The following is a 48,606-nucleotide window of genomic DNA, read 5'->3' as shown; positions in this document are numbered from 1 at the left end:
AACGTGCCGGCCGGGTACTCGATCGCGGCCTTATAACTAATATTGCCGGTGACGCTGATTTCGGTCTTCGTCGTCGTGCGCGCCCAATACCAAGCCGGAAGCTCAATCTTAAGCGCCGTGATGTCGTCGCGGGCAATGTGATGCGTGCGCGCATTCGCTTGCTTGTTCGTCGACGAGAGGTTGGTCGGAATGCGGGTCTTGGTGGCGACCTGTCCGAGATAGAGGGAAGGCAGAGCGGCGGCGGCCTTGCGCCGCGCGCCGCCGATGATCGGACGCCGCGAGGCATCCCAAAACGGCGACCCAATCTGCATCGCTTAGTACCGCGAGACGATAAGGTTTGGGTTCTCCGGGCCGGAAATCACCCTTGCGTAAACCTTCGTGCCGAGGTCGAAGAACGACGCGCCTTCCGCACCGCCATGCGTCGAGAGCTTGTGGCCCTTGAACGTGGCCGGAATGTCGGCCGCACTGTCGGCAAGCGCAACCAAGATCACGCCGCGAACATTGATGTCGTGCGGATAGTCAAGCTGGAGGATCACGGTTTTTTCGACGGTGGATAGCTCCGTCCAAGTCTTGCCGATCGCAACGTTGAAGGTTTTGGCGCTCATGGCGTGTCTCCGGTGAGTTCGGCGGGCTGATAGCCGCCGTTCGGAACGTTGGGGAGTGGCGGCTCGACGAAGGTCGCCGTGCCGACGATGATGGCTTGCTCCCAACCGACGCCCCAAACCGAAATGCCCCGGCCGAGCGTCTTGTCGGAATTGTAGTTGACGATCGAGATCGCATCCGGGTCCGACCTGGCCGTCGGCATATCGTCGACCCGGAAGCGGTTCTCATGGATGACGCCGACCACGGCTTCGGCGATCTCCGCCGCCGTCGTGTCGACCGTCTTCCCGCGCTCTTCGGCGATGATGGCGACCGCCACCGCGACGTTGAGCTTCAGCCGTCCGTCGGGGAGCTTGGTCGACACGCCGTTTCCGGTGACTGCCACAAGCGCGCCGGGCGTCTTGATCCCGATCCTGCCCTTGTCGCCTTCGTCGAATTCGTTGGCGTACTTGCGGACCTCTTTCAGGGCGGGAACGCGGGTGTCGATCTCCGCGACCACGGCATCCCAAAACGTGACGATTTTGCTCATCCGACCACCGCCCTAATGAAGCTCACAAGCGTTGTCTCGATTTCGGTGAGGTTCGCTTGGTTTGCGCCGAGCCAAGGCCGGGCGACCATTTTCTTCGTGCCGAATTGGTGGAACTTCCCGTAGAACACCGGGGAGCCGACCTCGACGCTGTCGCCAGCAACGAAGTTTGCGATCGAGCCGAAGAGCCGGCCGGTCTTCTGGAGAAGGCCGCGGCCTTTTTGCGACTTGGCGTGCGCGTAGGAGCCCGCCCAGGGTGCCCAAGCCGCGCCGTCGGGAGAAACCTTCGTCGCGAACCGTTGCTTCGTCTGGCGCTCCGCTATGCCGCCCACGGCGCGAAGCAGCCGGTTCCGGAAGGAAGCCTGCGCAAGCGCGGCAAAAACCTTGTCGGCGTCCGACGTGTCGAAGGAAATAACGACTTCAGCCACTAGCCGCGCTCCCAAGTCAGGAAGCCGGAGCCGAAGTCGGGGCCGGTTTCCTCAGTCTGGTCGACGGGGATGCCGATCGTTGCCTTCCCGGCCGCGATCTTGGTCAAGAGCGCGACGGCGTCTTCGTATCGCGTGCGATGCTCGTCGGTGCGCGGCCCCGCCTTCAGGGCGAGCCGGTAGAGAGCGATATCGACGCAAAGGCGCTGGAGCGTAGGCGTGGACGCCGCGAGCGGTAGCGGGTACTTCACGCCGACGTAGCCGTCGATTTCAGCCGAAGCATTGGCCAGGCCAGCGGTCACGCCGGCTTCGTCCAGTTCGCCGGGGCTCGCTTCGTCTTCGGCGACGCGCAAAAGCTCGTCGGCCCCATAAAGCGCGGTGATGTCATCCTTCGTTGCGTAGGCCATGGCATCACCTTGGGAATTGGTTGCGGGAGCGGGATTTGAACCCGCGCGCTCCGGTGCATGAAACCGGCGGGCTACCAGACTGCCCCATCCCGCGTTAGATCAGTACAAAGTCAGGCGGGTCACTGGACCATCTGTCCAGGCGTCGCATTCGATGGCGACCTCGATCGCCTTGACGGCGTCAGCGCCCATCATCATTGCCCCGTAGGCATAAGCCTCGCCGGAGCCGGTCGAGAAGAAATCGCCGAGAAGTGGCCCGGTGAAGCAACACCCGGTGTTGAAATACCAGACGGTCCCGTCCGGCTTCACCAAGAGCGCCTTCAGGTCGAATGCCTCTTGGAAGTCTTCGTCGGTGCCGTACTTTTCAACGGCGCGGCGGAAGCTGTCAGGCAGGCCGGGGATGCTCGCCGAAACGCCAAGCAGGGAGCCATCCGACAGACGGCGAAGCTTAGACTTCGTGCCTGTCGGATGCTTGTCGCCTGCATAGGCCCGGCTATCGGCGGCCATGACGCCGTTGCGATAGACGATCGTCGTCACGAATTACTTGGCGGCTTCAGCCGCCGCCTCCAGAACCGCGACGATCTCTGCTTTCTTGGCCGCCGCGCCCAGGTCGACGTTGTGTTCGGCGGCTATCGCCTTCAGTTCGACGACGCTCATTTCGGCGAACGACACCGGGACCGTCGAGGCGGGTTCTTCCGTCTTCGCGGGTTCGGCCTTGGCTTTCGGCGACTTGGCCTCATAGCCGTTGGCGGTTGCCTTTTCGTGGCCTTTGGAGCCGGGTTCGACAAGGATGATGGCCTCGCCGTTGGTCAATTCGATCAGTTTCATTTTGCTTCTCTCCGGGTAGCAAAAAAGAGACGGGCGAGGTTTCCCCCGCCCGCCTGTTTTGGTTTCGATTAGCCGTGGTGACGAACGGCCAGCGCTTCGCGAATGGTCTTCGCGCCGAACAGGATATCGAAGCGCCAGATGCGGCTCGACTTGCCCGGATCACGCCACGTTTCCAGACGCAGCGGGATACCCGTTACCGGGTCCGTCGCGACCGAGATCGTGGAGCTTTCGCTCGCTTCGTCCGACAGCGTGCGGGCCGCCCACATGAATGCGTTCTTCTGGAACGACAGGTTCACGGTGTAGGGCGTGCCGACATTGCCTTCGAAGGTCACGGCGGCGTTGTCGGCCGCATTGCCCTTCAGCTTCGGCAGGAACTTGACCTGCGGGAAGGCGCCACCGGCGGCAGCGACGGTTTCGGTCACGACATACTGGCCCTCGACGCCGGCCACGACAAACACGTCACCGATTACGAGGGTCGCAGCGCCAACCGCGCCGTCGACAGCCATCGAAGTCGCACCGGCAGCGGCAGCGCCGTTCACCGCGAGCGCACTATCGACAGCGGTGCCGGGCGTATGCTTCGGAACCATCTGATCGGAGTAGTTGTCGAAGCCGTAGATGCGGCCGAGCGAAGCTTCGCGGAGGGCGTTGGTCGAGCCGGTCTTCGCGGCGTCTTTCATGCCCTTCAGGAAGTTCTTTTCCGCCTTGCTGTCGAAGACAGCCCGACGCTCGCTGTTGCCGGCAAGCTGGAGGTTGAGGGCTTCGCGATCGTCGAGAAGCGCATCTTCGTTGGCCGGAGTGGTGCCGGGAACGCCGACGAAGGTCGGGATTGCCTTGTACAGGCCAAAGATCGTGCGGTTGACGGAGTTCGCCAGGGTCTTGACGGCGCTTTCGGCCGCTGAGGGCAGGATGCCGCCGGTCAGGCTTTCGCGCATTTCGCGATCGGTCATGCCGAACGCCTTGTATTTCCACTGGTCGAGCTTGATCTCGACCACGCCGGAGCCGAGATCGGTCTTCGTGGTGCCGGTGTTCGGATCGAAATCGTCGGCCTCGCCCAAATCCTGCGGCAGCGGAACCTGAATGGTTTCGTTCTGCTTGGCAGCTTCGGCCGAGTAGTCGGACGCCACGAGGGCCGGCATGACGCAAGCCTCGCGCAGCACCGGAAGGGCCGCCGGGAGGATCAGGTCATCCATGAGTTTCTGAAGATCGTTTGCCATTTCCATTCCTTTTCAGAGTTTCGCCATGGCGGCCCTCAAAGCGAAAATCGCCGGGAGTTACCCGACGATTTCGATTTGGTTTGCCATGTATTCGGAGGTCAGTTTTCGCTTGGTCGCCTCATCGGCCTCGCCAAGCTTTTTGTTCCATTCGGCGCGCGTGTAGCGGCCCGCTGCCCCGGTGTTGTTGTTGTTCGTGTCCGCTGGAGTGCCGCCGCCACCCTTGGCATTGCTTTCGAAGGCAACGCCGTAGCGCTTGTCGGCACGCATTTCGACGACGAGGTCTTCCACCGACATCAATTCGCCCTTGGCGTTCTTGATGCGGGGATTACCGTTTGCGTCGATGACCTCGACACCGAACTTGCCATCCTTTTCAGTCAGGCGAAGACGGTCGGTCACGACACGCTGAAGCAATTCCGGATTGCCCTTGTGCGCGGAGAGCGCGGTCAGGGCGGCATTGTCGACCAGCACGCGGCGAAGCTCGCCGGTCAGTGTGGTTTCGCGCGTCTTCCAGCCCGTCCGTTCGGTTTCGACTTCCGTCAGGATTTGCGACTTGATCGCCTCGACCTTCTCGCCAGCGATGCGATCAGCCTCGACGGCGGGGTCGAGATTGCCGATCTTCGCCAGCTTGGCGATAGCCGCTTTCGCGGCCTTGGCGTCCATGCCTTCGAAATCCTTGTACTTGGTTTCGAGGGCTCGCTTGGCCTCACGTTCGGCCGAGAGCGCGGACTTCAGCGGGTCGACAGCGTCCAGGCTGAAACCGTGAGCGGCTTCGATGTCGAGACGGTACTTGCCGGCCAAGTCTCCGGCGTCGTCGCCTTCGATCTTGGTGTAAAAGGAGCGAACCGCTTCGGGCGCAGCCGAAACGTCGTCGAGAATTGCTTTCAGTGACATGATTTTTTCCGGGGTTGCGAGGCATCCCGCCTCTTGGGGGATCGCTTGGCATCCCGCCGCGCGCTTCTGCAAAACCCGGCCGAACCGTCAGGCAGGCATCACGCCACCCCAAACGGAAAAAGGCCCGACCGCGTGCGATCGAGCCTTTGAACGGATTTTGTCCCTTGCATTAATCCCATAAAGGAACCGGAAGGGTTCGTCAACAAGTTATTTTGTCAGATGACAATCTTTTATGTGAAAATGGGGGCGCTCGCACCGACGGCAGCACCAAAACATCGCGCCGCCGACTAGCTCTCCGTTGATCACATGGCCGCCTATGCGCGCCTCGATCAGCGTGCCGTAAGGATGCCCGGCTTTCGCGGAGCATGGCACGCATTCGAATTTTTCGATGGTGATGTCTTTTGAGCCGCGACGAATGACCTTCGCCTTTGGCTTGTCGCTGGAGCCTCCGCCCTCAATCAAACGAAGGCGTCTAGGGTTTTCCGACAAAAGCGGCCTCTCCAGAAAAGGAAATGGGCAGACCCTAAAGCCTGCCCACGTTTCCTACCACAGAAACGATCGAAGCATTGATTGCTCGCCGCTTCGACAGTTCGGAAGGTACGCCGCGCCCCTCACGAATTCAATCGGAAATGTCCACCTTTGCAACTTGACAAAAAAGTTTGTTGCCGGACCACGGCGGACGGAGTATGAAGGCGGCCCCTACCACAGGAGTTAGAACATGAACGTCAATCAAGCTACAGGCTGTCTAGTTGGCCTCGCCATCGGCGACGCCTTGGGAGCGACCCTCGAATTCGGGCCGCGCATGGAAAGCAACTCGCACACCGAAATGATCGGCAAGGGTCCATTCGGGCTGAAGCCTGGCGAGTACACCGACGATACTGCGATGGCCCTGGCGCTCGCCGCCTCGATCATCGAAAAGCGCACCTTCGACCCGTTCGAAACCGCGATGCAGTTTTCGAGCTGGTACATGCGAGGCAAGTACGCCTCGAATGGCCGGTGCTTCGATATCGGCAACACGACGCGCAAGGCTCTCGACAGGTTCATCGAGCGCAAGGCGGCGATCGCATGGCCGGACGAACAAGCGCTAGGCAACGGGGCGTTGATGCGCCTGGCGCCGGTGCCGATCGCATACTGGAGAAGTCCGGAAAAGGCGGCCGGCGTAGGCGACATTCAAGCGAGGATCACTCACAACAACGACATCAACGCCGCGATCTGCTCTTGGCTTGCGTACAAGCTGGCAAAGCAGATGTCGTCGCCGACAAGCCTCTTCCACCATTTCGACGACGATGGACGCCACCTTCTTATCAGCCCTTCGATCGTGTCCGATCTGGAGGACTTGGCGACATTGCGCCGGGACGAAGTCTCATCGTCGGGCCACGTTGTCGACACGCTGGTAGCGGCGCTATGGTCGGTCCAGACCACGACGACATTCGAGGATGCCGTCGTAACCGCCGTGAACCTTGGCAACGATGCCGACACGGTCGGCGCGGTGACGGGAATGATTGCCGGCGCGATCTATGGCTACAAGGCAATCCCGGAACGCTGGCGAAAGGTTCTGAAGTACGGCGATGCGATCAAAGCGACAGCACAACGCCTCACGCAGAACTAAGCGGTAGTGCGTTAGTTTGGAAACTCGTGCCCTTCTAAAAGGCGCCCGCGTCGCTTGGAAAGCGTCCGCAATAGGTCCGCTTCGTCCGTTGCCCCGTCATCAAAAACCTGGAAGATTTCCATGGCTAGGAATTCCCGCTGGTCGCGGTCTTTTTTGGCTAGGCGGCGCTCGTAGCACAACCGATCAAACACCCGCTGGAGCATGTCCAAATCAGCGGGCCAGTAGACGCCCCTGTAACGCGACAGTGACATTGCCGCCGCCCTCAGACGCGGCTTGGCCACTATGGCACAGAAAGCGAATGGACACGAAGAAAATGCCGTGTCCCAACGTGGAACGAATTCACCGATTGGTGATTAACAGGGTAAGCGGTCGATCCTTAACGGTGTAGCCGCGCTAAAAGAGCCCGTCGCTCACGCTCATTAGCTGCGACGGAAAGGCCGGGATCACCCGGCCTTTTTTTCTATCGCGTCAAGTTCGGCAAGCCGATCCTTCGCCGCCTGGACGGCTTTGGGATCGTCGTTGTCTTCAATGATCGTCTCGCAGATGAACCGCTCATTCGCACGTTTCTTGGCGAGCTTGGCCTCGACCTCCGCGTCGGTCTTCAAGACCGTGTAGGAGCCGCCGAACTTGTCGGGGTTGATTGGCGTCTTCATTCCGTCACTTCCTCGACTTCCAGAACGACAACGCGGTTCCCCGCATAGGTTCCGACCTTTGTCTTGTAGTAGTCGGTTTCGTCGCGCACGCCCACCACCCGGTATTGCGTGCCGCGCGTGATGATTTCTTGCTCATAGTCGGTCCCGCGCAGCATCGGCGTTCCCTTTTTGAAGACGGCTTCCATGACGAAGGAAGTCTCGCCCTCGCCGGGAATGTTGATAGCAGAGCCGTTGGCAAAGCCAGCCGCCGCCCTCTCGCGGACGGAGAATGACATATAGCCATCGTCGGAGACAACAACGCCCCGGAGGTCATCGACCTTGAAGCCCGCCGGAACCCGCGCCGAGCCGTATTGCTCTTTGAGCGTATGCCGGAGATCGAAGCCGCGAAAACCCTGCATGTCGACAGGCGCTTGGTTTCTCATAAGCGCCTTGTCCATGTTTGCGATTTTCCTCGCCGTCTCGCCGCCGAGTTCCTTGATCTTGCGACGGTCGCCCTTGTGTTCGCGCAACATCGCATTGATCGAGCGATAGGTGCTTCCCTTGTATTGGTCGATAGCGGTTTGCTCCGGGCTGGTCACGTCGTTGTAGTGCCTGCCTGCCCATGAGAAATATTCGTGATCGGCAGTCTTCAGTTTGTAGAAGACACCGCCGTCCTTCCCTTGCGCGATCTCATGCTTGATCGTCATGACCTCTTGATCGGTCATGGTGATTTTCTGGCCGGCCTTTTTCGACGCTGCCATCGCCTTCGCGAGCTTTTTGGCTTCGGCGGCAGCGGCGGCGGCGGCAAGCTGCTCTTCGGCGGCCTTGGCGGATGCGGCCTTGGCCGCCTCGATCGCCTTGGTGGCGTCGATGTATTGGAACTTGATCGTCGGCTCCTTCAGAGCCTCCGCCGCCTTCAGCGCTGTCTTGCCCTCGATCAGATGGAACTTGTCGCCGACCTTCGCGCCGTAGACGGGAACCGATGGATCGAACTTCTCGATCAGCGCCTTGACCGCGTCCGCCTGCACGCTGCCGCCATAGACGATTTCGATATCGGACAGGGCGACCTGGGCGATCTCGCCGCCGGACTTGGCGAGTTGCCCGTTCGCGCCGGCATAGAGCTTGGCATAGCCGCTCGCTGCCGGAGCCGAGGAAGGCTGGCTAAGGGCGACGGTGCCGTTCTCCGCTTGCGCGTCGATCCGCGTGAGCGCTGCGGTCTTTTTCGCTTCGGCCGCTTCCTTCGCCAGCTTGGCCGCGTTTTCAAGGGCAAGCTGCTTCGCGGCTTCAGCCAGGGCGGCTTTCTTGGCCGCGATCTCCGCCGCCGTTTCGACGATCTGGACCTTTGCGGCGGCAATCGCCTTTTTCGTCGACTTCGCCGCCTCCGTCTGAATTGGGGCCGGCGGAGCCGAGCGCTTAACCGCGCCGGGATTGAGTGCGGCCTCTTTCGCCGTCTTCTCCCCGAACGCGCGCTTCCATGCCGCCGCGTCGCTCGCCTTCAGTTGCTCCAGCGTGAGAGGGCGCCCGCTGTCGGCCACGAATTTGTCGAGCGTGATCCGGCCATCCTTCCAAAGCTTCTGCTTTGTGGGGCCGAGAACTTCCATCTGCACGGCGTCGGGCTGGTCGGCGAGCCATTTGGCGTAATCGTTCACCGCATCGACCTCTTGGCCGATGACGATCGGGGCGATGGTGGAGCGACAGTTGATGTGGGCCGGGGGGATCGGGTTCGTCGAGTTCGGCGAATTCGTGTAGACCGCGCCCGCCCTCGATCGGCAAACCGGCGTCGTGCGCGCATCGAGAACCGCCAACCACTGATAGCGATCGAACACGTCCGCGTTGTCGTCGAGGAAGGTCTTGTGGGCGGCGTTGGAGACGTGATTGACTGCCGTCCGCACCAAAGCCTCGACGCCGCGCTTCGTGCCGCGCAGAGCCCCGTCCCCATAGTTAAGGGCGCGGGTTCCGCGAATGCGCCTGGTGATGTCCGAAACGCTCTCGCCTTCCATGACGCCGATCAGCACGGCGTCGTGAACCTTTTGCTTGATCTGGTCGGGATACTGGAGAAGCCAATCCTTGATGTAGCGCCCTTGGAGTGGGCGGGTCGTGACGATGGCCTTCAGAAGTTGCGGAGACGGCGTGACGAAGTTCGTCGCAAACGGCAGGGACGCCTTGTAGGTTCCGGCCGCCCACTCGACCTCATGAACCGCCAGGTCGCCGAGTTCCGTCTCGACTGTCGAGTTGACGACGGCCATCGCCTCGACCGCCGTTGCCCGGATTTGAGAGAGCAAGGTTTCCAAATGCTGTCGCGCAGCCGAGGAAGGGCCGGCCGTGGTCGCGTCGAGCGCCGGCATCGCCGCGATCTTGGCGACGATGTTGGCCTCCGCCTTGTTGAGCTTGGACAGGATTTTCTTGTTGAGGGCGACGCCGTAGCGCTCCAGCCCTATGCGGTGCTGAACAAGCAGGTTGTGGGCGACCGCATTCGGCATCAATGTCAACCAGAATTTTTGTTGATTTCGCAGAAATTGCTGTCATCCTAACAGTCCGGTTTGTTTTTTGAAAGATCGTTCGTGCTGGTAGCACAAAGGATTTTGTCAAAAGTGAATTGCGCTTCCGTCCCGACGCGAGTATGGGGCGGCTTCCTACCCCAACAGAAACGGCCCGAAATGAAGCTTCACCCGATGCATTCTCACGCCCGTCGATTGCCCTCGACCCCGGAGCGCGGCGAATGAAAGCCGGCCTCGAGTGGTACAAGCATGAACCCCGCGCGTTCCTCGACGGCGTCCAGGGTTTGGGTCCGGACGTGATCGGCGCGTATATCGTTCTGCTAGATTTGATCTATGCGCGCGGCGGCGAAACCAAGCGCGACGATCGCCATTTGTCGGGCATTCTCGGATGCTCGATCCGCATGGCTACGAGCCTAACCGACAAGCTGATCGACCTTGGCAAGCTGTCATTTGAAGGCGATCTCATCACCAATTCGCGCGCAAAATCAGACACCAAATCAGCGCGAAATGGATACGAAACCCGCTCCAAATCTCAACGGGAGCGGCGCGAAAACGAGGCCACTTCCAACAAAATCAATGACTTGGGAGACAAGCAAGAGACAAGCGCCTTAAATAGAGAAGATAAGAATAGAATAGAAAAGGAACCTAACGGTTCCAAAAGCGGCGAGCCGCTTCCACTATTCGACCCGGAAACCCTTCCTCCAGAGCCTACCGAGGAAACCAAGCCGGCAGCGCCTCCAAAGCCAACAGCCCGGCAAATCCTCCAGTCCACCTTGCGGCGGGAAACCGCCGACGCTGTCGTGAAGCACCGGGTCAAAATCCGTAAGCCGCTCACCGATCGCGCCGCCGAATTGCTGGCCGAGAAGTTCGGTCGCTGTGAAGACCCCGACGCGGCGGCCGACATGATGATCGCGAACGGCTGGCAGGGCTTCGAACCCGCATGGGTCGAAGGCCGCCAGCGCCAAGCCAACACCCCTACCACAATCCCACGGCGCACCACGGCCGGCGTTCTAGCCGACATGGCGCGCGACTATGGAGAAACGAACAATGAACCACTTCAAATCGAAAGCCGACGTGATTGGTAAACTGGTCGCCGCCTTTAGCGAGAGCGCCGGGGTCGACCCGGTGGAGCGCGCCAAGGCGTTCATGATCGCAGTCGAGCCGCTAGCACCGCAGTTCCTCATCGAAGCCGTCTTGCGGTTCATCCGTGGCGAGGTCGAGGGGCATAATCCGCGCTTCTGTCCATCAACCGCCGAGCTATGCGCCGAAGCCCGTCGGCTGGAGGCTTTCGCAAAATACCAAGAGCGTAAGCGCGAAGCCGACAAGCTCCCTAAGCCGAAGGCCGAGCAACCGCTCGCCATTACCGACGCGGAACGCGCGGCCACGATCGCCCGGCTCCGCGCTAAGTTCCCGACAATGTTTCCACAAATCGAAGGCTGACAAATTTTTTTGTCGGACACGCTTGACCGCTCCGTTTTTGTGGCCTAGATATAGACCACGCCAGACGAAACGGCGTTGACGCCTACCACGCAACGGAGAAGCACCATGACGAAGTCCGAATTCATCACCGCATACGTTCTCGCTCGCGCCGGAGCTATTTCCGGAACCGTCACCGGCACAAAGCTTGTCCAGTCGGCAGCGATCGTTTGGCAGGAAATCCAGTACGAAACCGGCGTCGAAGAGCGACCGGCTCCGGTGATCGAGATCGAGGCGGCTCCGGCCGACAACGTCTTCCGCATCGCTCATGACCGGGACGGCGTCGTCCTCGACGACGAAGACGGAGCCGAAATCGGCCAGTAAGCCGAACGGAAGAGCGCGGCTCCCCACCGCGCTCTTTTTGACAAAACAATTTGTTGACTTTCTGTTCTTGTTCGAAGATTGTTCTAGCCCCTACCACGGAGCAACCCACCATGACCGCAGCGCTCGCTACCCGCGCGACCCTCGCCGAAATCGAGTTTTTTCGGAACCTCGCCTTCAACCAGTACGGCGAAGCCCACGCCTTGATCATGGCCGGCAATGACATGCTTCGCGCGGCCGGCGAAACCCTCCGCAAGGCCGCTCCGGCGGCCGATGGAATGTTCATGTCGCAAGAGCAGCGCAAGAGCGTCTTCGGCAGCTTCGAAGTCGCCAAGCGCGACGCCTTCATGGCCCTCGCTCAACAGATGGTCGACGCCGATTGCTGGACTTCGATCGTCAAGACGACGGACCTTGAACGCCTCATGGACAAAAAGGCGAAGGATGAGCTTCGCGCCGAGCTTCGCACGAAGCCGCCGGAGTTCACCGAAGAAACGGCTGCCTCGACGCTGGAGAAGTTCGCGGCCGAGGCCGGCATGATCTTTCGGCGCGGCATCGCGGAGGTCTTCTCCAATCTCGATCGCCGCTTTCGGTCGCACACCGGCTGGAAAATCGGGTCGCGCATCATCCTGTCCAGCGCCTTCGGCGACTACGGCCATTGGAACTATCACCGGAGCCATCGAGACACGCTTCAGGATATCGAGCGCACCTTCCTGATCCTCGACGGTCGCAAGGCTGTCGCACAATATGCCGGCATCGTCGGCGCGATCGACGCGGCGCGCGGCCGGGGAGGCTTCGACTATCCGGCCGTGATCGAAGGCGAGTTCTTCAAGGTCCGGATTTTCGGCAACGGCAATGCGCATCTTTGGTTCAAGCGCGACGACCTGGTCACGGTCGCGAACCGCATGATCGGCGAGTATTACGGCGAGGTCATCCCCGCAGAGCGCCAGCACGACAACGACGACGGCGGCCTTCATGAGCCGAAGCGATCGCTTGCCAGGAATTTTGGGTTCTTCCCGACGCCAGACGCCCTTGCCGAGCGCACGGTCGATGACGCGCGGCTCTACAGTCCCGACCGCAAGCTTCGCGTTCTGGAGCCGTCCGCCGGCACCGGGCAGCTTGCCCGCCGGGCACTGAAGCATGGCGCGGACCTGGTTTGCATCGAGTACCAGCGCGACCTTGCAATCAGGCTTGGAGCCGACGGCTTCAGGACCCATGCCGGCGACTTCCTCGACTTCACGCCGGACATGACCGGCACGTTCGACCGCGTCATCATGAACCCGCCTTTCGATCGCGAGCGCGATATCGATCACGTCATGCACGCCCTCAAATTCCTGAAGCCCGACGGCTTCCTGATCGCCATCATGTCCGCGCATACGGAGTTTGCCGAGACGCGCAAGGCCGTCGCCTTCAGGCAGCACATGGACCGCTTGAATGGGAAGTGGAGCGACAACCCGCGCGGGTCATTCTCCAGCGCCGGAACAAACGTCAACACGATCACGCTTCGCGTCTATGCGGACGGAAGGAGCTTTTGGTGAACCCGTCAAAGAAATCGATCGTCAAGGCGGCGGAGCGCATCTGCGCCAAGACGCCCGGCATGGCGCACGAAGTCGGAGCGGTATGGGAACAACTCGCCGCCGAGATCGCAGCCAGGCACGACTTCCGGAGCGTCCCTGGCGCGATTTGGGACCGAGCCCGGCTGGCGATGCTGCAATCCATCATCGAAGGCAACGACGCGCAATGCGCCGCCCTGGACGGCCGCAAGGCCATCGACCTTTAACCCTCAACCCTGCCACGGAGAAAACGAGCATGACCCCCAAGCAAATCCACGACGCGATCGATCGCCTGAAGGCTGTCGTCGGCCCGGCCGCCTATATCAGCGTGTCGCTTACGAGCGACCAAGGCTTTGTTCGCGGTACGATCTATCCCCTTGGAATTCTCGGTAGCCGGAGCGCCATATACGCCGAGAATGCGACGACGTTCGAAGAGTGTTTCGAGCAGCTAAACGCCAAATGGGCAGAACGCCGGACGGATTACCACACCGAAAATATCCGCAAGATGGCACTGGAGATCATCGATCTCAAACACCATCACGGCGTTTGCAGCGCAGCGGCGCTACGGAAAGCCTTCAGCGCCGACGAAGTCCGGTTCTTCGGCCCTGACGCCTGCGCTCTGGCGTCGCAAATGTGCGGCGGCCTCGACTTCACCATCGCCGACGGGACGGCCGCCATCGCCGCCTAAACCGAAGATCCTTTTCCTGCCACGGAGACGCAAAATGTATCATCTGGAAACCACCGCGGGCTTGCTTACGGCCGCCCTGAAGACCCTGAAGCCGGTTGTCGAGCCGAAGGTCATGATCCCGATCCTGGGAGCCGTCTTGTTCGACGGGGCGAGCGCCACGGCGACAAACCTCGACATTTTGATCACCGCCGGCTTTGCCGCAATCAAGGCGGAGGGGAAGGCGTGCATTTCCTACGCCTTTCTGGAGCGGATCGTCCGCCTGATCGACAAGAACGCCGAGATCGCAATCGACGTTGGCGACGACAACGCAGCGACCCTTACCTTCCCCGGTGGACGCTATCGCTTGCCGGCCTACGAGGCGACGGACTTCCCATCCCTCGATATGTCTGGCGACGTGTCAAGGATCGGGGGCGTGACCGACAGGTTCAAGGACGGCTTGAACTTCACGCAGCCGAGCATTTCGACGGAGGAAACCCGCTACTATCTCAACGGCGTTTTCTTCGACGGCGCGGAGGGCAAGTTCGGCATTGTCGCGACAGACGGCCACCGCCTATCGTGCTTCCCGCTCGATTTCAACGCGACGGCGCTCGCCGGCATCATCCTTCCACGCCAGACCGTCAACGTCTTGCTGAAGCTCCCCACGCCCAAGGCGATCCTTGTCGGCAAGGATCAGAAGCGCGTCGAGTTCCAACTCGACGGCGTGACCGTCCGAACAAAGACGATCGACGGAACCTTCCCCGATTGGCGGCGCATCGTGCCGAAGAAATCCGACGCAAAACAGGCGGCAACCTTCGATCGCGAAGCCCTGGAGGCAGCAACGAAGCGCGTCATGGCGGCGTCGACGGAGCGCGGCCGGTCGATCTCACTCGCCATCGGCGAAACGGGGGCGACCCTTGGCACCAAAAACGAGGATGCCTCCGGCGTCGAGTATCTGGACGGCGTCGACTTGTCGTCGCCCACAGCCGGCGGCGATATCGCTTTCAACGCGGCCTACATTCTAACAATGCTCTACCAGTTGAAGCGCAACGATCGCGTGACAATGTGGATCAATGACGGCGGCTCTCCGGCAACCATCACAGGGGCCAACGACAGCCCCAAGGAATTCATCATCCTTATGCCGATGCGAAGCGGCGACAACGGCTTCGCCCGTCAAGAACTTGCCCGGTTCGCCGCTCCCCTGAAGGTGGCGGCATGAGCGGCGGGATCACAAGGCGGCAAGAGGAAGTCTTCGACTTCATCGTCGCCGAGCTACGCGATGGTCGCCGCACGCCGACCCTGGACGAGATATGCGCCCACATCGGCCTGAAGTCCCGGTCGAGCGCGCACTATCTGGTCGCGCACCTGATCGAGGCTGGCCGGCTCCGGCGTGAAGGCACGCGCGATTTGGAGATCGTCGGCGGCGCGGAGGATCACCTTCGCGCCGTCCTGGCCGCCCTCGACCGCACGTCAGCGGCCGGGCTGGTCGCCGTCCGCCAGGCGAAGGCATTCGTCGAGGGCGCCAGGCGCTGGCCGGCAGCGCGCGTCCCCTACGCCGGGGCCGAAGATGCAAGCGCCAACCGTTTGTCGTTCTGACAAAAATACTTGTTGCATTAACAAAAAAACCGAGTAGCATTTTAGGCGTTCAACCTACCACAAGGAACGCCTGACATGCTTTCTAAGCCGATCATTCCGGCCCCGCTTTATCGCGCCGTCGCAGCCGCAGCTACCGGATATCTCTTCTATGCTATCTGGAGCGCGGTTGCCCATCTGGAGGCCGCCCTCGCCGTAGCCAGCCAGGTCTAGCCCCCATGAGCCGGCGCACACGGCGCTACATGGCTCGCCAGCAAGTCAAGCTGGATGCCGCCTTCCTCCGGGCCTATCGCGACGACGCGCGGGCCGCCCAGGGCAATCATTGCGACTATTGCCGCGATCATATTAGCGCCGGAACCGCCACGGCCGACCACGTCGAGCCGAAGGCGTCATTCGGGAAGGATCATCGCAACAATATCGTCGCCGCTTGCGGCCCCTGTAACCGGGCCAAAGGCCACATGCCGGCGGCCAAGTTCCGCCGCATGATCGAAGAACCGAGGGCGGGCGAACCGCTTGTGTTTCGGTGCATCAACATGCGTTTGCGTATCAATCGGCGTCTTGAGTTGATGGAAAAGCGGATCGCGCGAGCGACCGCAATTGCAGCCTGAAACCCTACCACACGAAGGAACGACAATGGCACAGCCACAATCGCAGAACGACTTGATTTTGGAGCATCTTTCCGTGCTTGGCACGATCACGCCGCTGGAGGCGCTGAAGGACTACGGATGCCTCCGCCTTGGCGCTCGCATCCATGATCTGAAGGGTCGCGGCTACGCCATCGACACCGACCTTATCGAGGTCGGCGACGACGGCAAGCGCGTTGCGCAATACTCGTTGAAGGCCACGGTCAGGGCGTCGAGAGCGGCGTAAATGATCACCGCCGCAACGTCCCCTCACCCCGACGCCGATCTCGCCGACCGCATTCTCGACGCGATGCTCGAATGCGAACTGGAGGCCGACCTGGCGGCCATGATCGCGATCGAGGCGCACGGCAAGCCGAGGCGCAAGCGCACCGCCGACCGCCGGCCCGCGAAACGGGCCGCATGACAAACTGATTTGTTGACACGCTTCAAGGTATGGCCTAAATGTAGGCCATACCACAGGAGACGACATGACCCAACTAACCCGCGACCACATCGCACTGAAGATCACCGCCGAGATCGTGGCCGACACCGTCGCACATATGTCAAAGCAGGCCGGCGTTTCATACGAAGCGCTCTTGCATAGCCTCTTCGTTGAGAAGAACGCGAACACGATCAAGGTCTTCAACAAGTATCTCGCGATTGCGGTCGCCTACGTCCAGAAGCAGGCCGCGTAATGGACCGCTCTCGCATCCTCCCTTACTGCGATCATTGCCTCGATACGATGTTTTGGTGCGATGACGCCGAAGACTACATTTGCGACTGCCCTGTCGTGACTGCCAAGCGTGAGGCCGCAGCCCAAGAAAACGAAGACATGGAACACGACCGCGAAGCGCCGTGATCCTCCAAGCTACCACGGAGACGACAGTGCTTAGAAAGTTTCTTTTCTGGATTGCCGGCGACCGGCCCATGCGCCGCATTGGGACGGCATTTATCGATCGGGTCACAGGCGAGCCGGTTCACTACTTCGTCGATGAATACGGCTCGCTTTGGCTGGCAACGCATCGTTGGTCGCTTTTCCGCATCCCGTCGAAGCGGGTACAGCGATGAGCAACGCCGTCAACGCCAGCGCCGAGATCAATGCGTCTTTCTACGCCAAGGGCTACGCCGAAGGCTTGCGGGACGCACACGACCACGATGTAGCGGGGCTTATCGAAGACCTCGACCGCGCGCGCGCCTGCCTCGAATTTGAGCGGATAATCCGGCGCGATTTCGAGCGCCAGATTGGCGATCTGAAGGAACGGCTCGCCGCTGAGACTGTCCGGAGGGCCGCCTAATGAGCGCGAAAGACTGGACGGTCTACACAACCGAGGATTTCGCGCCCTGGGCGGTTTTCACTGACGGCCATGTGCCGTTCGGCGACGCGAGCGACGCCTTTGCTGAAATGATGGTGGACCTCTTGGAAGGCCACGGCATCGACCGCGACGTGGCGGAAGACGCCGTCGGCGAAGGAACCTTCGGCCATTTCTGGATTGTCAACCGCTATGGGGACGGCGACGAGGATGCCGACGAGGAACACCCTTGGCATTGGTGCAAGGAAGGCACCGAGGGCGCCCTCGCCATTACCGGGATGAAGTTCCCATGAGCGCGCCAGACTTCAAGCCGGGCGACCGCATCGTCGGCCTTAGCGGGTACACCGGCACGGTCGGCAAGGTCGACGGCGACGCCGTGACCGTCACCCTGGACGGCGACGGAGGCACCGGCGACGTTCACCGACGCTACCTCACAATACTGAAGGCCGGCGTCGTGCCGCACGGCCAAGGAGCAAGCACCTATGTCCACTGATCTCGGACCGGCGACATTCTCCCCTTACCGGACCTGGCGCTTGGCAACGCCTTCGCGCCCCTCCGCTCGATCAACCCGAGACCAACGACTATCGAGGGACGAAAATATAGAACCTCGAAGCGTTTTCAGATCCACCCCTAAGGCCCAAAACGCACGCCGCTGTGTCATTGTATTTGACGTAGTAGGTGACAGTCTTATATTTCCTAATTGTAAAATTCGAGTGCCCGTTTGCACCATTATTGTAGAAAATAGTGCAACTCCAACCGTCGGGACCACCAGCGAAGACAGCGTTTCCGGCACATTTCCGAATATTCGTGTAACAGTTTTTTCGCATTGGCTCCATTTTGCCTGTCGGCGCCTTCGGTGCCTCGGAACCCTTCCCTTCAAATGGCAACGTTTTCGGAAGCGCTTGGCCCGCAAACAGCGATACCGTGAGTAATGCCAATAAAACTCTGCGCATGACTTGTCCTCCCAAATAGAGAAGCTCTCGGCTTCCCGCCGGCAATCTACCACGCAGCAGCTACATCGAAAAGCAAACAGCCGGACACCCCGGCCATCCCCTCTACCTCCGGCAGCATATCGAGCCGGCCCTTTCACTACCACAGGAACAAACTTGATATGAGAATTGGACTACTATCCGCAATGGCCGCCGCGACTATGGGCGCGGCCTTCGCTCGCGAGCCGAGCAATCGACTTGCCGTGACCTTCGGCCCCGACCGCACCGAAGCGCCGCCGCGCCGCTTCAGGCTCACCCGCGACAACTTCCATTTAGGGCGGACGATCGGCATTCTGTTCGATGGCGTTCCGCGCCGCGACGTGCTGGCCTACGACGCCGACGAGGGCTGGATCGAGACGGAGCGCCACAACAGCCGGCTCAATGGCCGCGTCGAGCCTTACTGGCGCAAGTTCGAAGAGACTTTCGAGCGCCACCAGGTCGACCCGCAGGCTCGCATTGACCGCGCCGAGGCCAAGCGCGCCCGCAAGGCCGCCAAGATCGTCGGGAGGGCGTCATGAGCTTGACCGTCACCTTCGGATGGTGGGTTGTGCCGGCAGTTATCACGATCGGCACATTCGGCCGCGCTGCGATGATCCCGGCGGAGCCGAAGGGCGGCGACTACAGCTTTCCCGACCCTATGCCATTCATCCGCTTCGGGCTTGCGGCGATCTTCTCGCTCGCCGCTTGGCTGGTTTGGGCGCTTGCAGCGTAGGAGGGATGCGATGGCTAAACCTGACGAGCGCAAGCTCCCGAAGCCTACCCGCGCCCTGCTTGCCTGCCTGAAAGCCGGCGCGGTCCTATGCAAGGAAGTTGCTGCCACTACGGCCGAGGCCAAGCAGGGTGGGTTTATCTGGTTTGTCTATCCGACCGGCGTCCGCGTCGCGAAGGATCAAGCCGAGAGCCTGCTAAAGCTTGGCTTCGTCGAGCCAGGCGGAGACAGCCTCATTCCCGGAGACGGGCAAACGTTCCGACCCGCCGGAGTTCGGTATAAGAACGGCTGACAAAAAATTTGTCCGACCGCAGTTTCGCTCTTGCGTTCTGATTATTGGTGGCCTAAATCTAGGCCACAAAGCGGAGACGACGCTGCCGGCCTCCAGCCTAAAACCCCTACCACAGGAGCAACACCATGATCGTTCTCGAATTTATCTTTCAAGATTTCTGGCATTGGGCCGGAACCGTTGTTCTGGTCGCCGCCGCGACCGCGCCTATCCGCATCCCTCGCCGGTAGGCCGCCGCTATGACCCGGCTTCAAATCCCTGCCTATACCGACCGTTGGATGATGGGCGACCGCTACGGCTCCCTCGACAAGGTCACGAAGCGCAAATCCGACGGCGAAGAGATCGCTCACGTCACGCTCGAAAAGTCGGGCAACACGGTTCGCGTCATTCTCGCTGACTGCACGTAAGAGGGCGACATGGCAGGCATCGAAACGACCTATCGCGGCCACACGATCAGCTACGGCGAGAATTCCGACGAGTGGTATTGCGCCGACCTTGACCACGGCGGCAACTCGCACGTCTCCCTCGCCAAGCTGAAGGCGAAGATCGACAAAATGTACCTCGATCTCCGCCGGAAGGCGGCGGTCAAGGCTTTCGAGATCAGCAGCGGCCCCTACGAAAGGCCGAGCCTAAACGAAGCGACCGTCATCGAGTACGTCGGGCAAGCCAAGACTTACAACAGTCGCGCCCCTGGCGGCGGCAGATACGAGCTTGGCGCGCACAAGGTCGCGGTGATAGCGACCCGGCACGGAAACGACCGAGCGAGCCGGGCAGAGAAGGAAATCCAAACCCTCATGCCCGCCACTCCGGAAGCGCACGCGGCTTTCGCTGAAGCCATTCGGCTGGCAGAAATCGCCAGAGCCGCAAAGACAGAGGCCGACGCCGCCCTGAAGGCGGTCCCGCGCCTATCGCTTGACGACATTGCCGAGCTTGTGAGGATCAAGGAAACGGAAGGTTCGCCGCAATGAACATGACGCCCTATCACTATCGCGCCAGCCTTGAAGAACAGAACCGCCGCGCCGCCGAGCTAATGGGCAAGACCGCGTTGGCCTATGAGAAGGTCGAGCATATCATCGACCACGAGACGCCCGACAACACCGGATGGTGGATCGTCTACTATGATCCGGATGGCACGTCTTATGATGCAATCGGCCCTTTCGACAGCCACGCCTATGCGACCGAGGTTCACGAAGGTTGCGCCGAGGAACCTGACCTTTGCAGGGCAATGGCAAGTTGGTCCCATGCCGACGAACCGGACCCGGATCGCCTTCGCGATGATCGCGACGAAAACCGCCGGCTGGCGCGAGAATTTGGAGGATGCGAATGATTGTGGTCAAGCTAAACGCCAGTGGGCTGCACCGCGTTCTCGATGGCAAAATCGGCATGACCTTCATCGTCGACGCCTTCACCGAGAGCTTGTCTGGCGGCAACATCGCCCACGTCCGCGACTACCGCTACCCGCAAGAGGGCAGGCCGTGGCAGATTTGGAACATCGGCCCCGAAGGCTACGACATTCTCACGCCAGACCCTTTGCGATGGGAACCCGATCCGGACCCGGTCACGGACGGCGATCTTCTGGCCTTTGCCGGCGATGTTCCTGTCGGCGGCGTGAAGCGTTCCGGCTCCGGCCGCTACCGTTGGGAGATCGTCTCGCTCCCAGGAAATCCACCCCTCCGTGACCATAGGGCGGGATGGCTGGAGACGGAGGCGGACGCGAAGGCCAAGGTTCAAGAGCTTTGGGACGACTGGAGCCGGAGGGCGGCGTCATGAGCGACCGCGACAAGCTCTTCAAGCGCATCCGCGCCCTGGCTGCGATGACGGTCGAGAACGGATGCACGGAAGACGAGGCGATCACCGCCGCGAGCAAGCTCGCCGACATGCTTGCCGCCCACAACGTCACGCTGGACGAAGCGACGCTCCGCGAGAACCCTTTTGCCCGCCACGACGAGCGCCACGACGACGCCGTAGGCGAGCGCTTGTGGAAACCGGCGCTTGCGGTCGCGGAATTGACCGGAACGCGTGTATGGGTCGGCCCTGCCGGCGTGCGACCCTATCGCGTGACGTTCTTCGGCTTCGATCACGAAGTCGAGGTCGCGAAGTACCTCTTGGCGATCGTTACGCGCGCCATGAGTGACGGAGAGCGGCGCACGATCGCGCAACATGCGCTCTTGGTCCCGGTGCGCCGTCGAATGCGCGTGGCGGCCTTCCTAGACGGGATGGCCGACAAGCTCTATGAGCGTATTCTTGCCCTGAAGCCGAAGACACCGACCGGAACCGGCTTGATCGTACTTCGCGATAGCCTTATCGACGCAGCGCTCGACGCGGCCGGGATCAAGTTAGGGGACGCTCGCGTTAAGCCGTCCAGATCGCTCGATGCGGAGTATCGACGCGGGCTGAAGGCTGGCGAAGCGGTCGATCTTAATCGCGGCGTGACGGGGCCGACAGGTATGCAGCGGAGGATTGCGTGAAGCTGATATTCGATATCAATGGCGCGGCGGTTGCCGGCGAGAACCGTCGCCCTTCCGATGTGATAAACGACCTTGGCATCCGCTGGACCTATTTCGAGGCGCAACCGGCCGATCAATGCGTCTTCAGCTATTGCTCTAGGGTTCCGGCGGACCTTCCGCCCTTCATCCGACGGTCGCTCGACGCGCCGAAGCCGGCAGAGGTCCAGCGATGAGCAAACAGCCGACAGCCGACCAATTGCGCGCGTATCTGATAGAGGTTCTGAAAAAGCGTGAGGCCATATGCCGGAACGCCGGTAATGACCCGGAGAGTTCGGAACGGCTCCAGGCATGGGAACACGGTCGCGCCGACTGCTACAAGGATTTCCGAGCGTACCTTCTGGACCTTGACCTGAAGAAGATTTAGCTCCGGCTGTCCGGGCTTTCCTCTCGGATCGCTCGCAAGATGGCGTGCCGCAATTCATCCTCTCGCTTCAGAGTTTTTAGACGAGGCCGGGCTTGATCCATTTGCTCTCGACCTTGCCGCCCTTCGTGCTCACCCTCGAAATCTCTTCGTGTGTCAGACGATCTAGCCGTCGTGCGCCCGAATCGATTAACTGGCCAGGTTGAACTCCGCTTGTGCGGGGGGCGCCTCCAGCCCTCCTTCAGCAAGTGAAGCCGGTTTGAGACAATCTGACAGGAACATAACCTCTTTGCCCTGCCTTCCGTTTCGGACCGAATAGCTCAAGTTGTACTCAAGCATCTGGTGGCCTTCATACAATTCGCGGATCGCAGGCTCGTTATCGTAAGAGACGACCCAAGGGATTGCCGAATTGAGTTGAACGATCACATCGCGAAGCTTACCATGATCCTCAGGACGGTAGAAGTCGTAGTAAAGGTCTCGCCCCTTCCGATAGTATGGAGGATCGATATAGATCAGCGGACGCTCATCGCCGGCAATTTCCGTCACATTACGGATAAGCTCGCCCGCATCTAGATTCATCGCCGTGATCTTGGAACGATTTTTCGCGATCCTCATCACCCGAGCAGCTAGTTCTTGGCGATTGAAACGCGCATCGAGACCATAGGCGGACTTTTGACTGTGCCCTCCGATCATGCCGGCGTTGAGGACGCCAGAATGGTTCGTTCGGTTGAGGAAGAACGTGGCAAAACCAATTTCGAAGGAGATCCGCCCCTCAGCTTCCTGAAACACTTGTCGCTGGTTTAGCCACTCTTCGGTCGTTAGCTCAATGTCGAGAATCTTCTGCTGAAACCGGTCGGGTTCATCTAACAGTGCTCTCCAGAAGGCGTAGATCGGGGCGCTCAGGTCGTTGAGTATGATGTGCTCGACATAGCCATGCAGAAGCAGACATAGCCCCACCCCGCCACCGCCTGCGAACGGTTCGACATAAGTTCCGTCTAGGAGACTATTCTTTCGAACGAGTGCTTTGAAGTAGGGAGCGAGCTTGGCCTTTCCCCCTGGATAGCGTAGCGGAGACGCATGGTGAGAGGCGCGGGCGCTCTTCGGCGTCATTTGCAGGCCGCTTTGAAAAATGCTTCCACGCCAGACCAGGCGCCAATAAGATCGTTTTTTGATGGAAACATGGCCGGATTATGCACGTACTCGTTTAATCGGGCGACGGATATCACGCTGTCCTTACCGGTGAGTGAAGCCCGTGCGGCGGTCAACTCCTGTTTCGTCAGAGCCGAAGTGAGATGCAGCAGCACGGCCTCCACTTTTTCCGCTAGGCTGAATGTTTTCCCAGCGTTCTTCCCCGACGTGTGTTTCGTTAAGATCGAATGGGAAGAGCAATATATCTCGACGACCGCTTCGACAAAACTTCGCAAAGAAATAGCGCCGGCAATGGTGAATTTGTCGATGTTCAGGTTTCGCAGCTCATAAAAGAGCTGAGCTGCTTTCGTGTTCGATATCGTCAATCCAAAGCTCTTTGGGACAAGCGTCTTTCGGTGCAATGGGCTTGGAGAGGGGGGCGGCGGAGGGGGTGGGGGTGATGGCTGGGCCTTTACTACAGCCTTCACAGACTCGGCCGCCTTGAGCTTCGGTCCAGATGGCATCGCCGATTTGGGAATGCCGTCGACGTAGGTGATCTGCTGTTCCTTCGTTTTGACCGCATCGACCTTGATTGTCTTACTTGCCAGGTCAAGAACGATTTTCTTGATGATCTTGATCTGCTCGCTGGTCGGGTAAGCGAAATAATACTCTCCATCGACGATCTGTATGCCTATTTTCTGGCGGACTGCTGGATTGGAAATAATACGGTCGAGCGTGGTAATCGGGAAATTGTTCGCAATGGCAGCCTGCTCGGCTGATGTCAGATTTCCCTTCTGACGCACGAATTCCAACAGATCAAGTGTGCGATCTCCGCGAAAACGGGCCGTCTGAACACCATTCCAGTCAACGATTCCCCGCCCGCTGTTCTGTCCGGTGTGTCGGAGCTCTATCCAACGTCGGGCAGTGTCTCGGTCGGGCATGACCACGCCAGAGATGGGCTCGACCGCTTTCGTGTTAAAATCGTCGGCAAGGTCGGTCAGCTTAGTTCGAAGCGAGTCTGGAATCTTCAAATCTTCCAGCAACGATGGATTGGCGATAATCTGCAAGGCTGCGGTTCGTCGGTTACCCTCAAGAGCGACATACTCGTTTTTCTTCGAGTCGGGCTTTAGAACCATCATTCGGTCCATGGGGTTTAGCCCAAATTTTGCGATATCGGCGGCAAGCTCCGCTATCTTGGTCCCCTGATCATCGAGAAGTGCCTGACGGATGTTGATCTGACCGTCTTCCGTCGAGATGCGCGGATTTTCGTGATCCAAGCGAAGCTCAGAGATTTTCAGGCCAATAGGTTTCGGCATTAGTCCCCTCCCATACCTGGTGGGGGATTAAACCTGTGCGTGAGAAAAATTCAAGCTATCGAGCGCAGAGTTGTCGCAAAATATTCCCGGAGGTGATCTGGATACTATTCTGGGCAACACTCCCTTTCTTGAGGGCGCTATTTGTCGAAGCCAGACACAATCGGCGTCACTAAGTTCCTTCCCGGATCGACTGCACCGACGCATGGCGCAGCTTCGGCTCGCCCCGGAGATGACGGACGCGAGCGGTGATGCCGGGCTTGACCCATTCGACATCGTCGTCAGCCACCGCTGTCGGCACTCCGGCCGGCGGCGCGGCGCGATCGCGCTCGATGCGGCGCCAGAGGCTTTCCTTTATCGCGCGGCTGGTGGCGATGACGGCCTTGCCGACATATTTGCCTTCTTTCGCGAACAGGCCCTCGGTCTGCTTGCCGGCTTGTCGCACGACACCGATCAGATCGAGATCGTCGACATCCCAGCATTTCGTTTTCACCCAGGCATCGGAGCCGCCGCTGCGATATGGGCTATTGCGGCGCTTCGACACCATGCCTTCCAGCCCCATTTTGTCGACGGCCGCGAAGAAATCCGCGCCGCTGCCCTCGACATGATCGCTGTACTGGATGATGCCGTCGCCTGGCTTCACCAGGTCCCAAAGGATCGCCTTTCGCTCGACGGCCGGAAGCGCGCGCAGATCCTTGCCATCCTTGTGCAGGATATCGAAGGCAACAAAGGCGAGCAGTTCGGCGTTCCACGTCATGCGCGAGTGCATGGCGTGGAAGTTCGGCCGGCCGTCCGCCTCGGGCGCGATCACCTCGCCGTCCAGGATGAAGGATTTTGCCTTGAGCTGCTCGGCAGCGGTCACAATCGGCCAGTACCGCTTCGACCAGTCGATGCCGGTGCGGGTGAAGGCGCGGGCGCCGGCCCAATCGAGGATCAGCTGGGTACGGAAGCCGTCGTATTTGATTTCGTGCAGCCAGTCATCGCTGACCGGTGGCACCTCGACTAGGATCGGCTCTTCCGGCTTGATAAACCTCAGCCGCTCCCCCTCGGTACGCATGAATTCAGACTCCCCACCGGCTGAACTTAAATTAGATTCAACTAAAATAGTTCCGGAACTTCTTATGTCACGAGCCGAAATGCGAAGCGGTTGCGGATGTGGTCGTTGAAATAACGGCCCTTGGCAAAGGCCGATTTGAACTCGCTAAAGGTCTCAAGCGGTACGTCCAAGAACTCGTAATGCTTCCCGCTAGCTACGAACCAGACCGAGAGAACCCTATTGTTCGGGTCATAGTCGAATTTGCGTATAGAGGTCGACGGCATGGCGTCCAACGGGTGGCTGAGGGGTTGGTTGCGTCACCAGTTCGACCGCCTGCCTAGGCAACGGAAGAGCGACGGTAGGAATGGACGCCTGAATCCACGGTGCTAGAATTGCCGAACCACTGTGGGAGGCCTGGTAGTGCCGAGCCCCGACGAAAGCTGTCCGAAATTGACGCTGGCGGAACTGGTCGACCCAGGCCGCGCCGCCCACGCAGCAATCGAAGTTTATGGGTCGGACGCAAAGACCGCCGTGGCTCACTGCGCATTGACTGCCCATTTCGATGGTCGAGAGGATGACTATCGCTTTTGGTGCCAGGTCTTTCGCGAACTCCGGGGTAAACTGAACTAGCGCTCGAATGCGAAAAAGCCCGCCACCTTTCGGCAGCGGGCAGGGTCTGGAGTTTGGCCAGGGATTAACCCAGCATGGGGTCAACGATCGGCGGAGGGGTTGGTTGCGACCGCCTTACACCTTAGACTTCCGCCAACCCGCCCACCACGCGGCCCATTGGGAGCAAAACCAGCGCTCGCCCTTGGCAGGGTTGACGACCGTTTCGTTATAGTAGCGCTGACCTGGCATGTGATAGATGCGCTCGCCTGTGACGACGCTGATATTGCCTTTGATATTGCACCCCCCTTGGGCTCGGGACCCACCTTGCCGGTGTACGGTCGGAAGGGGATGCTGCTCACTTTGCGGCATGAAATAGCCGGCAGCCGCAACACCGCACAGCAGAACAGGGATTAGCGCCCGCTGTTCCAACAACGAGCGTCTGCGCCGTTTTGGTGGTGAAGCCTTTTGCCCGTGGAGCCCCATACCTCTCTCTCCCTGCGGGAGAATGCGATTAAGGCGCGCTGGAGTCCAGACGACACTTGAAAGCGCAGGCTTGGTGCAGCCTAGCTCCGGGGACCGATCGCAGTCGCCAGCTTCTGAGGCACAGGCTTGAAGAGCAGCTGAGTGTAAACCGGCAAACGCGGGCCTACCCAACCCTGCGCGCGGCCATAACGGCGGCGGCGGCGTCCGAATTGGTCGGAAAGCTAAACATCACGCGGAGCCTCCGGCTACCGCATCGGGGGCAGCGGACGCGCTCGCGGAGCAACGAGATCGGGAAGTCACGGCCTCGCGTGAGAACAAGCGTTTCCATGTCCGCCGTATACGACCAATTGCACTCTCTTCCGCGCTGCATCCCCTTCGTGTAGGGGCCAAAGGCACAGAACACGCGGACGGTCACAGAATGGGCAAGGCAATCGCCTAGTGTCTCGATCTCCATACGGAACGAAATAGGAACATCGTCCCTGCCGCGTCAAGCCCGCCACCACAGAAGCAAAAAGGATCTTCGGAATGAGACAAGACGCCGCGCCAACCCGACTGGCCTCGCGGCCTAGCGCGCCTCTCGCTTCCTCGCTATATAATCTCGCATATTACATTCAAATCTTCTAATAAAGGCATCCCCTTGCTTACCCGAATTCTTGATATGTTCCGGGCCACCAAGTCCCGGCACCTGAAGATGCTTGCTCCCTTCCCGAAAGACCCACAGCCTGCCGGCAGTCCGAACACCGGCGAAATCGTGGCGTTCTTTTCGATGAATTCCTTCTATGAGACAGAAGCCGCCCGCATGACCGCGTCGGCATGGCGTCTTGGCCTTTCTGTCCAAGCCCGGCCATTCGCCAGCGCTGGAAGCTGGGTGCGCAACGCGAGCCTGAAGCCGACGTTCCTTGTCAATATGCGTCAGAAGCTTCAGGGGCCGCTCTTGTATGTGGACGTTGACGCCGTCTTCCATCGCGACCCATGGCCGGCGCTTGCCGGTTTTGATTGCGACATCGCCGTCTACCGCGAAAGCGGTCGGCTTATCTCTGCAACAATCCTCATCAACGACACGCCGGCCGCTCGCGAAATCCTAGCCTTGTGGCGGAAGCGCTGCGATGAAAACCCGGAAGTATGGGATCAGGTCGTGCTACAGGAAATCCTCGACGAAGATCGGGCCTCCGCAAACCCGCGCTATCGTGAAGGCGAGCTACCCATTTCGTTCTGTTGGGTATTCGACCGCCTCGAAAACGGAAAGCCCGATCAAATCCATATCGAGCAACTACAGGCGAGCCGGGAAATCTCGTTGGAGCACTCTCGCGGCAAAGCACGCAGAGATCTTACACGCCGGCAGGACCGGGTCCGGACCATTGAGCGCATCCTAGACGAACGCAAAGAGCGGCTGCGCAAAGGCTAATCGACAGGCCGGGGACCGGCCAAGGACGCGCAAGAACGCCCTCGCCGGTGGCCGAAGGCGACAAAACGCTTCAGCGGACCTCTATTTCAACCGCGTGTTTTCCACGCCCGCGCTTCCCGCAAGAGCGAGTTGCGTTCGGTGCCGATCAGCTTGATCAGGAGGTGGGCTTGATCCGGGGTGATGCCCGTTTCTTTGGCAATAGCACGCGCCAACAGTTCTTGGTGCGGCGTGATCTCGCTAGACTGGTCATCTTGCATTGGGCTGAGACCTTTCAGCCCGAACGCGCCCCCGCAACGATGGTTCCACGCGTTAGTCGCATTTCTTCAGACAATCGGCGGGCGGCGTACCGTCGGCCGTTATTTCGATGATGGCGTGCGCCACATAGACGGCGGCGGCGAGGCAGACCCCGATCGCCAGCAATTGCCAGAACGCACTACGGAACGACTTCGGCCGGGGTATGCTCATGGGTGCCGCCCCGGCGTGATGTAGACCGCGACCTTGTCCCAAGCGACGATCGCGCCAGTGACGAACGCGAAGAGGATGCCAAGGAACTTCAGGAACCGCCCTGCGCTTTCCCTGTCCCTCGAGAACTGGATTGAAGCCTCCAGATACTTGACCCGCTCCGGCGTCAGGCTGTCGATGAATTCCTTCACCTTCGGATCGAAATCGAGGGCGGGTTTGACTTCGTCGGTCATTTGGCCGCCTCGCGTTCTGTCTGCATTGCCTTCAGCCGAGCGACCCATGCTTCGGCCTCATGCAAGAGGTCGGCCTCGACCTTCGACTTGCGCCGGTTGTCGATCAGCGTTCCATGAGCCGCCGCATCGATCAGGATCGTGCAACACGCCTTCACGGCTCCAAGGTTCTGGACCAACGTGTCGCGCGTCCTTTCCTCGCCGACCTTCCACAGTTGAAGGTGACGCATCGCGGCCTCGACATAGGTCATTGCCTCGACCGGGTTGTCGCGCCAGTTGTGCGGGTCATACTTCAGGGCGCCGTCGAAGAGGGCTTCAAGCTCCGCCAGTTGCGCCGAGAGCGGGATATAGGCGAGCGGCGGTTTCTTGTCGCCGTATGCCTGTTTCGGGTTCGCCGGCTTGACGGCTGGAGCGTCCGGAACGTTCTGGAATTGCTGCCCCTGAAGCACCGCGGGCTTTTTCGGCCCTTCGTCCGGCGCGTAAATATCATAACGGTTCATGTCGATTGCCTTCGGCGGCCGAGCGGAAGCGCCGCGCTCGCCGCGCGTCCGATCGGATCAAGAGGATGAGGATGAAAAGGCGGAGAAGGCGGTCAAACATGCCCGCCCTCGCCTACCGAATTTCGACTTCGGACGTGCCGGTTGTGCCGCGCTCGAAATCGTAGTTGCACGCGCGCATCGAGCGACCGGAGAGGAAGCCCTTCGAAGCGTGATAGGCGTCTTGCGCCACTGGCGCGCGGTGCGACCACACATGCACGCCGCCGACTTCCTTCACCGTGTCGTGGTGAATGTGGCCGGTGTGGAAATGCCGCGTGTACGTGTCGGCCCAATCGCCTCGCCGAACGTTCGCCATGATCAGCGGCATATCGGGGATTTTGGCCCCATCGCCGTGAGCCGCGCCGAGAAGGTTGACGCCGAAGCGCTTCCACCAGAACGGGCTTGGGCTGTCGTCGACCTCGACCCGGTCTTCGTTGCGCCAGTACATGCGAAGCGCCTGGACAAGCCCGACTGTCGAATTCGGGTCATGGTTGCCAGGCTTCAACACCAGCTCGATCAATTCGTGCTTGACCGCGACCATTTCGGACGCCTCGACCAAGAGATCGGCAGTCGTCGACAGCGTCTTGGAATAGCGCGTGTCCACGTCGAGGATATTGCCGGAGCGCTCCGTCATGTTGCGCGCGTTGTCGGCGTGCAGAAGGTCGCCGATGCCCAGGATGACAGCCTGCTTGGACTTCGGCGTTTGCTCGATCAGGTCCGCGACCGATTGCAGCAAGACACGCTTGGCGATCGACAAATCCCAATCGGGACCGCCAGTCTCGCGACCGTGAGCGAAGAGGCCGACGTGCCAGTCGCAGAAAATGTAGACCGACAGACGCTCGGAGAGTGAGCGTTGCGGCCGGATGATGAAGGGCGCCGACGGAACGAAGTCTTCGAACGCCTTGCGGATGATCTCCGCCTTGTCGATCGTGTCCTTCAGGTCGCGGTCGGTCTTGTGCCACTTCAGGAGGATACGATCCTCGCCGTCAGTCAGAACCGAAAGACCCTTCAGCAGTTGGTCGGACGGCTTGACGAACTTCTCGCCCTTGTCGGCGCGCGTCTTGACGGAGGTCCGCTCGATCAAGCCGTCGGCGTCGCGCGTGATCGAGTGCGACTGGACGATGAACCCTTCCGGAACGACGTTGCCGGCGATGGTGCCGTCAAGGCCGCGTTCCGAGGCACGCCGTAGCGTCGCCTGGAGCGTTGAGCGGTTGATGCCGAGTTCGGTAGCGGCGCGGCGCTTGGACAGGCCACAGGCCCGGTAAACGGCCAGCCGGCGAGCGATCTCTTCGATCTCCAGCTTGTCGACCTTGCCGCCGGTCTTTTTCTTGGTTGCCCCCTCGCTCATTTCGCCACCTTCTTTCCGCTCTTGGCAGGCGACGGCGGCGGGAGGATCGCGATCAGCGCCTCATTCTTGCCGATGCAGTCGCCGTAGTTGGTCCTGTCCGTGCCCCACAGGGTTCCGGTTTCGGGTTCTTTGAGATCGCGGTGCGGAACGTCGACCAGGGGAGCGCAAGGCTCCCGCAACGGCGAGTTGGCGGGAATGTCAGCCGTCGTTTGCAGGACGGCGGGCTTCCTTTCGACCGGCGGCGTCAAGACCGATTGACAGCCGGCGAGACACAGAAGGAACGTCGCGGCAATCGACAGTCTTAGGTGCATTTTCCAGATCATTGATGATTTCCTTCAGTTCCCCGGCGTGGATGGCGCGTTCGGCGCGCTCCGCGAGGTATTTGCGTTCGGCTTCGGCTTGGCGGATGGCATCGGCGGCGCGGAGATCGGCGGCGTTCTGCCGTGCCGTCTCCGCCGCTTTGACCCATGCGGCCCGCTCTTCGGCGACACCGGCATCGTGGCCGGCGCGCTCCGCTCGATCGACGCGGCCGAGGGCCAGGTACTCGACGGCCGGCCCTACACCCGGCACATACCGGATGATCGCAACCGCCTTGACGATCTCCTTGGCGACCGGCACGCCTTCGTAGAGGGCGAGCAAGCTGATGAGGGCGATGGCCGCTGGCGACAGACGCGACAGCAGCCAAGCGATGATGCCGCTACCCATTGCGAAGACCCCTGAGGCACATGGCCTGCTCGCTCTCGCGGCCGGGAGTGCCCTTGACGCGCCGGTTGAAGAGGCCGGCCACGACCTCGCCCTTCACGTAGACCCACCGCGAAAGCTGGAGGCACGCGCCTTTGATGTCGCCCTTGCGGAGGTGCTTCTTGATCAAGGTCGACTGGCACGCCGCTCCGGTGCCGACGTTGAATGCCCAATCGTTGATCGCGACATAGGTCGGGCCGGGAACGGCCAGAAGCTCCGGAGCGCACGCCACCATGCGCTTTTCATGCTCGACGATATCCTTCGCCGTGATGGCGTCGCATTCGGCCGGCGTGTAGGTCTTGTTAGGGATGATGTCGGGTCCGGTGTGGCCGCGACACACGGTAAGGACATGGCCGACATCGTAGTAAGGCTTGTACTTGGTGCCTTCCCACGACCCGGTGTAGGCAGTTGCAGCAGCAAGCAGGGCAAGCCCCGCCGCTCCGCTCTGGAGGTAGCGACTTTTCATTGGTTTGATCCTTTGGTTGTTGAGAGACGAAGCGGGCGATGAGCGCCGCGCCGATGGTCACGAAGAGAAGGGAGGCGAAGACGTTTGGCGGGAACCGATCGCTGTAGAGCGGCAAGACCGCTTCAGCGCCGGAGAGAAGGCCGGCAATCGCGAGGATGCGAACCGACCAAGCCCGCTTCAGGACATCGCGCCAGTTGTCGATGATCCTGATTTCGGTCGCACGAAGTCGCCTCCAGACGGCTTTCGCCGACAGAGGGAAGGCAGGCATAGCGATGTCCTTAGTTCGGGATCATTCTCCCGGCGTCGGGAAGATGATCGGGTCTTATTCGTGCCGGCAACGAAAGGCCGCGCGCCGCGTTCTATGGGATGGCGCGCAACCGCAAGAGGGCCGAGAGCGATCTAAGCTTCGTCGAGTTGGCGAAGGCCATCGGCAATCGCCCGCCGGCCAAGAACATTGCGGTCGGCGTTACCGGGAAGCGCCATGCCGGCCCGGTCAAAGACGAGATCGAGCATTTCATGATTTGTCCGGTCTGCGGACAGGAGATCGACATGCGCAACCTCGCCGAGGTGCTACACCACGATAATCCCCACCATGAGCCGCTGAAGTACCCGACTAGCCGGTGATGCCGTCCGGAGCCGGCGTGATCAGGTGATAGTCGATGCTCTTCTCGCGGATCAGCACGTAGCCCTCGTCGCACTGGAGGCGGACATAGGTGCCTTTGGCATCCCATGACGTGATGTTGCGGAGGTTTAGGTGATTGCCCGACTTGAAGACGATCTTGCGCTTCAATTCGAGGACTTTGGGCTTCGGTGTATCGGTCATTTCAGGTTCCTTTTTGGCTTGGCGCGCGCCGTCCCGACTTGTGAGGGCTGTCGACCCGGTTTGAGATTGCTGGACGCCGTGGTAACCTTGCTTGGCAAACTATTGACGGGTTTGGGGGCGACCAATGGACAAGAACAATGAAGGGTATGGCGCTGGCTTCATCGGTGGAGTGTTATTGTTCGTATTCATCTTGAATGTGATCTACACAGACGACGGATTTCGCCCGTCATGGCTAAATCAGATTACATTTTGGACATTCGGGTTATTCGCGGTCGGCTTTGTCTTGCGCGACCTTGCCGAGGGCAAAAGACAGCGCAAACACCAAGAATGGCTTGTGAGTTTAACGGACGCGGAGAGAGAGGCCCACTTTCGCGTTGCGCCCATTGATGATGAAAAAGACAATTGACGCCTCGCCTAGCGTCTTATCTGTGAGGCGCCCTACCATAGGACGTACCAGACGAAGGCGAACATGCCGGCCGCACCCAGGACGAAGCCGCCGGCCGCCCACAGGAGGCGGTCGACGACAGAGACGATGAAGCTCATGGCTATGCGGCCTCCGGTATGACGTTGTCGTTGATGGCGTTCGGGTCGACATTGTCCGCATCGTCGTTCTCTGCGTTCATGCCGGTGCCTTCAGCCGCGAGAGCATCGGCCTCCGCCACCGGGTCGAACGAAGACGAAAGCTCGCCACGGCGCTGCAATTCGCTCCAGAACGTTTCGCGCGTGAGTTCGCCAGCGACGCGGACCTTCAAGAGGCTGTCGACCGACTGGCTGTCTTTGCCCGTCTCGTCGTCATACTCCGTCGCCACGTTGACCGAGGGCGCCCTGATCGTGTCGACCGCGCCACGGTAGCGCTCCGCGAACACGAAGGCCCGCTCCAGCGCGTCTTTGAGGTTGAGCGCCATGTTCTTGACCGCCGAGTTCTCCCGGTTCTCCCCGGCCTTGACAGAGGTCGCCGTGATGACGCCCGAACCCTTTTGGTGCGGCTTCATGGATAGTTCGTCCATTTCGGCCACAAGCCGGTCGAGGTCTTTCTGTCCGGCTTCGATGGCCTTGCCCTCCGCCTCGACGAAATACCACTTTCCTTGCGGGTCTTCGGTGATCAGCAGCGAGTTAGGGCCGAGCGTGGCGACCGGCTCTTGCTTCTGTCCCGGCTTCTTCGGCGGCAACTTCACGCCGGAGCCTGCCAGCATCGGGAAGCGAGCATATTTCAGAATGTTGCGCTGATCAGAACCCGACTGCCAATGCTCGACGTTCTTCCATGCGAGATCGAGGAAGGGCGGCTTCACCTTGAACCCTGTCTTCGTGGCCCGGCGGCCGGTGAAGTAGGGGACGATCGAGACTTCGCCGAGAGCGTTCGGCCCGCTTTGGATGATCGACCAATCGGTTTCCTTGCCCTTGTCGTCGGTCGCCAGTTCCCACAAGTCCCAACCGTCCGAGCGCCAATGCCGGATGCGCTTGACCGTGATGGCGGTAAAGCCGACGACGCGCGTCGTGTTCTCCCAAAAGCGGGCATTGATGACTTGCGGCTTGCCGGACGCGGTCGACACGACGCAATCGATCACGTCTTCGGCCCGGTAGTGAATGAAGTAGGGCCGAATGTTGCGGGCGATCTCTTCGGCCAAGGTGATGCCAGGCTCCGCGCGTGGCATGTCGACCATGATGTAAGCGAGGCCGGCCGTGACGCCGTCCGTCATGAATTCGCGCGAGAACACGTCGAGCGAGTTGCCGAGCAAGTCCACGTCCATGATGAAATCGTCATAGTACGGGTCATAGTCGCCATCGAGCAAGACCGGCTTGCCCATGGGTTTGCCGACCGCCGAGTTGACCGCGCTCTCCAGCTTGTTGAGCAGCACGGTTTCGGCAAGGCGGCCCTGGTAGCGTTGCGGGTCTTCGGCCGGATGAACCGGGAGATACGTCTCGCTAGCCGCACGCATGGCCTCCGTACCCGCCATGACGGTACGCAAGACCTTGAAGCTGGAGGCGTTCGCCAGGTAGTCGGCGGACGGAACGGAAGGATCGATTTTGTCAACCATTGATCAGCACTTTCCAATGAAGAAACCGCCGCCCTCTTCTTCCAAGAGCAGATCGGTGAAGGCCCAAACCAAGGCGTCGACACGGTCGGGGGAGTACCCGGCCGCCTTGCGGTCAAAGTCGATCGTGAGTTCGCACATTTGCTCTTCGAGAGTTTCGAAGTCGCCGACGTGCAGCACCTTGCCTTGTTCGTAGAGAGCGGAGACAGGCTCCGCGCGAATGCCCTTGCCTTTGGTGGCGCGGACCTGAATGACCGGAGCAAACGGCATGACCGTTCGCACCGTGCTTTCGACCATGTCGCCGCCCTGATTGACTTCGCAGACGACGGCGTCCGCCTCCCACTTGCGGAAGGCCAGGGCGACCGCTGTAGCCCAATCCTGCGGTTTGCCCTTCAGAGAGCAGTCTTCAAGCACATAGCCGTTGTCGTCGGCGTCCTTGCCGGCAACGATGATGCCGTGTTCGTCGCTTCCGGGGTTGTTTGAAACCGCCGGGTCGACCGCCACGATGACGCGCGTGATGCCGAGCAGCGCGACGATCTCCGCCGGGCTGAAGCGTGCCGTTGCGTCCGGCGCGTGCTTGATGATCGAGTAGTTCCAGAGAGCGTTTTCGTTCTCGTTTGCGAACAGCCCTTCAAGGAAGCGAGCGCGCTTGCGAGCCGGTAGGTTCTCCAGTGTGCGAAGATACTCCGGCGCGAGGTTTTCCTTGTTGTCGACCGGGTTCATCTTCAGGTGGACGTGATTGTCCGGATCGGATAGCGCCCGCCCACTCTCCGGGTCGACCTTGTCGATGAATTGCTTGTAGCTCCAATGCCGCTTGGAGGGCGGATTGCAGTCATAGAAGGCTTTGAGCTTCAGGCCGGTTTGCTGCGCAAGGCGCGACATGGCCGTGGTCACGCTGTCGTAGGAGATTTGCGAGACTTCGTTGAAGTAGAGCGTCGCGAATTCCTGCCCTAGCACCTTCTCGACGCGGTCCTTATCGTCGAGGCCGCCCATCCATACTTCGCTCTCATTCGGGAACCTGATTACGCCCTCGACCTTGTTCGTCTCGTAGGGGACGTTCGGGAAGCAGAGCTTCATCATCTTCGGCCAGGTATCGGACCAAATCGACGCCATCAGATGGTTTTGCCGATAGCGCCAGATCGCGTGTCGAGAGCTACGAGCCTTCATGGCCCTCATGGCGATGATCCGGCAGAAACCGAACGTCTTGCCCGATCGAGAGCCGCCGTAGCCCATGACGTGCTGCGCGGGGCCGGAGACAAGGCGAACTTGCTCCGCCTGCTTTGGCGTCTTGACGAAGGCGCTCACGGCTAGACCTGTGCGTCTTCAGCGTCGATATGGATCGAGATATCGCCGGTGTTCTTCGTCTCGACCTTGTCCGTCTGCCCCAGGCGTTGCTTGCCAAGCCAGATGAGCATTTGCGGATTGCGTTTCTTCACCGCCACGTCGATTTGCGCGACCGCGATGTCGATGTCGATGTTTGACCGCCCTTGATCGATTGCGATGTCGACCTCCGGCCATTTCTTCCGGAAGTTGTTCAACGCGGTGAGGGAGACGCCAAGGTTCGCCGCCATCGTCTCGTATGAGACATTCGCCGCGCCGTAGCGCCGTAGCGCCTTCATGGTCTTTTCGTCCGGCACAAGCACGTCAGGCCGGCCTACGCGGACCTCGCGGAACGGGTCGATCTTGGCCTTCGTCGAGCCTTTCGGGCGACCACCCTTGGGGTTCTTTTTGGGTTCCGGGTTTTCCATTCTTTTATTCCTTCCGTGACCACACGGCTCCGCCCTCGCGCAATCCCTTGGCGGGACAGGCGTTGAACGGCATTCCGAAAAAAGTTGATGCTCTACAAAAAAACCTATTGCCTAGATTTAGGCCATAGGGTATTTAATACCCATAGGTACATTATACCCTACCACGGAGACACACCCTATGCCGCTCTCGACCAGAACCTTTGGCATCGAGCTAGAAGTCATCATGCCTTGGGGTGAAACGCGCACCACGTTCGCCGCCAAGCTCCGCCACTATCAGCCAAGCCTCGTCATTCGCCCGGCGGCCTATGGCGCGCCGACATCAACGACATGCTGGAAAATCCAGCCGGATAGCTCGACAGGCTTTGGCGGCTGCGAACTCGTCTCGCCTATCCTGTTTGGCGAACATGGCATCGCTGAAGCCCGGCGCATGTGCGACGCGCTGAAGGCGGCCGGAGCCAAGGTCAATGTCTCGACCGGCTTCCACGTCCACTTCGGCGCTACTGGCCTTGACCTGAAGGCGTTGAAGAACCTCGCCAAAATGTATGTCTGGTTTGAGAGCTTTTTCGACCACGTCATGCCCAAGAGCCGACGCGCAACGAACAACACCTATACGAAGTCCAACCGCGCCGATTTCGGCGGCTATGGAACCTATGCGGTCAATTCGAGCATCGTCATGATTGACGCGGCTCCAGACCTTCACGCCTTCCTAAAGGTCGCTTCGCCAGAACGTCGCCGCAAGCTCAATCTCACCAATCTGAAGGCCGGCGGCAAAGGCACGATCGAGTTTCGCCAGCACTCCGGCACGGTCGACGCGGACAAGGTGGAGAATTGGGTTCGCTTACTTGACGCATTCGTGACCAAGGCATTGACCACGCGCATCCGCAAGCGCACCGTCACTCGCGACCTTGAACCCGTCGAAGAAATGCGCCAGTTGTTCGACATGATCGAAGCCGACAAGCCGGTTCGCATCTATTACATGAACCGGCGCAAAGAGATCGCCAAGCTGGAGGCGGCAGGGTTGCCGATGGTCGCATGATCCGGACGAAGTCAACCACTTCCGCATCGCCAAGAGAGAGCCGCAAGCGCGCGGCTCCCGCTCTTCCCGCACCGCGACCTACTCCAGAACCCGCACCGCGCGTTGTAGACCCGTCCCCGCCAGCGGTAGACCCTATTGCCGGCGAGAAGACCATGCACGACGACTGGACGCCGGAGTTGAAGGAACTGATCGCCCGCGCCGGGATAACCCGGCAGGAAACCGCCGACGCCCTCCGCGTCTCGATCTCGACCGTGAATGCCTGGCTGAAGCCCGCCACGTCCAAGAGCGCGAACCCCACGCCAATGTGGGCGGTCGAGCTATTCCGCTACAAGTTCAAAGGCCGGCTTTCAGCCGAGCGAGCGCTTCAGCTTCGACGCGCCGAGCCTCACGCTGCATCGCAGAAGAATTGAGCGCCGAATTGGAAGTTGCGGCAAGTGGTGAAATCCTCGCCCTTGTCCGCATAGCGCTCCGCCGCGACCTGGCCGGTGAACCGGATGATCTCCGCGTTGTCGAGAAGAACCCGGTCGCCTGTCCATAAGTCCAAGCCGGCGTGCGACCCTGCCTTGACCCGCACGACCAGATGGCGATTGCGGTGCCAGTTGTAAGGCCGCGAGACGGCGCACACATAGACGATATCGCTTTCTTGGTAGCCTTTCAGGGTCCGCCATGTGTTGGTCGGCACGCGAAGACCGAAGTCGTTCTCGTACTCGCCCTTCAGGCATTTGGCGCAATGGTAACGAGGGTCGAACCCCGTCACCTTTTTCATCCAGAGATAGCCGTGCTTGCCGACGGGGCCGCCGCCGGTTGGTTGGGTGTCTATGTGGTAGGCGAACAAAGGATCTTCTCCATGACCTCCAGCATGTCGGCCGAACGCCCGATGCGCCGGTCGCCGACAAGAGGCAATTCGAATTCATACTCGATTGCGCCGGCTATTTGGTCGCGGTTCAATTCCCGTTCTTTTATCGCCTCGACTTGCCACATGGACCGATCGCTCTTGAAGGTGACAACCTTCAGCCCCGCATACTCGCACAAGGCCATCACGTCGGCGTCGTCGTGGTATTTCTGGAAGAACCATCGGCCCTCGCGGTAGAAGCCCGACAGCCCGTCGAGCGGCCGGCGAAGAACACGCGAGCGCCCGGCTTGGCAAGGAAGTTGAGCAGCGTCACGACCGCCCTTTCGGCGTCGACCGTGTCGACACTGTTCAACACGCTATCGCAGACCACGGCATCGAACCGGCCCTGTCCGCGAAGGCGGGCAATCATCCGGTCGATCATGCGTTGCGTCGCCGCGCCGTCAAGCGTGCGATCCATCCCCTTCCGGCGGAAGAATTCAAGCTCATAGGCATCGAACCCTTCGCGCTTCATGCGGCGGAAGTAGTCGCCCTGGCCCGCGCCGAAGTCGAGATAGGTCGCGCTCGCGTTCGCCTTCAGCCAGGGGATCACGAAGCGCTCATAGAGCGCGCTCGCGTTCGCCTTGCCCTCGCGAAGCCGTGGCAGTTGCGCCAGCGTTTGAATGTATGTGTCCCGCTTCAGATTGTCGTAGCAGAACACGCCATATTCGCGATCGAGGAACGATCGATACGTCGCTTCCTCTTCGTCGGGAATTGCAAACACCGTGAGCGGGGCGCGGAGCATCTTGGCCGCGAGCGCATATTGCGCGGCGTGGATGACCCGGCCCGAAAAGGTGGCTACCACGCCGCCCCATGACCCATAGCGGCCGATGAGATCGCATATCTCCATTCGGATCGTCGCGCCGGGAGCGCGCATGTTGCCCGCGATCTTGGCCGTGTCGTTGACGACGTGGTAGCCTTTTCTGGAGAAGCCCGCGGGGATTACCGCCGCCTCTTCTCCCATGTCCATATCCGTGCCGTTGTGCAGTTGGTTGAACCGCACTTCGTCGTATGTCGTCGTATCCTTGGACAGGACAAAAACCGGAGCCGTGTCAACGCCGATCGCCCGCAACGCTTTCGTGCGTTGGTGGCCGGCAACCAAGAGATCGCCGCGCACGATCAGCGGCTTGACCAGGCCGAGCGTTCGAATGCTCTCGCCGAGGTGCGCCAGATCGTCGGCGTCAATCTTGCGCGGGTTGTAGTCCGCTCCCTTCAGGCCGGTGATGTCGTAGTCCAGGTGCAGCATGTCAGACCATCCGCTCGCCGTAGTGAACCCGGCGGCATGGGAGGAAGTAGGGCGTCTTCACGGTCGAGAGATCGCCGAGGCAAGCCCGCTGATAGTGGATGGGAGCCGGCGGATTTCGTGGCGTTGCCGCCGAGAGCGCAACCGCGCACAGGACGATACCGGCCATTCCGACGCCCGCGTAGAACAGCCGAAACGAGAGATCGGCCCTCATTTGCAGGCTCCCGAAGGAATGATGACCTCGACCTCGTCAAGGAAGTCGACGAAGCGGACGGCCGGGAACCAATTTGCGAGCCGGTCCCGCTGATCTTGCGCCATAGCGGCGTAGACGTAGCGGACGCCGACCACATTCATTGCTGCATCCCGCATCGGCCGCCACAGCTTCAGCCGAGCGCCCTCGGGCTTTTTCGCCGGGCCGCTCATGCGCCGGCTCCGTCGAGCAGAAAAGCGGGGAAGCCATAGGCCGCGCCGTTCTCTTCGACGTAGCGCTCGACCGCCTTCGACAGGCGCTTGACTTCGTCTTCGGTGATCGGAACCCGGAAGGCTCCAAAGACCAGATATTCCTTGTCGGTCCCGCTGGCGCCCTCGCCCGCTTCCGAACCGATATCGAGATCATCGTCGCCAGAGGGGCGGAGGAAGTCTTCGATCTCGTCGTCGCTGAAGCCCGTAAGCTCCAGATCGTAGCCGTCCGCGTTCAAGTCGTGCAGCAAGCCGACGAGCAATTCGTCATTCCAGCCCGCATCCTCCGCCAGGCGGTTGTCGGCGATGATGAGCGCTTTCTTCTGCGCGTCCGACAGGCCCTTCAACGTGACGCAAGGAACTTCCTTCATGCCGAGCCGGTTCGCCGCCATGATGCGACCGTGGCCGGCAACGATGCTGCCCTCTTCGTCGATCAGCACCGGGTTCGTGAACCCGAATTCGCGGATCGAGGCGCAAAGCTTGGCGACTTGGTCGGCCGAATGCGTGCGCGGGTTGCGGGCATAGGGGACGAGATCGGCAACGATCGCCGTTCCTTGAACGTGATTTTTCATGACGGACACCTTGGCCTAGATTTTAACAATTCGCTTGCGTTTCGGTGGCCTAAATTGTAACAATCCGGCCGTCTGCAACGGAGAACCCAAATGATAACCAAAACCGCGAAACCGAAGCCGAAGGCGAAGCCCAAGGTCGCGGCCGAAATGACGCTTCCGGCGATGCAAGCGGCGGTGGCCGATCTTCCGCCGACAATGTCGACACCAGACGAGATCAGGGCACGCCGGGAAGCGCGCAAAGCAAATCCCAAGCCGAAGGTCGAACCCAAAGCCAAGCCGGCTCCCAAGCCTGTCGAACCTGCGAAAGAGACGCCGCGCAACGATCACGAATTCACGCCGGCCAACCTGATCGCCTGGCGCGAAAAGCTTGGCCTATCGCAACGCGAGGCGGCCAAGGCGCTTGGAACCGCCCGGCAGTCCTATTCGAACTATGAGGCCGGCAAAGCCTCGATCCCGAAGTTCATCGGCCTCGCCTGCCAGGCGCTCGCCAGCAAGACCCGCTAATCCCCGCCTACCACGGAGAACGACCATGCTTTATTTCGCCTACGGCTCTAATCTCAACATCGACCAGATGGCCGCCCGCTGCCCTTGCGCACGGCCGGTCGGACCCTTTGACCTCGTCGACCATGAACTCGTCTTCCGAGGCGTCGCCGACATCGTCGCCAAGCCCGGCGCTCGCGTTGCCGGCGGCCTCTGGAGGATCACGGAAGAATGCGAAAAGGCGCTCGATCGATATGAGGGCGTGGCGAGCGAGCTATACCGGAAGGAATTCGTCACGGTTGAGGTCGACGGCTGCGAAGAACGCGCCCTCGTCTACATGATGAACCGGACAAGCGTCTTCCCGCCGTCGTCGGATTATCTGTCGACGATCGCCGAAGGCTTTCGCGACTTCGGCATAGCGATTGAGACGCTGAAGGATGCCGTCCTGCGCTCCGTCTCCGGAACGTGGGTCAGTCCCCGGTCGCCTCGCAAGAAAACTCGACCCGCTTCCAACTCGCCCCGCACAGCTTGCACCTAATCCGCGTCGTCTGGACGCCATCGCGCCGAAACCGCCAGAGCCGGGCGAGATCGGTCGGCGCGGTGGCGTCTGGACAGCGCGGGCAAAGGCTTGCGGCTTTCTCTTCATTCTGCATATCAGGCTCCCCGCCTATCCATTGCGGCACGCGCGCGGCGCGACGCTCGATTGCTGCCGAGGACATCACCGCGCGGCGGCCTGGGCGGCACCGGGAGAGCCGCCAGCGGGCTTTCCTGAAGCGCGTGGCCGGACATGGCCGCAAACGACACGGCAAGGCCGATCGCCGCCGCGACAAGCGCGCGACGCTGGAAACTGCTCTTGCCCATGTGATGACCTCGAAACTAAAAAGGCCGGCGCTCTCATTGGAGCCGCCGGCCTCTAGGCAAAACGTCGACCCCTCGACGTTTCGCGTCCCCTACCACGGAGAACTACCGGGAATATCCCGCCCTACATTTAGACCGATACCACAAGTCTTTTTGTCGTGGAAGGGCCTTTTCGCTTCCTTCGACAAAAATGTTTGTTAATTGCGTCGAGGCCGGCGGCGACCTTGGACGGGTCCGCTGGATCGAGATCGCGGATTAGGACATCGTAGAGGGCCGAGAACACGCCGACGCCAGCACGGTTCACGGCCCTGACGGCGCTGTTGTAGCGGCGGGAGATCGCGCTAGCCTCGTCATCCTCCAGATCGCGGCGTGTCTTGCCTGTCGCCTGCACGTAGCTGATCGCGGCAACGACGGCCGGGGGAATGTCAGCGACGCGCCGATAGGCTTGGAATAGCTCGCTGAAGTCCTGCCCGGCGTCGTGAAGTTTGAGGTCGATCGCGCCCGCGATCAGAAGGCGGCCGAGCGCATAGCCATAGCGGCGATCGTTGGCATGGCTGCGGCCCTTGCCGTTGCGCTTGTCACCGGGAAGCACCGCGCCGAAGTGGCGGCGGCGCTGGTCGAGTACGACATCGCAAGCCGTCTCGCGTTTCTGCTTTTCGTGGTGGGAACTCTTGATCTTGCCGTCGGGCCTACGCGGAACACCGAACTTGCGCTTCCTGCCTGCCATCGTATTCGCCTTTCCGTTGAGTGGTAGGAAAGGCAACCCCCTATAGATCGGCCCGCCGCGTCTTCTGGCGCGGTCGGGCCGGTAGTCTGTCCCGCCGCCTAGAACGGGATTTCGTCGTCAAGCTCACGCTGCGATTGCTGGCGCGACGTGCCGCCGCTTTGCTGTCCGTAGCCGCCGCCAGAACCGCCGCCGCGATTGTCGCTCCGGTTGCTACCGCCGAAGCCTTCCGAGCGCTCCCCGCCGTCGCCCTGGCCTCGCGCATCGAGCATTTGAAGCTCGCCACGGAAGTTCGCGAGAACGACCTCCGTCGTGTACTTGTCGTTCCCGGACTGGTCTTGCCATTTGCGCGTCTGGAGTTGGCCCTCCAGATAGACCTTCATCCCCTTTTTCAGGTATTGCTCCGCGACCTTGGCAAGGCCCTCATTGAAGATCACGACGCTATGCCATTCGGTCTTCTCCCGGCGCTCGCCGGATTGCTTGTCGCGCCAGCTTTCCGACGTGGCGATCCGAAGGCTGACAACCGGGCTTCCGCTGTTCAGCCGCCGAACCTCCGGGTCGGCCCCCAGGTTGCCGACGAGAATTACCTTGTTAACGCTGCCTGCCATTTCATTGATCTCCAGTGGCTTGATTGGGGAAGACGGTGCGGAGGCTTTCCGCGAACCGCAATGCCGCGAGGCCCATCGGGTCGCCGCGTTCGATTGCCGCCGCGACCTTGCGCTTCGAATGCAAGATCGTGGTGTGGTCCCGGCCGCCAGTCTGGCGACCGATCATGGGGAGCGACAGGTGCGGGCAAAACTCCGCTGCCGCCCATGTCACTATCTGGCGCGGCTCGACGAAGGTGCGCTCGCGCCGGTTCGAAAACAGAACGTCGCGGCGCATCTGAAAGAACAGACAGCCTTGCCGGACGATGTCCGTCACCAAGAGCCGGGCGACAACCGGGCGCAAGGCGTCGACCGTGGGCAAGGGAGGCTCGAATTGGTCGCCCGTATCGCTGGACACGACAAGGGCTTCGAAGGCTTCGTCGTCGTGACGCTTGCGCGCCAGTTCGTCCTTGATCCTGCGAACCTCCGCCGCGACAATGGCCGCCCTCTCGCGGCGCATAGTCTCCAGCCTCTCAATCCGCGCCGCCGTCTGTTCCTGCTTGCGGGCCTCGTCGCGGAGTTGTTCGTTCCGCACGTTGCGGAGCTTCGGCGCTCCGTAGAGCCGGAGCTTGACCGCCGCCGCCCGGCGAAACACTTCGTCCGCCGTTCGCGGCTCTCCGCCCTGGAACTGTTCTCGGTACACTCGATTTCTCCGTGGTAGAAAAATGGAACTTGGGACTGACAAGTCCCCACTCTTTGCATCGCTCAATCGCCTGTTCGACGGAGCGGACGATGCAATACTCAAACCCGGCCACCTCGATCTCCGCCTTGAAGGCGATTTGGGCGTCGCTCGCGGTCGTTTTGCCGGCCTTGATTTCCATGAAGAACGTCCGGCCCTCATGGAAGAAAACGAGATCGGAAAATCCGAACTTCATCCCCATTCGCTTCAGCTTCGCGAGATACTGCTTTAGCCGAATGCCTTGGTTGGGGACGTGGACCATAACCACGCCTGGCCGAAGCACGTCATTGAGGATCGAGACAATCCCAAGGTGCAACTCGTCTTCCGGGCGCTTCTGTTTGGGCTTTCCGCCGCGCACGGTGGCGCGGCGGATTTTGGTGTGGAGCGAGAGCCACTTCACCGGCTGTTCTCATGCAGCGGCGGCGTTCCGCCCGAAAGAGCGCGCTTCGTCCGCGCCTTCAGCGTGACGGCCAACACTACGAGCCGCCACGAGTATATTCCGATCAGTCGCATTCAAACCTTCCTCGATTAAGGCCGCCTCCGCCTCGACCAAGAGCGCCGCGCCCGCCGACCGGCATTCTTTCCGGTAGGCTTCAGCGATGAACAGGACGAGATCGTAGGCAATGGATTTCGGCGGACGGAAACGAAGGTTCCAAAGCAACTGGTAGGGGAGTTTGTGACGGTCTGACAGTCGCCGCATAGCATTGTCAGTGTCTCCCGTCCCTTCCGTCTCCAGTTTTACCATTTCCTTCGTCATCTTAGCCGCCTTGGCGATGTAGTCTTTCATAGATAACCTCCTGCTGTTTTAGCAAAGACATTTTTCATACTCGCAAGCGAAAACATGACACATTCGCTTTGTTCACGGAGTAGAAAGAAATGTCTTGGGAGCCTATCGGTATTGCGTTTACGCGTGTTGTTACCGACTTAGAGAAACGCCGCTTGGAGGCAGCGTCTTCCGCACCCTCAAAATCCGCGCAAACCCCGGCGCGGGTTATTCCATTCAAACCATGCCCAGGGCGGCCATATAGAGGTCGAGGATCGTTTCCTCTTCCTGCCGTTCAGCCTGATCTTTTTTCCGAAGAGCGATGATCTTGCGCATCGCCTTCGTGTCGAAGCCCGTCCCCTTGGCCTCGCTGAAGACTTCCTTGATGTCCTCGGCGATTGTGCCCTTTTCCTCTTCCAAGCGCTCGATACGCTCGATGAAGGCGCGAAGCTGGCCGGCGCCGACTGTTTGACTTGTCTCCGGAGAGGCTTGGCTCACGCGTTCATTTGTCGATAGTGATGCAACGTGCATTCTCAATTCACCTTTCAAGTGGTAGGAGTAGCGACTTTCGTCGAAGGCTCAACGAAAGCGGGCCGCAAGACAATCGCTGACTTTTGTCAGTTTGACAAGTGTTTTTGTCGGTTCAAGGCGAAAAAACAAATGGAGCTATGTAAGTGCCTGCACTGGAGACAGGGGTTTTGGAAACAATAGGTGAGCGCGTTCGGCGATGCCGAATAGCGGCGGGGATGAGCCAAAGAGCGCTGGCTGACGCGGCGGGAACGTCGCAACAGGTCATCCAGCACCTTGAGACGAAAGGAGGAAAGGGGTCGACGCACTTGGTTGCGATCGCGCAAGCGTTAGGCGTCTCGGCGGAATATTTGTGGAGCGGCGAGAATATTTCCTCTCCGCAACATTTACGTGAAAGCGGCGGTAGACTAATAGGCTTGTCAGGAACGGCCCCGGTGATCGGGACCGTTGGTGCTGGCTTATGGAGAGAAACCCAAGTGAACGCGGCGGCTTCGTTCGGTATAGAAATCCCCTATTTACCGACGAAATCAAACAACGGGATACCCCAGTACGGATTGCGGGTTGAAGGCAATTCGATGGACAAAGTGGTCCAGCCCGGCGAGTTTGTATCCATCTGTTTGATCGAAGATGGCGCACGCTTCTACACTGGCGACATAGTCGTCGTGGAGAAGTCTAAGAACGGATTATATGAGACAACGCTAAAGCGTCTTACGAAAATGACCGAAGACACTCTCGTCTTAGAGCCAGAGAGCAGTGACCCGGCCTTCACGCCGCTGATCATGAACAAGGGCGGCGACGCCGAAGTCAGGATCGTGGCAGTCGCAATCGGCAAATACGCGCCGTTCTAACCCGACAAAAATTTTTGTTGACATAGCTTTCTGACAAGGTAGTTTGTCGGGGTTCACGGAGAACGCCCACATGACCTACCACGTCGAAGCGATCTAAAGAGGCCGGCCTCCATCCCTGCGAGGCCGGCTTTTTTTCGTTGTGCGCGCTCTCCGTTCCTACCGCAAACGGAGAACCCAAATGAAACACAACCACGATGAATTCAAAGCGCGCCTCGCAATTGAAGCCGCGAAGCGCCTTATCGCCGACATGCGCGATCAGAACGGAGCCGACATTTTCGACGGCGACGAAGGCTTTCTTATCGACGCCATCGAAGGCGAAACCAGCCTGATCGATGTTATCAACGCTGCGCTCGCCTCCCGCGACGAAGATTTGATGCTGATCGCCGGCATCGAAACTCGCCAGGCTGATCTCGACGCGCGCAAGGCCCGGCTGAAGGCCACGGCGGAGCGCAAAAAGTCACTGATCGAGCGGGCCATGCTCGCGGCGGAGATCAAGACCCTTCCGCTGCCGATCGCCACGCTGTCGATCTCCAATCGCGCCCCTGGCCTTGTCGTGGTCGAGGAAAGCGAAATCCCGTCGTCCTATTTCTCGACACCGGAGCCGCCCGCGCCGAAGCTGGACAAGAAAGCGCTCTTGAACGCGCTGCGCGACCGCAAGGCCAAGCTCGACGCTGCGATCGAGGCGGCCAAGGCGATCGACGACGAAGCCGCCCGCAAGGCCGCGATCGAGGCCGCCGCGAAGGCGTTCCCGGCCATCGCCGGTGCCGATCTCGACAACGGCTCCGTCTCCCTCACGATCCGGGTGAAGTGACATGATGAACGCCGTCACGCATATCAACCAGAGCGCCGGCCTGTCGCCGACGCAAATCCGGCTGGTCAAGGATACAGTCGCCAAAGACTGCAACGACGTCGAATTCGACTTGTTCATGGAAGTTGCGCGGTCGATGCGGTTGAACCCGTTCCGCTCGCAAATCCTGCCGATGGTCTTCGGCAAAAAGGCGAAAGATCAATCCAAGCGCCGCATGTCCATCATTGTGTCGCGCGATGGCCTTCGCGTGATTGCCTCGCGGTGCCGCAACTATCGCCCGGCTTCCGAGCCAGCCGAGGTCGAATATGACGAAGCGCTGAAGGGTCCAGGCAACCCCAAGGGGATCGTCAAGGTTATCGTCAAGCTGCATCAACAGGATAACTCCGGAACGTGGTGGCCTGTCGTCGGCGAAGCCTATTGGGACGAATTCGCGCCGCTGAAGTTCGCACCGTCAGACTTCGAAGAGACTGGCGAGAGTTGGCCTAACGGCGACCCGATCAAGCGACCGAAGGATGGCGCAGTTCCGTCCGTTCTCGACGACGGCGGCAACTGGCCAAAAATGCCTTTCGTGATGATCACCAAATGCGCCGAGGCCCAAGCGCTCCGCGCCGGCTGGCCGGAAGAGTTCGGCGGCGTCTATGCCGAAGAGGAAATGGACCGCGCCCGCGTCATCGACACCATGTCGACCGCGAGCGAGGTCATGCATGAGGCGGAGCGCGTCGCTCGCGAAGAGCGCATCAACAAGACCCCGTCGCTCATGGTCTGCTTTAACGGCCAAACCGCCGCACTGGTCAGCGTTCCCGTCGATCAATTTGCCGACAAGGTTCTCGAATGGACGCGCGGTTGCGACGCCGAAACGATCGCGTCGTTTGTCGAGCGCAATCGGCATCCGCTCCGCGAGTTTTGGGCAAAGTCGCCGACCGATGCTCTCGCCCTGAAGAAAGAGCTTGAAGCAAAGGTCGCCGGCAAATGATCGAACTGTCCGACGACGTGAAGGCGCGGCTCCGCGCCTTCAACGAAACTCCGCGCGCCGACAGGTGGAAGCAACCGAAGGCTGTCCGCGCCGCCCTGATCGATGATCTCGCCAGGCACGACTATTCGGCGGCCGACATGGGAGCGATCTTCGGTTGCACGCGCAACGCCGTGATCGGCTTTGCCGACCGGCAGGGCGTGAAGCTTGGCGGACACGTCAAGCATTCTATACGCTCGACCAAACGCGCACGGCCTACAACTAGGCCACTTGTTCCCGCGCCGGATGAATTGGTGACGCCGACACACAAGCCGCCACCCCGGCCGAAGAGAGCGCCGAAGTCGACGATCGAGAAGACAGCGAGGGCGCCAGCGCCGATCGTCAAGCCGAACGCCGTCTTGACGTTCAAGCCTCGCCCGTCCCCGGTCCATATTCTCGCCGCCGACTACAGGCATTGCCGCTTCCCGCTTTGGAGCGACGAGCGCACGCCGACGGTCGCCGAAATGTTCTTCTGCGGTCGGGAGAAGGAGGACATTCTGAAGCCGTATTGCGCGCAATGCGCCGGCTCCGGCCTGTCCTATATCGCCCCGGAACGGAGGCGCGCGGCATGATGAAAAAAGCCGACGACAAGCCGTTCGCGATGCTCCGCCGGGTTCCGGCGGGCTTCGTCCCTCTCACGGCATACGATCATGAAATGGTCGACCGCGTGCCGATGTTTGCGGACG

The 48,606-nt window shown here is 60.5% G+C and carries 82 protein-coding genes, 1 tRNA gene and 1 pseudogene (2 of these 84 only partly in view); 41 read left to right on the top strand and 43 right to left on the bottom strand.

All coding sequences use genetic code 11. The annotated features are described in order from the left end of the window. The 11 genes from NKJ26_RS03345 to NKJ26_RS03295 form a co-directional block, all read right to left on the bottom strand. Positions 1-311: the 5' end (the start) of an SGNH/GDSL hydrolase family protein gene (locus NKJ26_RS03345; protein WP_352693668.1), read on the bottom strand. The gene continues 946 nt to the left of window position 1, outside the view; only the first 311 of its 1,257 coding nucleotides appear in the window; it begins with the start codon at positions 309-311; the stop codon falls past the left edge of the window. Positions 312-314: 3 nt separating this feature from the next. Further along, positions 315-605: a hypothetical protein gene (locus tag NKJ26_RS03340; RefSeq protein WP_352693666.1), complete on the bottom strand. Its 291-nt coding sequence runs from the start codon at positions 603-605 to the stop codon at positions 315-317. After that, complete coding sequence (locus NKJ26_RS03335) at positions 602-1,129, bottom strand: hypothetical protein (RefSeq protein ID WP_352693664.1); 528 nt, start codon at positions 1,127-1,129, stop codon at positions 602-604. The genes NKJ26_RS03340 and NKJ26_RS03335 overlap by 4 nt, the downstream gene beginning before the upstream one ends. Beyond that, positions 1,126-1,554 (bottom strand): phage virion morphogenesis protein, encoded by a 429-nt coding sequence (locus NKJ26_RS03330; RefSeq protein ID WP_352693662.1) that lies wholly within the window; start codon positions 1,552-1,554, stop codon positions 1,126-1,128. Before NKJ26_RS03330 ends, NKJ26_RS03335 begins: the two co-directional genes overlap by 4 nt. After that, positions 1,554-1,958 carry a gp436 family protein gene (locus NKJ26_RS03325; protein WP_352693660.1) on the bottom strand — a complete coding sequence of 135 codons (405 nt, stop codon included), beginning with the start codon at positions 1,956-1,958 and terminating at the stop codon, positions 1,554-1,556. Before NKJ26_RS03325 ends, NKJ26_RS03330 begins: the two co-directional genes overlap by 1 nt. 17 nt (positions 1,959-1,975) lie before the next feature. Further along, positions 1,976-2,052, bottom strand: a tRNA-Met gene (locus NKJ26_RS03320). Positions 2,053-2,057: 5 nt separating this feature from the next. Then, positions 2,058-2,492: a peptidase S14 gene (locus tag NKJ26_RS03315; RefSeq protein ID WP_352693658.1), complete on the bottom strand. Its 435-nt coding sequence runs from the start codon at positions 2,490-2,492 to the stop codon at positions 2,058-2,060. A 3-nt stretch (positions 2,493-2,495) separates the two neighbouring features. Continuing rightward, positions 2,496-2,783, bottom strand: coding sequence for a hypothetical protein (locus NKJ26_RS03310; RefSeq protein WP_352693656.1), 288 nt, complete (start codon positions 2,781-2,783; stop codon positions 2,496-2,498). Positions 2,784-2,851: 68 nt separating this feature from the next. After that, a complete protein-coding gene (locus NKJ26_RS03305; protein WP_352693654.1) occupies positions 2,852-3,997 on the bottom strand; it encodes a major capsid protein in 1,146 nt (381 codons plus the stop codon). Positions 3,998-4,054: 57 nt separating this feature from the next. Continuing rightward, positions 4,055-4,888: a hypothetical protein gene (locus NKJ26_RS03300; RefSeq protein ID WP_352693652.1), complete on the bottom strand. Its 834-nt coding sequence runs from the start codon at positions 4,886-4,888 to the stop codon at positions 4,055-4,057. Positions 4,889-5,095: 207 nt separating this feature from the next. Then, on the bottom strand, positions 5,096-5,377 hold the full coding sequence (locus NKJ26_RS03295) for a hypothetical protein (RefSeq protein WP_352693650.1): 282 nt from the start codon (positions 5,375-5,377) through the stop codon (positions 5,096-5,098). A gap of 229 nt (positions 5,378-5,606) precedes the next feature. On the opposite strand from NKJ26_RS03295, the gene NKJ26_RS03290 reads away from it, so the two are divergent. After that, complete coding sequence (locus NKJ26_RS03290) at positions 5,607-6,497, top strand: ADP-ribosylglycohydrolase family protein (protein ID WP_352693648.1); 891 nt, start codon at positions 5,607-5,609, stop codon at positions 6,495-6,497. 11 nt (positions 6,498-6,508) lie between these two features. Here NKJ26_RS03290 and NKJ26_RS03285 read toward each other — a convergent pair whose 3' ends face one another. The 3 genes from NKJ26_RS03285 to NKJ26_RS03275 all read right to left on the bottom strand — a co-directional run bounded on the left by NKJ26_RS03285 (position 6,509) and on the right by NKJ26_RS03275 (position 9,609). Then, positions 6,509-6,748 carry a hypothetical protein gene (locus NKJ26_RS03285; RefSeq protein WP_352693646.1) on the bottom strand — a complete coding sequence of 80 codons (240 nt, stop codon included), beginning with the start codon at positions 6,746-6,748 and terminating at the stop codon, positions 6,509-6,511. 192 nt (positions 6,749-6,940) lie between these two features. After that, on the bottom strand, positions 6,941-7,150 hold the full coding sequence (locus tag NKJ26_RS03280) for a hypothetical protein (protein ID WP_352693644.1): 210 nt from the start codon (positions 7,148-7,150) through the stop codon (positions 6,941-6,943). Next, positions 7,147-9,609, bottom strand: a complete 2,463-nt coding sequence (locus tag NKJ26_RS03275) for an ADP-ribosyltransferase (RefSeq protein ID WP_352693642.1) — start codon at positions 9,607-9,609, stop codon at positions 7,147-7,149. Before NKJ26_RS03275 ends, NKJ26_RS03280 begins: the two co-directional genes overlap by 4 nt. A gap of 239 nt (positions 9,610-9,848) precedes the next feature. Between NKJ26_RS03275 and NKJ26_RS03270 the strand changes: the two genes are divergently transcribed. From NKJ26_RS03270 to NKJ26_RS03145, 26 genes are all read left to right on the top strand, one after another. Further along, positions 9,849-10,712: a phage replication initiator YdaU family protein gene (locus NKJ26_RS03270; RefSeq protein WP_352693640.1), complete on the top strand. Its 864-nt coding sequence runs from the start codon at positions 9,849-9,851 to the stop codon at positions 10,710-10,712. Further along, positions 10,675-11,067 (top strand): hypothetical protein, encoded by a 393-nt coding sequence (locus NKJ26_RS03265; RefSeq protein ID WP_352693638.1) that lies wholly within the window; start codon positions 10,675-10,677, stop codon positions 11,065-11,067. Before NKJ26_RS03270 ends, NKJ26_RS03265 begins: the two co-directional genes overlap by 38 nt. A 105-nt stretch (positions 11,068-11,172) precedes the next feature. Further along, positions 11,173-11,427: a hypothetical protein gene (locus NKJ26_RS03260; RefSeq protein ID WP_352693636.1), complete on the top strand. Its 255-nt coding sequence runs from the start codon at positions 11,173-11,175 to the stop codon at positions 11,425-11,427. Positions 11,428-11,537: 110 nt separating this feature from the next. After that, on the top strand, positions 11,538-12,959 hold the full coding sequence (locus NKJ26_RS03255) for a DUF4942 domain-containing protein (protein WP_352693634.1): 1,422 nt from the start codon (positions 11,538-11,540) through the stop codon (positions 12,957-12,959). Beyond that, the gene (locus NKJ26_RS03250; RefSeq protein WP_352693632.1) at positions 12,956-13,201 is read left to right on the top strand and encodes a hypothetical protein; all 246 of its coding nucleotides are present in this window, start codon (positions 12,956-12,958) and stop codon (positions 13,199-13,201) included. The genes NKJ26_RS03255 and NKJ26_RS03250 overlap by 4 nt, the downstream gene beginning before the upstream one ends. Positions 13,202-13,230: 29 nt before the next feature. Next, entirely contained in the window at positions 13,231-13,662 is a 432-nt protein-coding gene (locus tag NKJ26_RS03245; RefSeq protein ID WP_352693630.1) for a hypothetical protein, read from the top strand. A 34-nt stretch (positions 13,663-13,696) separates the two neighbouring features. Further along, complete coding sequence (gene dnaN, locus NKJ26_RS03240) at positions 13,697-14,857, top strand: DNA polymerase III subunit beta (protein ID WP_352693628.1); 1,161 nt, start codon at positions 13,697-13,699, stop codon at positions 14,855-14,857. After that, complete coding sequence (locus tag NKJ26_RS03235; protein WP_352693626.1) at positions 14,854-15,234, top strand: LexA family protein; 381 nt, start codon at positions 14,854-14,856, stop codon at positions 15,232-15,234. The genes dnaN and NKJ26_RS03235 overlap by 4 nt, the downstream gene beginning before the upstream one ends. 75 nt (positions 15,235-15,309) lie before the next feature. Next, a complete protein-coding gene (locus NKJ26_RS03230) occupies positions 15,310-15,444 on the top strand; it encodes a hypothetical protein (RefSeq protein ID WP_352693624.1) in 135 nt (44 codons plus the stop codon). A gap of 5 nt (positions 15,445-15,449) precedes the next feature. Continuing rightward, positions 15,450-15,839, top strand: coding sequence for an HNH endonuclease (locus NKJ26_RS03225; protein WP_352693623.1), 390 nt, complete (start codon positions 15,450-15,452; stop codon positions 15,837-15,839). A 25-nt stretch (positions 15,840-15,864) separates the two neighbouring features. Further along, positions 15,865-16,101 carry a helix-turn-helix domain-containing protein gene (locus NKJ26_RS03220; protein WP_352693621.1) on the top strand — a complete coding sequence of 79 codons (237 nt, stop codon included), beginning with the start codon at positions 15,865-15,867 and terminating at the stop codon, positions 16,099-16,101. Continuing rightward, positions 16,102-16,278, top strand: coding sequence for a hypothetical protein (locus NKJ26_RS03215; RefSeq protein WP_352693619.1), 177 nt, complete (start codon positions 16,102-16,104; stop codon positions 16,276-16,278). 64 nt (positions 16,279-16,342) lie between these two features. Further along, positions 16,343-16,549: a hypothetical protein gene (locus NKJ26_RS03210; protein ID WP_352693617.1), complete on the top strand. Its 207-nt coding sequence runs from the start codon at positions 16,343-16,345 to the stop codon at positions 16,547-16,549. 190 nt (positions 16,550-16,739) lie between these two features. After that, positions 16,740-16,922 (top strand): hypothetical protein, encoded by a 183-nt coding sequence (locus tag NKJ26_RS03205; RefSeq protein ID WP_352693615.1) that lies wholly within the window; start codon positions 16,740-16,742, stop codon positions 16,920-16,922. Next, the gene (locus NKJ26_RS03200; RefSeq protein ID WP_352693613.1) at positions 16,919-17,149 is read left to right on the top strand and encodes a hypothetical protein; all 231 of its coding nucleotides are present in this window, start codon (positions 16,919-16,921) and stop codon (positions 17,147-17,149) included. Before NKJ26_RS03205 ends, NKJ26_RS03200 begins: the two co-directional genes overlap by 4 nt. Next, positions 17,149-17,457 (top strand): hypothetical protein, encoded by a 309-nt coding sequence (locus NKJ26_RS03195; protein ID WP_352693611.1) that lies wholly within the window; start codon positions 17,149-17,151, stop codon positions 17,455-17,457. Before NKJ26_RS03200 ends, NKJ26_RS03195 begins: the two co-directional genes overlap by 1 nt. Next, entirely contained in the window at positions 17,454-17,657 is a 204-nt protein-coding gene (locus NKJ26_RS03190; RefSeq protein ID WP_352693609.1) for a hypothetical protein, read from the top strand. The genes NKJ26_RS03195 and NKJ26_RS03190 overlap by 4 nt, the downstream gene beginning before the upstream one ends. A gap of 642 nt (positions 17,658-18,299) precedes the next feature. Beyond that, positions 18,300-18,671, top strand: coding sequence for a hypothetical protein (locus NKJ26_RS03185; protein WP_352693607.1), 372 nt, complete (start codon positions 18,300-18,302; stop codon positions 18,669-18,671). Continuing rightward, positions 18,668-18,865: a hypothetical protein gene (locus tag NKJ26_RS03180; protein ID WP_352693605.1), complete on the top strand. Its 198-nt coding sequence runs from the start codon at positions 18,668-18,670 to the stop codon at positions 18,863-18,865. The genes NKJ26_RS03185 and NKJ26_RS03180 overlap by 4 nt, the downstream gene beginning before the upstream one ends. A gap of 10 nt (positions 18,866-18,875) precedes the next feature. Next, positions 18,876-19,154, top strand: coding sequence for a hypothetical protein (locus NKJ26_RS03175; RefSeq protein WP_352693603.1), 279 nt, complete (start codon positions 18,876-18,878; stop codon positions 19,152-19,154). A 236-nt stretch (positions 19,155-19,390) separates the two neighbouring features. Next, positions 19,391-19,558: a hypothetical protein gene (locus NKJ26_RS03170; RefSeq protein ID WP_352693601.1), complete on the top strand. Its 168-nt coding sequence runs from the start codon at positions 19,391-19,393 to the stop codon at positions 19,556-19,558. A gap of 9 nt (positions 19,559-19,567) precedes the next feature. Continuing rightward, positions 19,568-20,119 (top strand): hypothetical protein, encoded by a 552-nt coding sequence (locus tag NKJ26_RS03165; protein WP_352693599.1) that lies wholly within the window; start codon positions 19,568-19,570, stop codon positions 20,117-20,119. Then, the gene (locus tag NKJ26_RS03160; RefSeq protein ID WP_352693597.1) at positions 20,116-20,478 is read left to right on the top strand and encodes a hypothetical protein; all 363 of its coding nucleotides are present in this window, start codon (positions 20,116-20,118) and stop codon (positions 20,476-20,478) included. The genes NKJ26_RS03165 and NKJ26_RS03160 overlap by 4 nt, the downstream gene beginning before the upstream one ends. Further along, the gene (locus NKJ26_RS03155) at positions 20,475-20,921 is read left to right on the top strand and encodes a hypothetical protein (protein ID WP_352693595.1); all 447 of its coding nucleotides are present in this window, start codon (positions 20,475-20,477) and stop codon (positions 20,919-20,921) included. The genes NKJ26_RS03160 and NKJ26_RS03155 overlap by 4 nt, the downstream gene beginning before the upstream one ends. After that, on the top strand, positions 20,918-21,619 hold the full coding sequence (locus NKJ26_RS03150) for a DUF2786 domain-containing protein (RefSeq protein WP_352693594.1): 702 nt from the start codon (positions 20,918-20,920) through the stop codon (positions 21,617-21,619). The genes NKJ26_RS03155 and NKJ26_RS03150 overlap by 4 nt, the downstream gene beginning before the upstream one ends. Continuing rightward, positions 21,616-21,831, top strand: coding sequence for a hypothetical protein (locus tag NKJ26_RS03145; protein ID WP_352693592.1), 216 nt, complete (start codon positions 21,616-21,618; stop codon positions 21,829-21,831). The genes NKJ26_RS03150 and NKJ26_RS03145 overlap by 4 nt, the downstream gene beginning before the upstream one ends. 377 nt (positions 21,832-22,208) lie before the next feature. Here the strand turns inward: NKJ26_RS03145 and NKJ26_RS03140 are convergent, their stop codons facing one another. The 4 genes from NKJ26_RS03140 to NKJ26_RS03125 form a co-directional block, all read right to left on the bottom strand. After that, positions 22,209-23,129, bottom strand: a complete 921-nt coding sequence (locus tag NKJ26_RS03140; RefSeq protein WP_352693590.1) for a DNA adenine methylase — start codon at positions 23,127-23,129, stop codon at positions 22,209-22,211. Further along, the gene (locus tag NKJ26_RS03135; RefSeq protein WP_352693588.1) at positions 23,126-24,463 is read right to left on the bottom strand and encodes a hypothetical protein; all 1,338 of its coding nucleotides are present in this window, start codon (positions 24,461-24,463) and stop codon (positions 23,126-23,128) included. The genes NKJ26_RS03140 and NKJ26_RS03135 overlap by 4 nt, the downstream gene beginning before the upstream one ends. 169 nt (positions 24,464-24,632) lie before the next feature. Further along, complete coding sequence (locus NKJ26_RS03130) at positions 24,633-25,517, bottom strand: ATP-dependent DNA ligase (RefSeq protein ID WP_352693586.1); 885 nt, start codon at positions 25,515-25,517, stop codon at positions 24,633-24,635. Between the two features lie 62 nt (positions 25,518-25,579). Next, positions 25,580-25,780: a KTSC domain-containing protein gene (locus tag NKJ26_RS03125; protein ID WP_352693847.1), complete on the bottom strand. Its 201-nt coding sequence runs from the start codon at positions 25,778-25,780 to the stop codon at positions 25,580-25,582. A gap of 121 nt (positions 25,781-25,901) precedes the next feature. Here NKJ26_RS03125 and NKJ26_RS33540 point away from each other — a divergent pair, with 121 nt between their 5' ends. Beyond that, positions 25,902-26,126, top strand: coding sequence for a Y4oE-related protein (locus NKJ26_RS33540; RefSeq protein ID WP_502903076.1), 225 nt, complete (start codon positions 25,902-25,904; stop codon positions 26,124-26,126). Between the two features lie 114 nt (positions 26,127-26,240). Here the strand turns inward: NKJ26_RS33540 and NKJ26_RS03120 are convergent, their stop codons facing one another. Continuing rightward, a complete protein-coding gene (locus NKJ26_RS03120) occupies positions 26,241-26,588 on the bottom strand; it encodes a sunset domain-containing protein (RefSeq protein WP_352693584.1) in 348 nt (115 codons plus the stop codon). 658 nt (positions 26,589-27,246) lie between these two features. On the opposite strand from NKJ26_RS03120, the gene NKJ26_RS03115 reads away from it, so the two are divergent. Continuing rightward, complete coding sequence (locus NKJ26_RS03115) at positions 27,247-27,993, top strand: nucleotide-diphospho-sugar transferase (protein ID WP_352693582.1); 747 nt, start codon at positions 27,247-27,249, stop codon at positions 27,991-27,993. 86 nt (positions 27,994-28,079) lie between these two features. Here NKJ26_RS03115 and NKJ26_RS03110 read toward each other — a convergent pair whose 3' ends face one another. The 8 genes and pseudogenes from NKJ26_RS03110 to NKJ26_RS33535 all read right to left on the bottom strand — a co-directional run. Continuing rightward, positions 28,080-28,250 (bottom strand): hypothetical protein, encoded by a 171-nt coding sequence (locus NKJ26_RS03110; RefSeq protein ID WP_352693580.1) that lies wholly within the window; start codon positions 28,248-28,250, stop codon positions 28,080-28,082. Positions 28,251-28,302: 52 nt separating this feature from the next. Then, complete coding sequence (locus NKJ26_RS03105) at positions 28,303-28,458, bottom strand: hypothetical protein (RefSeq protein ID WP_352693578.1); 156 nt, start codon at positions 28,456-28,458, stop codon at positions 28,303-28,305. Then, positions 28,455-28,688, bottom strand: coding sequence for a hypothetical protein (locus NKJ26_RS03100; protein WP_352693576.1), 234 nt, complete (start codon positions 28,686-28,688; stop codon positions 28,455-28,457). Before NKJ26_RS03100 ends, NKJ26_RS03105 begins: the two co-directional genes overlap by 4 nt. Beyond that, positions 28,685-29,185, bottom strand: a complete 501-nt coding sequence (locus NKJ26_RS03095; protein ID WP_352693574.1) for a dATP/dGTP diphosphohydrolase domain-containing protein — start codon at positions 29,183-29,185, stop codon at positions 28,685-28,687. The genes NKJ26_RS03100 and NKJ26_RS03095 overlap by 4 nt, the downstream gene beginning before the upstream one ends. A 112-nt stretch (positions 29,186-29,297) precedes the next feature. Further along, entirely contained in the window at positions 29,298-30,569 is a 1,272-nt protein-coding gene (locus tag NKJ26_RS03090) for a helix-turn-helix domain-containing protein (RefSeq protein WP_352693572.1), read from the bottom strand. A 198-nt stretch (positions 30,570-30,767) separates the two neighbouring features. Then, positions 30,768-31,274 carry a hypothetical protein gene (locus NKJ26_RS03085; protein WP_352693570.1) on the bottom strand — a complete coding sequence of 169 codons (507 nt, stop codon included), beginning with the start codon at positions 31,272-31,274 and terminating at the stop codon, positions 30,768-30,770. Beyond that, complete coding sequence (locus tag NKJ26_RS03080; protein WP_352693568.1) at positions 31,267-31,776, bottom strand: lysozyme; 510 nt, start codon at positions 31,774-31,776, stop codon at positions 31,267-31,269. Before NKJ26_RS03080 ends, NKJ26_RS03085 begins: the two co-directional genes overlap by 8 nt. Before the next feature lie 31 nt (positions 31,777-31,807). Continuing rightward, positions 31,808-32,044: pseudogene (locus NKJ26_RS33535) on the bottom strand (DUF7940 domain-containing protein); the annotation flags it as partial. Positions 32,045-32,142: 98 nt separating this feature from the next. Here NKJ26_RS33535 and NKJ26_RS03075 point away from each other — a divergent pair. Continuing rightward, positions 32,143-32,400, top strand: a complete 258-nt coding sequence (locus NKJ26_RS03075; RefSeq protein WP_352693567.1) for a hypothetical protein — start codon at positions 32,143-32,145, stop codon at positions 32,398-32,400. Here NKJ26_RS03075 and NKJ26_RS03070 read toward each other — a convergent pair. After that, positions 32,390-32,599, bottom strand: coding sequence for a hypothetical protein (locus tag NKJ26_RS03070; protein ID WP_352693565.1), 210 nt, complete (start codon positions 32,597-32,599; stop codon positions 32,390-32,392). The genes NKJ26_RS03075 and NKJ26_RS03070 overlap by 11 nt on opposite strands. Before the next feature lie 124 nt (positions 32,600-32,723). On the opposite strand from NKJ26_RS03070, the gene NKJ26_RS03065 reads away from it, so the two are divergent. Continuing rightward, a complete protein-coding gene (locus NKJ26_RS03065; protein ID WP_352693563.1) occupies positions 32,724-33,005 on the top strand; it encodes a hypothetical protein in 282 nt (93 codons plus the stop codon). A gap of 139 nt (positions 33,006-33,144) precedes the next feature. Here NKJ26_RS03065 and NKJ26_RS03060 read toward each other — a convergent pair whose 3' ends face one another. From NKJ26_RS03060 to NKJ26_RS03050, 3 genes are all read right to left on the bottom strand, one after another. Then, the gene (locus NKJ26_RS03060) at positions 33,145-34,635 is read right to left on the bottom strand and encodes a DUF4055 domain-containing protein (protein ID WP_352693561.1); all 1,491 of its coding nucleotides are present in this window, start codon (positions 34,633-34,635) and stop codon (positions 33,145-33,147) included. Between the two features lie 3 nt (positions 34,636-34,638). After that, positions 34,639-35,865 (bottom strand): phage terminase large subunit, encoded by a 1,227-nt coding sequence (locus NKJ26_RS03055; RefSeq protein ID WP_352693559.1) that lies wholly within the window; start codon positions 35,863-35,865, stop codon positions 34,639-34,641. A 74-nt stretch (positions 35,866-35,939) separates the two neighbouring features. Next, entirely contained in the window at positions 35,940-36,380 is a 441-nt protein-coding gene (locus tag NKJ26_RS03050; RefSeq protein ID WP_352693558.1) for a hypothetical protein, read from the bottom strand. Positions 36,381-36,558: 178 nt separating this feature from the next. Between NKJ26_RS03050 and NKJ26_RS03045 the strand changes: the two genes are divergently transcribed. Beyond that, positions 36,559-37,416 (top strand): amidoligase family protein, encoded by an 858-nt coding sequence (locus tag NKJ26_RS03045; protein ID WP_352693556.1) that lies wholly within the window; start codon positions 36,559-36,561, stop codon positions 37,414-37,416. 152 nt (positions 37,417-37,568) lie between these two features. Beyond that, positions 37,569-37,826 (top strand): hypothetical protein, encoded by a 258-nt coding sequence (locus NKJ26_RS03040; RefSeq protein WP_352693554.1) that lies wholly within the window; start codon positions 37,569-37,571, stop codon positions 37,824-37,826. Here the strand turns inward: NKJ26_RS03040 and NKJ26_RS03035 are convergent. From NKJ26_RS03035 to NKJ26_RS03010, 6 genes are read right to left on the bottom strand one after another with little or no spacing between them, the layout of a single operon-like run. Beyond that, positions 37,802-38,251 carry a hypothetical protein gene (locus tag NKJ26_RS03035; RefSeq protein ID WP_352693553.1) on the bottom strand — a complete coding sequence of 150 codons (450 nt, stop codon included), beginning with the start codon at positions 38,249-38,251 and terminating at the stop codon, positions 37,802-37,804. The genes NKJ26_RS03040 and NKJ26_RS03035 overlap by 25 nt on opposite strands. Next, the gene (locus NKJ26_RS03030) at positions 38,233-38,397 is read right to left on the bottom strand and encodes a hypothetical protein (protein ID WP_352693551.1); all 165 of its coding nucleotides are present in this window, start codon (positions 38,395-38,397) and stop codon (positions 38,233-38,235) included. Before NKJ26_RS03030 ends, NKJ26_RS03035 begins: the two co-directional genes overlap by 19 nt. A gap of 56 nt (positions 38,398-38,453) precedes the next feature. Then, positions 38,454-39,551: a ParB N-terminal domain-containing protein gene (locus NKJ26_RS03025; protein ID WP_352693549.1), complete on the bottom strand. Its 1,098-nt coding sequence runs from the start codon at positions 39,549-39,551 to the stop codon at positions 38,454-38,456. Between the two features lies 1 nt (position 39,552). Beyond that, complete coding sequence (locus NKJ26_RS03020) at positions 39,553-39,762, bottom strand: hypothetical protein (RefSeq protein WP_352693547.1); 210 nt, start codon at positions 39,760-39,762, stop codon at positions 39,553-39,555. After that, on the bottom strand, positions 39,759-39,971 hold the full coding sequence (locus NKJ26_RS03015) for a hypothetical protein (RefSeq protein WP_352693545.1): 213 nt from the start codon (positions 39,969-39,971) through the stop codon (positions 39,759-39,761). The genes NKJ26_RS03020 and NKJ26_RS03015 overlap by 4 nt, the downstream gene beginning before the upstream one ends. Further along, entirely contained in the window at positions 39,968-40,579 is a 612-nt protein-coding gene (locus NKJ26_RS03010; protein ID WP_352693543.1) for a ParB/Srx family N-terminal domain-containing protein, read from the bottom strand. Before NKJ26_RS03010 ends, NKJ26_RS03015 begins: the two co-directional genes overlap by 4 nt. 90 nt (positions 40,580-40,669) lie before the next feature. On the opposite strand from NKJ26_RS03010, the gene NKJ26_RS03005 reads away from it, so the two are divergent. Together NKJ26_RS03005 and NKJ26_RS03000 are read left to right on the top strand one after the other, a co-directional pair. After that, on the top strand, positions 40,670-41,083 hold the full coding sequence (locus tag NKJ26_RS03005; RefSeq protein ID WP_352693541.1) for a helix-turn-helix domain-containing protein: 414 nt from the start codon (positions 40,670-40,672) through the stop codon (positions 41,081-41,083). A gap of 25 nt (positions 41,084-41,108) precedes the next feature. Further along, a complete protein-coding gene (locus NKJ26_RS03000; RefSeq protein ID WP_352693539.1) occupies positions 41,109-41,597 on the top strand; it encodes a gamma-glutamylcyclotransferase family protein in 489 nt (162 codons plus the stop codon). 116 nt (positions 41,598-41,713) lie between these two features. Here NKJ26_RS03000 and NKJ26_RS02995 read toward each other — a convergent pair whose 3' ends face one another. The 4 genes from NKJ26_RS02995 to NKJ26_RS02980 form a co-directional block, all read right to left on the bottom strand. Continuing rightward, entirely contained in the window at positions 41,714-41,920 is a 207-nt protein-coding gene (locus tag NKJ26_RS02995; RefSeq protein ID WP_352693537.1) for a hypothetical protein, read from the bottom strand. Between the two features lie 127 nt (positions 41,921-42,047). After that, positions 42,048-42,644, bottom strand: a complete 597-nt coding sequence (locus NKJ26_RS02990; RefSeq protein ID WP_352693535.1) for a hypothetical protein — start codon at positions 42,642-42,644, stop codon at positions 42,048-42,050. 98 nt (positions 42,645-42,742) lie between these two features. After that, the gene (ssb, locus tag NKJ26_RS02985; RefSeq protein ID WP_352693533.1) at positions 42,743-43,249 is read right to left on the bottom strand and encodes a single-stranded DNA-binding protein; all 507 of its coding nucleotides are present in this window, start codon (positions 43,247-43,249) and stop codon (positions 42,743-42,745) included. Position 43,250: 1 nt separating this feature from the next. Further along, complete coding sequence (locus tag NKJ26_RS02980) at positions 43,251-43,928, bottom strand: helix-turn-helix domain-containing protein (protein ID WP_352693531.1); 678 nt, start codon at positions 43,926-43,928, stop codon at positions 43,251-43,253. A gap of 22 nt (positions 43,929-43,950) precedes the next feature. Between NKJ26_RS02980 and NKJ26_RS02975 the strand changes: the two genes are divergently transcribed. Continuing rightward, positions 43,951-44,196, top strand: a complete 246-nt coding sequence (locus NKJ26_RS02975) for a hypothetical protein (RefSeq protein ID WP_352693529.1) — start codon at positions 43,951-43,953, stop codon at positions 44,194-44,196. Positions 44,197-44,373: 177 nt separating this feature from the next. Here the strand turns inward: NKJ26_RS02975 and NKJ26_RS02970 are convergent, their stop codons facing one another. Both NKJ26_RS02970 and NKJ26_RS02965 read right to left on the bottom strand, forming a co-directional pair. Continuing rightward, positions 44,374-44,751 (bottom strand): hypothetical protein, encoded by a 378-nt coding sequence (locus NKJ26_RS02970; protein WP_352693527.1) that lies wholly within the window; start codon positions 44,749-44,751, stop codon positions 44,374-44,376. Between the two features lie 213 nt (positions 44,752-44,964). Then, positions 44,965-45,258, bottom strand: coding sequence for a DUF2312 domain-containing protein (locus tag NKJ26_RS02965; RefSeq protein WP_352693845.1), 294 nt, complete (start codon positions 45,256-45,258; stop codon positions 44,965-44,967). A gap of 143 nt (positions 45,259-45,401) precedes the next feature. Between NKJ26_RS02965 and NKJ26_RS02960 the strand changes: the two genes are divergently transcribed. The 5 genes from NKJ26_RS02960 to NKJ26_RS02940 form a co-directional block, all read left to right on the top strand. Continuing rightward, complete coding sequence (locus tag NKJ26_RS02960) at positions 45,402-46,103, top strand: LexA family protein (RefSeq protein ID WP_352693525.1); 702 nt, start codon at positions 45,402-45,404, stop codon at positions 46,101-46,103. 178 nt (positions 46,104-46,281) lie between these two features. Beyond that, positions 46,282-46,914 carry a siphovirus Gp157 family protein gene (locus NKJ26_RS02955; RefSeq protein WP_352693523.1) on the top strand — a complete coding sequence of 211 codons (633 nt, stop codon included), beginning with the start codon at positions 46,282-46,284 and terminating at the stop codon, positions 46,912-46,914. A 1-nt stretch (position 46,915) separates the two neighbouring features. Next, positions 46,916-47,884: a phage recombination protein Bet gene (bet, locus tag NKJ26_RS02950; protein WP_352693521.1), complete on the top strand. Its 969-nt coding sequence runs from the start codon at positions 46,916-46,918 to the stop codon at positions 47,882-47,884. Next, positions 47,881-48,492, top strand: coding sequence for a GcrA family cell cycle regulator (locus NKJ26_RS02945; protein ID WP_352693519.1), 612 nt, complete (start codon positions 47,881-47,883; stop codon positions 48,490-48,492). Before bet ends, NKJ26_RS02945 begins: the two co-directional genes overlap by 4 nt. Continuing rightward, a protein-coding gene (locus NKJ26_RS02940; RefSeq protein WP_352693517.1) for a hypothetical protein crosses the window boundary here: on the top strand, positions 48,489-48,606 show its 5' end (the start). The gene runs 359 nt beyond the window's last position; the window shows 118 of its 477 coding nt (coding positions 1-118); the start codon lies at positions 48,489-48,491; its stop codon lies off the right edge, out of view. The genes NKJ26_RS02945 and NKJ26_RS02940 overlap by 4 nt, the downstream gene beginning before the upstream one ends.

This window comes from Mesorhizobium sp. M0152 (assembly GCF_040322415.1).
Taxonomy (GTDB): Bacteria; Pseudomonadota; Alphaproteobacteria; order Rhizobiales; family Rhizobiaceae; genus Mesorhizobium.
The sequence above is the reverse complement of the archived record's forward strand: the minus strand, read 5'-3'. Positions and strand labels throughout refer to the sequence as shown.

What these genes read in the sequence shown, in the direction of transcription:
- NKJ26_RS03090 (WP_352693572.1), bottom strand. Translation starts at nt 30,569, where the DNA reads ATGAGCGAGGGGGCAACCAAGAAAAAGACCGGCGGCAAGGTCGACAAG.
- NKJ26_RS03140 (WP_352693590.1), bottom strand. Translation starts at nt 23,129, where the DNA reads ATGACGCCGAAGAGCGCCCGCGCCTCTCACCATGCGTCTCCGCTACGC.
- NKJ26_RS03060 (WP_352693561.1), bottom strand. Translation starts at nt 34,635, where the DNA reads ATGGTTGACAAAATCGATCCTTCCGTTCCGTCCGCCGACTACCTGGCG.
- bet (WP_352693521.1), top strand. Translation starts at nt 46,916, where the DNA reads ATGATGAACGCCGTCACGCATATCAACCAGAGCGCCGGCCTGTCGCCG.
- NKJ26_RS03265 (WP_352693638.1), top strand. Translation starts at nt 10,675, where the DNA reads ATGAACCACTTCAAATCGAAAGCCGACGTGATTGGTAAACTGGTCGCC.
- NKJ26_RS03015 (WP_352693545.1), bottom strand. Translation starts at nt 39,971, where the DNA reads ATGAGCGGCCCGGCGAAAAAGCCCGAGGGCGCTCGGCTGAAGCTGTGG.
- NKJ26_RS03020 (WP_352693547.1), bottom strand. Translation starts at nt 39,762, where the DNA reads ATGAGGGCCGATCTCTCGTTTCGGCTGTTCTACGCGGGCGTCGGAATG.
- NKJ26_RS03130 (WP_352693586.1), bottom strand. Translation starts at nt 25,517, where the DNA reads ATGCGTACCGAGGGGGAGCGGCTGAGGTTTATCAAGCCGGAAGAGCCG.
- NKJ26_RS03310 (WP_352693656.1), bottom strand. Translation starts at nt 2,783, where the DNA reads ATGAAACTGATCGAATTGACCAACGGCGAGGCCATCATCCTTGTCGAA.
- NKJ26_RS03210 (WP_352693617.1), top strand. Translation starts at nt 16,343, where the DNA reads ATGACCCAACTAACCCGCGACCACATCGCACTGAAGATCACCGCCGAG.
- NKJ26_RS03030 (WP_352693551.1), bottom strand. Translation starts at nt 38,397, where the DNA reads ATGTGGCAAGTCGAGGCGATAAAAGAACGGGAATTGAACCGCGACCAA.
- NKJ26_RS03025 (WP_352693549.1), bottom strand. Translation starts at nt 39,551, where the DNA reads ATGCTGCACCTGGACTACGACATCACCGGCCTGAAGGGAGCGGACTAC.
- NKJ26_RS02955 (WP_352693523.1), top strand. Translation starts at nt 46,282, where the DNA reads ATGAAACACAACCACGATGAATTCAAAGCGCGCCTCGCAATTGAAGCC.
- NKJ26_RS03105 (WP_352693578.1), bottom strand. Translation starts at nt 28,458, where the DNA reads ATGAGCATACCCCGGCCGAAGTCGTTCCGTAGTGCGTTCTGGCAATTG.
- NKJ26_RS03285 (WP_352693646.1), bottom strand. Translation starts at nt 6,748, where the DNA reads ATGTCACTGTCGCGTTACAGGGGCGTCTACTGGCCCGCTGATTTGGAC.
- NKJ26_RS03225 (WP_352693623.1), top strand. Translation starts at nt 15,450, where the DNA reads ATGAGCCGGCGCACACGGCGCTACATGGCTCGCCAGCAAGTCAAGCTG.
- NKJ26_RS03300 (WP_352693652.1), bottom strand. Translation starts at nt 4,888, where the DNA reads ATGTCACTGAAAGCAATTCTCGACGACGTTTCGGCTGCGCCCGAAGCG.
- NKJ26_RS03185 (WP_352693607.1), top strand. Translation starts at nt 18,300, where the DNA reads ATGGCCGCCGCGACTATGGGCGCGGCCTTCGCTCGCGAGCCGAGCAAT.
- NKJ26_RS02965 (WP_352693845.1), bottom strand. Translation starts at nt 45,258, where the DNA reads ATGCACGTTGCATCACTATCGACAAATGAACGCGTGAGCCAAGCCTCT.
- NKJ26_RS03050 (WP_352693558.1), bottom strand. Translation starts at nt 36,380, where the DNA reads ATGGAAAACCCGGAACCCAAAAAGAACCCCAAGGGTGGTCGCCCGAAA.
- dnaN (WP_352693628.1), top strand. Translation starts at nt 13,697, where the DNA reads ATGTATCATCTGGAAACCACCGCGGGCTTGCTTACGGCCGCCCTGAAG.
- NKJ26_RS03065 (WP_352693563.1), top strand. Translation starts at nt 32,724, where the DNA reads ATGGACAAGAACAATGAAGGGTATGGCGCTGGCTTCATCGGTGGAGTG.
- NKJ26_RS03195 (WP_352693611.1), top strand. Translation starts at nt 17,149, where the DNA reads ATGAGCGCGAAAGACTGGACGGTCTACACAACCGAGGATTTCGCGCCC.
- NKJ26_RS03180 (WP_352693605.1), top strand. Translation starts at nt 18,668, where the DNA reads ATGAGCTTGACCGTCACCTTCGGATGGTGGGTTGTGCCGGCAGTTATC.
- NKJ26_RS03005 (WP_352693541.1), top strand. Translation starts at nt 40,670, where the DNA reads ATGATAACCAAAACCGCGAAACCGAAGCCGAAGGCGAAGCCCAAGGTC.
- NKJ26_RS02970 (WP_352693527.1), bottom strand. Translation starts at nt 44,751, where the DNA reads ATGAAAGACTACATCGCCAAGGCGGCTAAGATGACGAAGGAAATGGTA.
- NKJ26_RS03220 (WP_352693621.1), top strand. Translation starts at nt 15,865, where the DNA reads ATGGCACAGCCACAATCGCAGAACGACTTGATTTTGGAGCATCTTTCC.
- NKJ26_RS03070 (WP_352693565.1), bottom strand. Translation starts at nt 32,599, where the DNA reads ATGACCGATACACCGAAGCCCAAAGTCCTCGAATTGAAGCGCAAGATC.
- NKJ26_RS03305 (WP_352693654.1), bottom strand. Translation starts at nt 3,997, where the DNA reads ATGGCAAACGATCTTCAGAAACTCATGGATGACCTGATCCTCCCGGCG.
- NKJ26_RS02990 (WP_352693535.1), bottom strand. Translation starts at nt 42,644, where the DNA reads ATGGCAGGCAGGAAGCGCAAGTTCGGTGTTCCGCGTAGGCCCGACGGC.
- NKJ26_RS03245 (WP_352693630.1), top strand. Translation starts at nt 13,231, where the DNA reads ATGACCCCCAAGCAAATCCACGACGCGATCGATCGCCTGAAGGCTGTC.
- NKJ26_RS03175 (WP_352693603.1), top strand. Translation starts at nt 18,876, where the DNA reads ATGGCTAAACCTGACGAGCGCAAGCTCCCGAAGCCTACCCGCGCCCTG.
- NKJ26_RS03275 (WP_352693642.1), bottom strand. Translation starts at nt 9,609, where the DNA reads ATGCCGAATGCGGTCGCCCACAACCTGCTTGTTCAGCACCGCATAGGG.
- NKJ26_RS03080 (WP_352693568.1), bottom strand. Translation starts at nt 31,776, where the DNA reads ATGAAAAGTCGCTACCTCCAGAGCGGAGCGGCGGGGCTTGCCCTGCTT.
- NKJ26_RS03115 (WP_352693582.1), top strand. Translation starts at nt 27,247, where the DNA reads ATGTTCCGGGCCACCAAGTCCCGGCACCTGAAGATGCTTGCTCCCTTC.
- NKJ26_RS03340 (WP_352693666.1), bottom strand. Translation starts at nt 605, where the DNA reads ATGAGCGCCAAAACCTTCAACGTTGCGATCGGCAAGACTTGGACGGAG.
- NKJ26_RS02945 (WP_352693519.1), top strand. Translation starts at nt 47,881, where the DNA reads ATGATCGAACTGTCCGACGACGTGAAGGCGCGGCTCCGCGCCTTCAAC.
- NKJ26_RS03190 (WP_352693609.1), top strand. Translation starts at nt 17,454, where the DNA reads ATGAGCGCGCCAGACTTCAAGCCGGGCGACCGCATCGTCGGCCTTAGC.
- NKJ26_RS03000 (WP_352693539.1), top strand. Translation starts at nt 41,109, where the DNA reads ATGCTTTATTTCGCCTACGGCTCTAATCTCAACATCGACCAGATGGCC.
- NKJ26_RS03010 (WP_352693543.1), bottom strand. Translation starts at nt 40,579, where the DNA reads ATGAAAAATCACGTTCAAGGAACGGCGATCGTTGCCGATCTCGTCCCC.
- NKJ26_RS03075 (WP_352693567.1), top strand. Translation starts at nt 32,143, where the DNA reads ATGGCGCGCAACCGCAAGAGGGCCGAGAGCGATCTAAGCTTCGTCGAG.
- NKJ26_RS03335 (WP_352693664.1), bottom strand. Translation starts at nt 1,129, where the DNA reads ATGAGCAAAATCGTCACGTTTTGGGATGCCGTGGTCGCGGAGATCGAC.
- NKJ26_RS03120 (WP_352693584.1), bottom strand. Translation starts at nt 26,588, where the DNA reads ATGGGGCTCCACGGGCAAAAGGCTTCACCACCAAAACGGCGCAGACGC.
- NKJ26_RS03280 (WP_352693644.1), bottom strand. Translation starts at nt 7,150, where the DNA reads ATGAAGACGCCAATCAACCCCGACAAGTTCGGCGGCTCCTACACGGTC.
- NKJ26_RS03170 (WP_352693601.1), top strand. Translation starts at nt 19,391, where the DNA reads ATGACCCGGCTTCAAATCCCTGCCTATACCGACCGTTGGATGATGGGC.
- NKJ26_RS02995 (WP_352693537.1), bottom strand. Translation starts at nt 41,920, where the DNA reads ATGGGCAAGAGCAGTTTCCAGCGTCGCGCGCTTGTCGCGGCGGCGATC.
- NKJ26_RS03255 (WP_352693634.1), top strand. Translation starts at nt 11,538, where the DNA reads ATGACCGCAGCGCTCGCTACCCGCGCGACCCTCGCCGAAATCGAGTTT.
- NKJ26_RS03055 (WP_352693559.1), bottom strand. Translation starts at nt 35,865, where the DNA reads ATGGGCTACGGCGGCTCTCGATCGGGCAAGACGTTCGGTTTCTGCCGG.
- NKJ26_RS03155 (WP_352693595.1), top strand. Translation starts at nt 20,475, where the DNA reads ATGATTGTGGTCAAGCTAAACGCCAGTGGGCTGCACCGCGTTCTCGAT.
- NKJ26_RS03235 (WP_352693626.1), top strand. Translation starts at nt 14,854, where the DNA reads ATGAGCGGCGGGATCACAAGGCGGCAAGAGGAAGTCTTCGACTTCATC.
- NKJ26_RS03200 (WP_352693613.1), top strand. Translation starts at nt 16,919, where the DNA reads ATGAGCAACGCCGTCAACGCCAGCGCCGAGATCAATGCGTCTTTCTAC.
- NKJ26_RS03135 (WP_352693588.1), bottom strand. Translation starts at nt 24,463, where the DNA reads ATGCCGAAACCTATTGGCCTGAAAATCTCTGAGCTTCGCTTGGATCAC.
- NKJ26_RS03045 (WP_352693556.1), top strand. Translation starts at nt 36,559, where the DNA reads ATGCCGCTCTCGACCAGAACCTTTGGCATCGAGCTAGAAGTCATCATG.
- NKJ26_RS03095 (WP_352693574.1), bottom strand. Translation starts at nt 29,185, where the DNA reads ATGAACCGTTATGATATTTACGCGCCGGACGAAGGGCCGAAAAAGCCC.
- NKJ26_RS03085 (WP_352693570.1), bottom strand. Translation starts at nt 31,274, where the DNA reads ATGGGTAGCGGCATCATCGCTTGGCTGCTGTCGCGTCTGTCGCCAGCG.
- NKJ26_RS03125 (WP_352693847.1), bottom strand. Translation starts at nt 25,780, where the DNA reads ATGCCGTCGACCTCTATACGCAAATTCGACTATGACCCGAACAATAGG.
- NKJ26_RS03165 (WP_352693599.1), top strand. Translation starts at nt 19,568, where the DNA reads ATGGCAGGCATCGAAACGACCTATCGCGGCCACACGATCAGCTACGGC.
- NKJ26_RS03215 (WP_352693619.1), top strand. Translation starts at nt 16,102, where the DNA reads ATGATCACCGCCGCAACGTCCCCTCACCCCGACGCCGATCTCGCCGAC.
- NKJ26_RS03290 (WP_352693648.1), top strand. Translation starts at nt 5,607, where the DNA reads ATGAACGTCAATCAAGCTACAGGCTGTCTAGTTGGCCTCGCCATCGGC.
- NKJ26_RS03100 (WP_352693576.1), bottom strand. Translation starts at nt 28,688, where the DNA reads ATGACCGACGAAGTCAAACCCGCCCTCGATTTCGATCCGAAGGTGAAG.
- NKJ26_RS03270 (WP_352693640.1), top strand. Translation starts at nt 9,849, where the DNA reads ATGAAAGCCGGCCTCGAGTGGTACAAGCATGAACCCCGCGCGTTCCTC.
- NKJ26_RS03230 (WP_352693624.1), top strand. Translation starts at nt 15,310, where the DNA reads ATGCTTTCTAAGCCGATCATTCCGGCCCCGCTTTATCGCGCCGTCGCA.
- NKJ26_RS03040 (WP_352693554.1), top strand. Translation starts at nt 37,569, where the DNA reads ATGCACGACGACTGGACGCCGGAGTTGAAGGAACTGATCGCCCGCGCC.
- NKJ26_RS03260 (WP_352693636.1), top strand. Translation starts at nt 11,173, where the DNA reads ATGACGAAGTCCGAATTCATCACCGCATACGTTCTCGCTCGCGCCGGA.
- NKJ26_RS02975 (WP_352693529.1), top strand. Translation starts at nt 43,951, where the DNA reads ATGGAACTTGGGACTGACAAGTCCCCACTCTTTGCATCGCTCAATCGC.
- NKJ26_RS03110 (WP_352693580.1), bottom strand. Translation starts at nt 28,250, where the DNA reads ATGCAAGATGACCAGTCTAGCGAGATCACGCCGCACCAAGAACTGTTG.
- NKJ26_RS03160 (WP_352693597.1), top strand. Translation starts at nt 20,116, where the DNA reads ATGAACATGACGCCCTATCACTATCGCGCCAGCCTTGAAGAACAGAAC.
- NKJ26_RS03150 (WP_352693594.1), top strand. Translation starts at nt 20,918, where the DNA reads ATGAGCGACCGCGACAAGCTCTTCAAGCGCATCCGCGCCCTGGCTGCG.
- ssb (WP_352693533.1), bottom strand. Translation starts at nt 43,249, where the DNA reads ATGGCAGGCAGCGTTAACAAGGTAATTCTCGTCGGCAACCTGGGGGCC.
- NKJ26_RS03325 (WP_352693660.1), bottom strand. Translation starts at nt 1,958, where the DNA reads ATGGCCTACGCAACGAAGGATGACATCACCGCGCTTTATGGGGCCGAC.